This is a genomic window from Pelagibacterium lacus (assembly GCF_003345525.1).
GTDB lineage: Bacteria > Pseudomonadota > Alphaproteobacteria > Rhizobiales > Devosiaceae > Pelagibacterium > Pelagibacterium lacus.
Genome location: NZ_QQNH01000018.1, coordinates 1 through 56895 on the forward strand (window position 1 = coordinate 1; position 56895 = coordinate 56895).

Genomic DNA, 56895 nt, shown 5'->3' on the forward strand with positions numbered 1-56895 from the left:
CCGGCGCTCGATACCCCCAACATCAAGTGGCCTGGTTTTGCGCCGCCCAATGGCCGACTTTTACCCCGCCGTTGACACCATGATCACGTCACCGGCCGCAAGGGCCAGTTGCACCAATGTGTCGAGCTCGGGCCTCATCGCTTCGCGCTCCGCTTGTCGCCTGCCCCGTCTCTAGCCGAGCCGCGAAGCGGGCACAACCGCCAGGTTGACAATGTCGCCCTCTCCTATTTAGTCGCAGATCGCGCCGCCCTCGAGCGCCTGCCCAGCCCTTCGTATGGCCGATGCCACTGGAGAACCCCCATGAGCGCGATGCCCCGGCTCCTTGCCGACATGTCCCCGGCCCGGCTCGGCGTTCTGGTCATGCTGCTGGGCATGTTCCTGTTCTCGCTCAACGATGCCATGGGCAAATGGCTGGTCTCCACCTATACGGTCGGCCAGGTGCTGCTGCTGCGCTCCGCCGTCGCGCTGGTCATCCTGCTGCCCTTCCTGCTGCGCGGCGGCCCCAGGCCCATTTTCTCGGTGGAACGGCCCCGCCTGCAGGCAGCCCGCGTGGTGTTTTCCACCGTCGAGGTCTTCTGCTTTTACTGGGCCGTCTATTTCCTGCCGCTGGCCGACGTGATGACCTATTGGCTGGCCGCCCCCATCTATGTCGCCGCGCTCTCGCCCTTCCTCCTGCGGGAAAAGGTCGGCCCCATTCGCTGGGCCGCCATCGGGCTGGGCTTTGTCGGCGTCCTCGTCGCCCTCGCCCCTTCGGGGGAGATCAACGGGCTGGCCATCCTCGTCTCGCTCATCGGCACCCTGGCTTTCGCGCTGATGGTCATCACCGGCCGCACCCTGCGCGGCACCCCCGATACGGTCCTGGTCTTCTTCCAGATCGCCGGCGCGCTGGTTGCCGGGATCGTGCTCATCCCCTTCGGGTGGGTGACCCCGACCATGCCCGACCTCTTCCTGCTCGGCATGCTGGGCGTGGTCGCCATGCTGGCCCATATCTGCGTCAACCGCGCCGTCAAGCTGGCCGATGCCGCCGCCGTCGCCCCGCTGCAATACACCCTACTGCCCTGGGCCATCATCCTGGGCTACATCTTCTTTGACGACCTTCCCCGTCCCATGACCCTTCTGGGCGCCGCGATCATCATCGCCTCGAGCTTCATCATCTATCTTCGCGAACAACGAACCCGGCGCGCCGCCCGGGCGGCGACCAGCACCAGCGGAACCGGGGAGACCCTGTGAGCAAAGCCGGTCGGGCTACGGCCTGATCGCGATGGCGCACCAATGGCGATAGGGCCTTTGCGGCGTGGCGACGCAATCGGGGAAATGGGGGTGGTTGATGGCGTCGGGGAAATTCTGGTCTTCGAGGCAGACCCCCGCGAACCGGCCATAGGCCTCGCCATTGAGCCCCATGGCGCCGGGTTCGATCTTCCAGCCATTATAGATCTGCAGGCCCGGCTGGTCGGTGAAGATCTCGAGGGTGAGCGAACTATCCGGTGCGACGAGCCGGCCAACCGGGTCCTCGCGGCGGCGCCGCGTCGGCAGGACGAAATTGTTGTCGATCTCGATCTCCGCGCCATCGGAATCGCGCATGGTGCGCCCGGCGCGGAAATCGAGCCGCGTGCCGGCAATGGGGTCGATGGCGCCGGTTGGAATCTGGCCATCCCCCAGCGTGGTCACCGCCGTGCCCGCCACCGCGAGGCGGTGATCGAGCACGTCCCCATGCCCCATGAGGTTGAAATAATTGTGCTGGATGATGTTGACCGGGGTGGGCTGGTCGGTCCGCGCTTCCCATTCCAGCTCCAGTGTGTAGCCGCTGAGGCGATAGGTCAGCACAAGATCGAGCGCCCCCGGATAGCCCATGTCCCCGTCCGGGCTGTGCAGCGTCAGCGTGACGCTGTCCTCGGCGAGTGTCCGGATGGTCCACAGCCGCTTCGCAGACCCTTTGGGCCCGCCATGCAGATGGTTGCGGCCTTCATTGGCATCGAGCCGGTGGGTCACCCCGTCAAGGGTGAACCGCGCCCCGCCGATGCGATTGCCCACCCGGCCGCAAATGGCGCCGAAATAGGCGCTGTCGGCGAGATAGGGCGGGAACTCCTCAAAACCCAGCACCACCGGCCGCCTTGTCCCGTCCACCGGCACCCGCCAGTCCCGCACCAGCGCGCCATAATTGAGGATGGCCACCGTGACGCCTTCGGCCGATGTGAGGACGACTTCCTCGACCGGATGGCCCTCGAACTCTCCGAACACGGTGCGGCGCGGCATGGCTCTTCTTTCCCCCGGCAGGAGTCGCGACAAGTTCCAAAAGGATGACAGTGCCATCGGCGCCCGCTCCTCTCAATGGAAATCGCGCGATTTCGGCACCACGCGCCGGTTGCGCGGATGGCCGTTGAGCCGGGGAAGCGGGGCATATCCCTGCCCAAGGCCAGCCGGATCGGGCCGCTCCCGGTGGGAATGGCCCAGCCGGTCGACAAGGTCGGAACGGTCATGCACAGCGCTGGCGATCACATGGATGACCCCTTCCTTCGATTTCTGTATCTCGCCCTCGATCAGCGCCAGGCGCGCCGACATCACCGCGCGGCGGTTTTGCTCGAAGCGGGAGGACCAGAGCAGGCAATTGGCGATGCCGGTCTCATCCTCCAGCGTCATGAAGATCGCATTGCCTTTGCCCGGACGCTGGCGCACCAGGACGATCCCCCCCACACAGATCCGCGCCCCATCCGGCTGGCGGGCCAGCCCCGCGCAGCTTATCACCCCCATCCGGTCCAGCCCGGTGCGCAGGAAGGTGACCGGATGCGCCTTTAACGACAAGCGCACGGTCTGATAATCGGCGATCACCTCCTCTGACGGGGCCATGCGGGGCAGGTCCATGTCGGGGTCCTCCCCCATCTCGCTGGTGCGGGAAAAGGCGAAAAGCGGCAGGGGATCGTCCTTGGGCAGCCGCCGCACCTCCCAGGCCGCCTTGCGCCGATCGAGCCCCAGGGAGCCCATGGCGTCGGCATCAGCCAGAAGGGTGAGGGCCCGGTGCGACAGGCCCGAACGCTGCCAGAAATCGTCGATCCCCTGATAGCCCTGCTCCCTTCTCCCGACGATGGCCTCTCCCCAATCGCGCGCAAACCCGTCGACCTGCCGGAAGCCGATGCGAAGCGCCATGCGGCTCCCGGAGGCTTTCTCCAGCGTGTTGTCGTGATGGCTCGCATTGATATCGACGGGCTGCACCGTGACCCCATGCTCGGCGGCGTCGCGGACGATCTGGGCCGGCGCGTAAAACCCCATGGGCTGGGAATTGAGCAGCGCGCAAGCGAACACATCGGGATAGTAATGCTTGATCCAGGCCGAGACATAGACCAGCTTGGCAAAGCTCGCCGCATGGCTTTCGGGAAAGCCATATTCGCCGAACCCCTTGATCTGGTTGAAGCACCTCTCGGCGAATTGACGTTCATAGCCGCGCCGGACCATACCCTCGACCATCATCACCTCGAACTGGCCGATGGTGCCGGCATTGCGGAAGGTCGCCATGGCCTTGCGCAGCCCATTGGCCTGTTCGTCGGTGAATTCCGCCGCCACCATGGCGATTTTCATCGCCTGTTCCTGGAACAGCGGCACGCCCAGGGTGCGTTTGAGCACATGTTTCAGTTCATCGGGGTCGTATGGGGGAGCGGGGGAGGGATAATCGGGTTTTTCCTCGTCATTGCGCCGCCGCAAATAGGGATGGACCATATCGCCCTGGATCGGACCGGGGCGGACAATGGCCACCTGAATCACCAGGTCGTAGAACTTTCTCGGCCTGAGGCGGGGCAGCATGTTGATCTGCGCCCGGCTTTCCACCTGGAACACGCCGATCGAATCCCCCTCGCACAGCATATCGAAGACCGGACGGCGGTCCTCCGCCGTTTCGTCGGCCTTGATGTCCGCCAGCGTCAGCCTGCGACCGTAATGGGTTTCGATCAACTGGAAGGCCTTGCGGATGCAGGTGAGCATGCCCAGCGCCAGCACGTCCACCTTGAGCATGCGCACCCGGTCGATATCGTCCTTGTCCCATTCGATGAAGGTGCGCTTGTCCATGGCCGCATTGGCGATGGGCACATAGGTATCGAGCCGGTTCTGGGTGAGGACGAACCCGCCCACATGCTGGGACAGATGGCGGGGGAAACCGAGCAGGCGCTTGGCGAAGGTAACCGCGCGCCCGATATCGGGATTGGCCGGATCGAGCCCCGCCCCGGCGATATGCTTGTCAGGAAGGCCCTCCCCGCTCCAGCTTCCCCAGACGGTCGAGGCGATGCGGCTGGTCGTATCCTCGGTCAGCCCCAGCACCTTGCCCACCTCGCGGATCGCCGAGCGCGGCCGGTAGCAGATCACCGTCGCCGCGATTCCCGCTCGCTTCCGGCCATAAGTCTCATAGATATGCTGGATGATCTCCTCGCGCCGCTCATGCTCGAAATCGACGTCGATATCGGGCGGCTCGCGGCGTTCGGCGGACAGAAAGCGCGCGAACAGCAATTGATGCTCGGCCGGGTCGACCGCCGTAATGCCCAGGGCATAGCACACCGCTGAATTGGCCGCCGAGCCGCGCCCCTGGCACAGGATTCCCTTGTCCTCGGCCACCCGTACGATGTCGTAGATGGTGAGGAAATATTGCGCATATTCCATCCGCTTGATGAGCGCGAGTTCGTCGCGGATCTGGCGCTCCACCGCCTGGGGGATACCTTGCGGATATTTCAACCCCGCCCGCCGCCAGGTCAGTTCCTCCAGCCAGCCTTGCGGCGTCCACCCCGTGGGAACGGGCTCCTCGGGATATTCATAGCGCAGCTGGTCGAGGGTAAAATCGATGGTCTGGAGAAAGGGCTCGATCTCGGCGATCGCCTCGGGAGCGGCAAGAAACAACCGCTCCATCTCCGCCGCGGTCTTGAGATGGCGCTCGGCATTGGCCTCGAGCAGCCGGCCCGCCCGGGTGATCTCCACCCCCTCGCGGATACAGGTGAGGATATCCTGCAGGTCGCGCTGTTCGGCGGCATGATAGAGCACGTCATTGCTGGCGATCAGCGGCACGCCATGGGTCCGCGCCCTGACCCGCAAATGATGGAGGCGCCGCAGATCGTTGCCGCGATGGCCCATGGACGCCCCGAGCCACACCGTTCCGCAAGCCCGGGTCAGTTCGGGCAGCACCTTGTCGAGAACACTAAGATCGTTCCCCGGCATGACCATGAGGCTCAGCCCGGAACAGGCGAAGACGAGATCGGGGAGCGTGAGGATGCAATCGCCCTTTTCGGCCAGCAGATTGCCGCGGGTCAGCAGCCGGCAGAGCTGCGCCCAGCCCTCCTTGTCGTGCGGATAGGCGACGATGTCGGGGGTATCGTCGGTAAAGACCAGCCGCGCCCCAACCACGAGCTTGAACGCCCTGGCCTTTTCCTGCATCTCCTCGCGGGTGAACGGGATGTCGAGATCGTTGTAGCGCTCGATGAGGCGATATTCTCCCGGCCCCGAGCCCTCGCGCAGCTTTTCCACCGGCAAGTGTCCGTCGCGCAGGTCCTCGAGCGTGGCAAAGGCCCGCACGACGCCCGCCACCGAATTGCGGTCGGCAATCCCGATGCCCCGATGCCCCAGAAGCAGGGCGGCGAGCACCATATCCTGGGGATGGGAGGCCCCGCGCAGGAAGGAGAAATTGGTAGAAGCCGCCAGTTCGGCATAAAAGCTCATGGGAAGATGCCTTGCAGGAACCAGCGGACCGGCTCGACCTCCCGCCCGTAAAACCCGTAGCGGAATAGCCAGAACCGCTGGCCTTCGCTGTCTTCGATGCGGAAGTAATCGCGCGTGCGCGTATCGGTCGTCCGGCGCCACCATTCCGGGGCGATGCGCTCGGGACCTTCTGCCCGGGCCACGTCATGGGACACCCCCCGCCAGCGAAAACGGCGCGGCGGACCATCGGGGACTTCGGCCACCACATCCACCTGCGGCGCGGGATAAAAGAGAAACAGGGGCCGCCTCGGGACCTCTCCCGTCCCGAGCCATTCCGCACTGTCCCTGGCATCGGAAAGCGAAGGCACGGGAAGGCTGGCCCGCTCGGGCAGATGGGTGTCGCGGGCAATGAGCCGCTGCACCGCGCCGGCGCCGAAGCGGGCACTGAGCCGGTCCACCAGGGCGCTGACCTCCCGGCTGGCCTCGACCTTGCCGTCGAGCCCGCTCTGGACCGGGCCGAGCGGATCGCCGGCGAGCACGGCAAGCCGCATCATGTCGAACCCGAAGCCCGGATCGAGCGGATCGGCCAGGGCATCGAGCCGCATTTCGAAGAGGCGCCTGAGGGTGCCGGGATCGGCCAGCGGCTGGCCGGACAACAGGCCGATGCGTTCGATCTTCCCATCGGCGCGATAAAAGCCGAGCTCGAAACTGCGCCCGCCCTGACCCTGGCGATGCAGCTGGCCGCAGAGGTCGGCGGCAAGGCTGTCGAGGGCGATATCCTCCATGAGCCCGATGGGATCGGCGAAGCGCTGCTCGGCCAGGAATTCGGGCACCGGCCGCCTTGGGGTCAAGGACCGATCGGTTTCCTCGAGAATCTGAGCCAGCCGGTCGGTCAACTCCGGCCCGAACCGGGCCGCGAGGGGCTCGCGCGGACGGGAGAGGAAATCCTCCAGATAGAGAAACCCGGCCCGCCGCAGGGCGATAAGGATATCGAGCCCGCATTCGAGCGCCTCGACCGGCAGGCCGGCCACCCTTTCGGACACCGCGTCGGGCAGGACGACCCCGCCCCGGCCGAACCGGCAATGCGCCCGGGCCGCACGGGCGGTGCCCGCGATGGCGGTGCGCACGGCAAAACCCTGGCGGGCGAGACGCGCCTCGATATCGGCCACAAGCTCCGCCTCGCCGCCGAAGATATGAGTGACCCCGGTAATGTCGAAGAGGATCATGTCGGGCGGTTCGATGGCGATGATCGGGCTATAGCGATCGCCCCAGTCGGCGATCCTTTCGAGGAGGGCCAGATCGGCCGCCGCGTCGTGTTCGACCACCTCAATATGGGCGACCCGCAGCTTGGCATCGGTGAAGGCCAGTCCGGGGTGGAGGCCGAGCCTTTGCGCCGCCGCGTCGGCCGCAGCGATGCGCAGGGCGTTGGAGCGCTTGGCGACGGTCACCAAAGGATGCGTCGGCCGCGCCCTATCCGGTGCGGGCCCAGCCCGCGCGGCGCTGCGCGCGATTCTGTCGGTCGACAACAGGGGCAACCACAGCGCCAGATAGCGCCGGGAACCCGAAAGCCTGCGTTGCATGGTTCCACTCCAGATGCCAATGGCCCAACGCGCCCGCTCCACGCTGGCGCAACAGCCGGGCCGAAAGGGTCGGCCGGCCCGGCAGGCCGTAAGGGTCCGAGGACGGCGCAGGGGCGACGGCCCAGCGGGTGACGGCCGCGCTGGGAGCGGGCTCCCCCGCCACCCGCAACACCAGCCCCATGGCCGCGCCGTTCTCCACCGCCAGCGCCAGCCGCCGGCTGGCGGTGAGGTCGAGATGGCGCGAATGCCCCCAGAATTCGAGCACCACCGCCCCCAGCCCGGCGCAGCGCAGGGCCTCCACCCCGACCCGCAGGCCCTCGACCACATCCTCGACCACGACGAGGATCATGTCCCTGGCCGCGATCCCCATTTCCGCCAGCCCATGGCCGTACAGGAACCCCGCTTCCTCCTGCGCCTTGCGCGACCGAACCCACAGGAGGGGGCGATCTTTTTCCATGCGCGCCGCCACGCCCCCGGCAAAACAGGACGCCGCGGCCAAATCGGCCGGCCGTTCCGCAAAGATTTCATGCACCGCGCCTCGGGCCAGCCCGCCTCCCAGGACAGTATCGACGGGCCCGGCGCCCAGCGAAATGAGGCCGTTCTGCCCGGTCCTGACCACGGGATCGAGACTGGCGAGAGCCTGGCGCAGCGCTCCGACACGACGCGCTTTGTCCATGGCTTGTGTTCCTATTTTGTTCTATTAAGACTCCGTTTCCGGCAAGAGTCAATCGGGTCTCCGGGAGTCTCGGGATCACCCTATCCGGTGGTGACGCAGGACTGGATGTAGCGCTCCGATTTTTCCCGATAACCTCGGGCACTGTCGAGCAGCCTTGCCCTTGCATCGGCATCCAATACGCGCGCCACCCTGCCCGGGACACCAAGGACCAGGGACCCGTCGGGCACCTCCATGCCCTCGGACACCAGCGCCTTGGCGCCGATAAGGCACCCCTTGCCGATGCGGGCGCCATTGAGCACGGTCGCGCCCATGCCGATCAGCGATCCGTCCCCGATGGTGCAGCCATGCAGGCAGGCCAGATGCCCGATGGTGCAGTTCTCCCCCACGGTGAGCGGATAGCCCATATCGGTGTGGAACACGCAATTGTCCTGGACGTTCGAGCCCGGGCCTATGGCGATCCACTCATTGTCGCCCCGCAGCACGGCGCCGAACCAGACGCTGGCCCCGCTCTCGATCCGCACCCGGCCGATCAGTTCGGCCGAGGCCGCCACATAGCCGCAATCGCGGGCGAGTTCGGGGGCCTGTCCTTCAAAACTCATTATTGTCATTGGCACGCTCCTCTCCCGATCTGCGGGGCACATTAGAAGCTGAACCGAAAGCGGTCGACCCACGTTTAAGCCATGCCGGCCTCCGATCACGCTTCTCGGACCCCCATGACCCGAAATGACAGCAAAAACGCCCTTCGCATCGCCATCCTCGGCGGAGGACCGCGCGGTCTGGCCGCCGCCGAAGCGCTGGCGGCGCAGGCCGCGCGCCAGAACCAGCCCATCGCCCTCACCATGATCGATGCCCAGGGCCTGTTCGGGTCCGGGCCCAATTACGACCCCGGCCAGACCGAGATGAACCTGCTCAACATCCCCCTGCGGCTGATCGACATCCCCTGCCCCACCCATCCACACCCCAGCCCCCTGGCATTTTCCGCCTGGCTCCGCGACCGGCACGGCATCGACGATCCCGAGCATTATCCGGCCCGGAGCCATCTGGGCGGCTATTTCGCCCGGCGGTGGCGCAGCCTCGTCGACACTGCTCCGCCCCAATTGTCGATCGAGACGGCGACCGCGACCGTCACAGACCTCACCCAAACCGCAACGGGCTGGATGGTCCATGCAGGCCACGCGCAATTGGGCCCGTTCGACCGTGTGCTTCTCGCCCTGGGCCATCAGCACGCTGCCGATGGCCAGATCGAAAAATGGCAGGCCCATGCGCGCCGGACCCAGGCCGATTTCCTCCCCGCCTATCCCAGCGCACCGCTCTTGCAGGCGGCGCATCGATGGAGCGGCAGGACCATCGCCATCCGCGGGCTGGGGCTCTCGACCATCGACGTTCTCCGGCTGCTGACCCTGGGGCTCGGCGGCCGGTTCGACGCGGAGAGGACCGGGCTGGTCTATCGCCCTTCGGGCCAGGAGCCGCGCGCCATCCTGCCCTTTTCCCGCGACGGCATCCCGCCCGCCCCAAAACCCGCCAGCGCCGAAATCGATGCCCTCTACGAGATCGGACCCGAGGCGGAGGCCCGGTTTGCCAGCGGCCTGGGCACCATCCTTTCCCGAGACATAGACGATCCCCTGAAGCCTCTCTCCGCGCTTCTCGCCGATATCGCCACGCCGATCGCCGGGCACCTGGGCATGGCGCGGGACGTGCTTTCGCACTGGCTGGCCATCGAAATCGATCCCGAGGCCCATCATCCGATCGAGAACCGACCGGCCGCGGAGATCATGGCGACCTATCTTGCCATGGCCGAAAACCGCACGCCCCCTTCGCCCGGCTATCTCATCGGCCAGGTCTGGCGCAAGCTGCAGACGCCGCTGCGCAAGGCGTTCAATCCCATATCGATCTCGGCCAGGACCGCCGAAAGCCTGGTGCGGTTCGATGAAGACCTCAAGCGCTTTTCCTATGGCCCGCCGCCCCAGGCGAACCGCCGGATGCTGGCGCTGATCGCGGCCGGACTGCTCGATCTGCGCGCCGTCGAAGATCCCGACATCGTCCTTGTCGCCGACGGATGGCGCCTGAGCGGGGAGGAAACCGATCTGGCGGCCAGCGTCATGATCGACGCCGTGCTGCCGCCGGGCGACCTCGCGGCGGTCGATATGCCCCTCATCGCGGCGCTGCGCGAACGCGGCCTCCTCGCCGCAGCCGGGGAAAGGCTTGGCATCGCTACCCGCCCCGATGGTACGGTGCTCGACAGGGACGGAAACGAGGTCGAGGGCTTGGCCGTGCTGGGACGGATGGCGACCGGAAGCGTGATCGCGACCGATTCGGTGCATGACTGCTTCGGCGCCGCAGTGACGCGCTGGGCCGCCATGGCCGCACAGAACCCGGACGTTCGATAGCCATGGCACAGATGCTCGACCGCAATCTCCATATCCGCAGCATCGACGCCTATATCGACCCGCTGCTGCCGCGCGAGCGCGCCATCATCACCCATGGCCATGCCGATCACGCCCGGCCGGGCCACAGCAAGGTGCTCGCCACCCCCGATACCATCGCCATCATGCAGACCCGCTACGGCCCCGATTGCGCGGGCTCCTTCCAGCCGGTCGGCTTTGGCGAACCGGTGCGGATCGACGAGACGACCATCACGCTCTATCCGGCCGGCCATATCCTCGGCTCGGCCCAGGTGCTCATCGAGCAGGGGGGCCTGCGCGTGGTGGTCACCGGCGACTACAAGCGCCTCCCCGACCGCACCGCCCAGCCGTTCGAACTGGTCGAATGCGACCTGCTGGTCACCGAAGCGACGTTTGGCCTGCCGGTGTTCCAGCACCCCGATCCGGCCGACGAGATCGGCCGGCTGCTCAAATCGCTGGCCGACCACCCGGCCCGCGCGCATGTGATCGGCGCCTATGCCCTGGGCAAGGCGCAAAGGGTGATCGCCCTGCTGCGGGAGGCGGGCTATGACCGGCCGATCTATCTGCATGGCGCCATGATCCGGCTCTGCGCCCTTTACGAGGAACGCGGCATCCCCCTGGGCCCGCTGCGGTACGCGACCGAGGCGGACAAGGCGGAATTGGCCGGCGCCGTGGTCATCGCCCCGCCCTCGGCCCTCAAGGACCGCTGGAGCCGCCGGCTGCCCGATCCCGTCCTCGCCATGGCCTCGGGCTGGATGAGCGTCAAGCAGCGCGCCCGCCAGCGCGGGGTGGAACTGCCCCTGGTCATCTCCGACCATGTGGACTGGCCCGAACTGACCCAGACCATCGCCGATTGCCGGGCCGAAACCGTCTGGGTCACCCATGGGCGCGAGGATGCCCTGGTCTATTACTGCCGCCAGATGGGGCTGGCGGCCGAGCCGCTCAATATCCAGGGCTATGAAGACGAGGGCGAGGAGGAATGAAACGCTTCGCCCAATTGCTCGAAACCCTGGCCCTCACCCCCTCGCGCAACCGCAAGATCGAGGCCCTGGCCGAGTATTTTGCAACCACCCCGGACCCCGATCGCGGCTATGCGCTGGCGGTGCTGACCGGAGCCCTGAGCTTTGCCCATATCAAGCCGGCCCGGCTCAAGGAGGTGGTGCTGGCCGAGGTCGATCCGCACCTTTTCGCCCTGAGCTATGACTATGTGGGCGATCTGGGGGAGACCATCGCGCTGATCTGGCCGCATACGGGCGGCACGCGCGCATTGCCGGCGCTGTCGGACCTCATCGAACTGCTCAACACCACCGCCAAGTCGGACGTCGCCGCGCTGATCACCGAGCTCCTGACCAGCGCCGCCATCAACGAGCGCTGGGCGCTGGTCAAGCTCGCGACCGGCGGCCTGCGGATCGGGATTTCCGAACGCCTCGCCAAGACGGCGCTCGCCGAGATGAGCGGCATCGACCTCAAGGAGATCGAGGAGATCTGGCACGGCATCAAGATGCCCTATGGCGCGCTGTTTTCCTGGCTTGAGGGGAAAAGCCCCAAGCCCGACATCCACCATACGGCCCGCTTCCACCCTCTGATGCTCTCCAACCCGATCGACGAAGAACGCGATTTCGACCTGCTCGACCCCGCAGATTTTGCCGCCGAGTGGAAATGGGACGGCATCCGCGTGCAACTGATCCTCGGCGCGGGCGAAGTATCGCTGTTTTCGCGCACCGGGGAGGATATCGGCGCCGCCTTTCCCGATGTGACCGGAAGCGTCTTCGGGCGCGGGGTATTGGATGGGGAATTGCTGGTCGGCCACGCTCTCGTGCCCGCTCCGTTCAATGCCCTGCAGCAGCGCCTCAACCGCAAGACCGCCACCGAGCGGCTGATGGCCGAGCATCCCGGTTTCATCCGGGTCTATGACATGCTGTTCGATGGCGACGCCGATATCCGCGCGCTGCCCTGGTCCGAACGCCGCCAGCGGCTGGAGCACTTCTTTGCCTCTGGGGCGCAGACGCGGCTCGACCTCTCCGAGACGATCCCCTTTGCCGACTGGGCCCAACTGGGCGCCATCCGGCGGCGCGGGGCCGACGAGAACGGGCATGAGGGGGTGATGATCAAGCTCAGATCGGCCCCCTATGTCCCCGGCCGCCCCAAGGGCAATTGGTACAAATGGAAGCGCGACCCCAATCTGGTCGATGCCGTCCTGATGTATGCCCAGCGCGGGCACGGCAAGCGCTCGTCCTATTATTCCGATTTTACCTTCGGTGCGTGGCGCGGCACTGAACTGGTGCCGATCGGCAAGGCCTATTTCGGCTTTACCGATGCCGAACTCAGGCAGCTCGACAAATGGGTGCGCACCCACACCATCCAGTCCTTCGGACCGGTGCGGGAAGTGGAGAAATCCCTGGTCTTCGAAGTGGCCTTCGACAGCGCCCAGCTCTCGACGCGCCACAAATCCGGCGTCGCCCTGCGCTTTCCCCGCATCAACCGCATCCGCTGGGACAAGCCGGCCGGCGAAGCGGCGCAACTGGCCGAGGTCGAGGCGCTGATCCCCGCCACCTGACGCACCACCTATTGGTCGTCGAAGGTCGAGAACACAAGCGCGACACCGGGATCGCGGGCGATGCTGATCGGGGTGATGATCTCCTGACGCTGCACCAGCGCCCAGCATCCCTCCCGGTCGAGCCCCTCGGCCAGGCAATCGGGATGATCCTGCCAGCGCGAGAGGAAGATCTCGCGCCCCTCCGGCGTGTCGATGTCGAGATCGCCAAGACGCTCGACGTCGCCCAGATCGGTCCCAACCACCCCAAAGGCATAATAGGGCAGTTCGCTGCAATAGATCGCGTCCGCATCGAGACGGAAGAAATGGTCATAGGGCAGGCCGAGATAGGTCCGCGCCGCTTCCAGCGCCTTTGCCGCGTCCTTTTCGGCCAGATCAGCTATGCGATAGACCGCGTAATCACCCCCCACGCCCCTGGCGATGAAATCGGCAAGCGGCGTTTCGGTGACCACAGCACCGGCTTCCAGGACGGAGAATCCTTCCCCATCACTGTCGACGATTCCCATATGCGTGTAGCGGCTGCCCGTGGCAACGCGGATGGCGTGAGCCTGCGGTGTCCGCGATTCGAAAAACACCAGATCGCCGGCCCGCCAGTCGGAAAAATCCTCAACGGCCGCGGTGGCGCCGGCAAGCCCCACAAGAATCACGCACAGGCCGATGAGGCGCAAGATCGAACCCATTCCCTCTCCCGTCCCTAGCAAGCGGTCGAAGGGGATGACGTAGCGGCTGTTTTTGTCTGTTTGTTGGCATGCCGCGGCGCCGGATGAGCCGGGGCCGCGGGAATTCTTGGATCAGGCCATGCCCAGGGCGGCGGCCACGCCGGCGCCATAGGCAGGATCGGCCTTGGTGCAGTTGTCGATATGCCGCTGCTTGATATGGGGCGCCGCATCGCCCATGGCCCGGGCGGTGTTGGCAAACAGCAATTGCTGCTGGACCGGCGTCATCAGCCGGAAGAGATTGCCGGGCTGCTCGTAGTGATCGTCATCGGCATAGTGATCGAAACGATCGGCCGGCCCCTCGATTGCCAGGGCGGGCTCGGCATATTCCGGCTGGTTGTCCCAGATCCCCTGACTGTTCGGCTGGTAGGTCGTGGTGGCGCCCAGATTGCCGTCCGTGCGCATGGCCCCGTCGCGGTGGAAGCTGCGATAGGGGCAGCGCGGGGCGTTGACCGGGATATGATTGAAGTTAACCCCCAGCCGGTAGCGCTGCGCGTCGCCATAGGAGAACAGCCGGCCCTGCAGCATCCGGTCGGGCGAAAAGCCGATCCCGGGCACAATATTGGCCGGCGAGAACGCCGCCTGCTCGACCTCGGCGAAATAATTGTCCGGATAGCGGTTGAGCTCCATGACGCCGACCTCGATCAGCGGATAGTCGCCCTTGGGCCAGACCTTGGTGAGGTCGAACGGGTTGTGCTTGTGGGTGCGGGCCTGCTCCTCGGTCATCACCTGGATGAACAGCGTCCAGCGCGGATAGTCGCCCCGATCGATGGCCTCGAGCAGGTCGCGGCCGCTGCTTTCGCGGTCATTGGCGACCACGGCGGCGGCTTCCTCGTCGGTGAAGTTCACGATGCCCTGCTGGGTGCGGAAATGGAACTTGACCCATACCCGTTCATTGGCCGCGTTGATCATCGCGAAGGTATGGCTACCGAAGCCGTGCATATGGCGGAAATTGCTGGGGATGCCCCGATCCGACATGACGATGGTCACCTGGTGCAGGGCCTCGGGCAGCAGCGACCAGAAATCCCAGTTGTTGTCGGCCGAGCGCAAGCCGGTGCGCGGATCGCGCTTGACCGCATGGTTGAGGTCGGGGAACCGCATCGGGTCGCGGAAGAAGAACACCGGGGTATTGTTGCCCACGATGTCCCAATTGCCTTCTTCGGTATAGAACTTGACCGCAAAGCCCCGGATGTCGCGCTCGGCATCGGCCGCTCCGCGCTCGCCGGCCACGGTCGAGAAGCGCATGAACAGGTCGGTCTTCTTGCCGATTTCCGAAAAGATATTGGCCTTGGTGTAGCGCGTGATGTCGTGGGTCACGGTGAAGGAGCCATAGGCACCCCAACCCTTGGCATGCATGCGCCGCTCCGGAATGACCTCCCGGTCGAAATGCGCAAGCTTCTCGATCAGCCAGATGTCCTGCAGCAGGGCGGGCCCACGCGGACCCGCCGTCATCGTGTTGGTGTTGTCGGCCACGGGCGCGCCCGTGGCGTTGGTGAATTTGGGGTCGGTCATGACCTGTCTGTGCTCCTACCTGTGAGGTTGCCGGATAAGGGCTCGGCTGGCGGCGAGATCGGCGCCCCCGCGCATGTCCGCCGGAAAGGTCTGCCCGGCGGAACGCTTTTTGTCCATAGGCCTCGGAGCACGGCCGGCGCGAACCGCCGCTTATTCCATGGTCGGCATCGAGAACTGGGCGCCTTCCTTGATGCCCGACGGCCAGCGGGCGGTCACGGTCTTGGTCCGCGTCCAGAACTTGATCGAATCCGTGCCGTGCTGGTTGAGATCGCCGAAGGCCGACGCCTTCCAGCCGCCGAAGGAATGATAGGCCAGCGGGGTCGGAATGGGCACGTTGATGCCGACCATGCCGATATTGATGCGCGCCGCGAAATCGCGCGCCGTATCGCCATCGCGGGTGAAGATCGCGACGCCATTGCCATAGGCGTGCTTGAGCGGCAGGGCGATGGCCTCCTCGTAGGAAGCGGTGCGCACCACCGAGAGCACCGGCCCGAAGATTTCCTCCCTGTAGATTTCCATGTCCGGCGTCACCCGGTCGAACAGCGTCCCACCGACGAAATAGCCGTTTTCATAGCCCTGGAGGGAGAAGCCGCGGCCGTCGACCACCACTTCGGCCCCTGCCGCGACGCCGCGCTCGACCAGCGTGTTGATGCGCTGCTTGGCGGCAAGGGTGATGACCGGGCCCATATCGGTGGCCGCATCGGTATAGGGGCCGACCTTGAGGCGCTCGACCTTGGGGGCGAGGGCCGCGACCAGGCGGTCGGCGGTCTCCTCGCCGACCGGAACGGCGACCGAGATGGCCATGCAGCGCTCGCCCGCCGAGCCATAGCCGGAGCCGATCAGCGCATCGGCGGCCTTTTCGATATCGGCGTCGGGCATGACGATCATATGGTTCTTGGCGCCGCCAAACGCCTGCACCCGCTTGCCATGGGCGGCAGCGGTCGCATAGACGTGCCGCGCGATCGGGGTCGAGCCGACAAAGCTCACCCCGCCGATCTCCTCATGGGCGAGGATGGCGTCGACCACCGCCTTGTCGCCATTGACCAGGTTGAGAATGCCGGCCGGCAGCCCGGCCTCCAGCATCAGTTCGGCCAGGCGCATGGGCACCGAGGGATCGCGCTCGGAGGGCTTGAGGATGAAGGCATTTCCCGCCGCGATGGCCGGGGCGAACATCCACAAGGGGATCATCGCCGGAAAATTGAACGGGGTGATGCCGGCGCCGATCCCCAGGGGCTGGCGCATGGAATACATGTCGATCCCCGGCCCGGCCCCTTCGGTGAATTCCCCCTTCTGCAGATGCGGGATGCCGCAGACGAATTCGGCGACCTCCAGGCCGCGGATGATGTCGCCCCTGGAATCCTCGACGGTCTTGCCGTGCTCGGACGAGAGCAGTTCGGCCAGTTCGTCCATATGCTGGTTGATGAGCGCCACGAAGCGGAAGAACACCCGAGCCCGGCGCTGGGGATTGGTCGCCGCCCAGCCCGGCTGCGCGGCAGCGGCTGCGGCGATGGCCGCGTCGAGATCGGCCGGGCCGGCCAGCGCCACATGCGCGCTCACCTCGCCGGTGGCGGGATTGAACACCTCCCCCGTGCGGCCCGACTGGCCCGGAACATGGGTTCCATTTATGAAATGTCCGATGGTTTTCATGCTGTGCTCCAATCCTGTCGGGGTCAGGATGAGCTTTCATTTCAGCACAAACAATGTCATAATATTCGCATCTATTGTGCGTAGATTATAGTTCAACCATGAATTGGGACGATATCCGCATATTCCTCGCCGTTGCCCGGACCGGACAGATGCTGGGCGCGGCGCGGCAATTGCGCCTCAATCACGCCACCGTGGCGCGGCGGGTCAGCGCGCTGGAAGCGGCGCTGGGGGCAACCCTGTTCACCCGCCGCACCAATGGCTGCGACCTCACCAGCGAAGGCGAAGCGCTGCTGACCCGGGCCGAACTGATGGAAACCGCGGCCCTGGGCGCCCGCGCCGATGTGGGCGAGAGCGACGCCGCGCTGTCGGGAACCGTCCGGATCGGCGCCCCCGACGGGTTCGGCGTCGCCTTCCTCGCCCCCAGGCTGGGAAAGCTGCGGCGGCTCTATCCCCAGCTCCGCATCCAGCTTGTGCCGGTGCCGCGCAGCTTTTCGCTCTCCAAGCGCGAGGCCGATATCGCCATCACCACCGCCCGCCCGACCGAGGGGCGACTGGTGGCGCGCAAGCTCGTCGACTACCGCCTCGGGCTCTATGCATCGACCCTCTATGTCAAACAACGCGGCCTTCCGCAAAGCGTGGCCGATCTCAGGCATCATAGCCTGGTAGGCTATGTCGAGGATTTGATCTTCACCCCTTCGCTCGATTTCGCGCGCGAAATCTGGAAGGACTGGCAGGCCGATGTGGAAGTCTCGAGCGCCATCGGCCAGAGCGCGGCCGTGAGGGGCGGGGCCGGCATCGGCATCCTGCACGATTTCCTGGCCCGCGACGTGCCCGAACTGGTGGCCGTCCTGCCCGACCTTTCCATCGCGCGCAGCTATTGGACCGTGGTGCACGAGGACATGCGCGCCATACGGCGCGTCGGCGCCGTCGCCGACTTCATCGCCCAGGAGGTCTCGGCAGCCCGACAGGCCTTCACCCCGCTCAGAGCGTGACCCAGCGCCCTTCGCGATGGCTGCGCGCCATGGCATGGACGGCGCGCTCGATGGCAAAGCCCTGCTCGAAATCGATCACATGCGCCGCTTGCCCGGCAATGGCGGCGATCAGCTCGCGCGCCTCGATCACCTTGAGATCGTTGAACCCCAGCCCATGCCCCGGCGCCGCGACGAAGCGGTCATAGGGCGGATGGGCCGGCGCGGCCAGGATGGTCCGGAACCCCTCCTCGCCCGGCCGCCCCTCGCGGGTGAACAGTGCGAGTTCGTTCATGCGCTCCTGATCGTAGACCAGCGAACCTCGCGATCCGAACACCTGCACCGCGATGCGGCCCTTGCGGCCCCAGGCGGACCGCGACAGCAGGATGGTGCCGCTGACGCCCTCCGGCAGGCGCAACAGGATATTGGCGATGTCCCAGGTTTCGACCTCGCGACGCCCGCCATCGGCGGTTTGGCGCGTGGCGAAGGGCTTGGCCAGATCGGCCATCACCGCCTCGGGCAGGCCGAACAGCATGGCAAGGAGGGAGAGCGGATGCACCCCGAAATCATCGAGGGCGCCGAACCCCGAGCCGGCCTCGCTCTTCCACGAGAACGGGGCCTCGGGATCGGCCATGAAATCCTCGTCCATCTCGATGCGCACCGAATGCACGGTGCCCAATACACCCTCGGCGAGCAGCTTGCCCATATGGCGGATCAGGGGATTTTGGATGTAATTATAACCCAGCACCGCGACCCGGCCCGAGGCGCGCGCCGCCGCCAGCATGCGCTCGGCATCGGCAAGGCTCGGGGCCATGGGCTTTTCGCACCACAGATGCTTGCCCGCCTCGAGAACCGCTATGGCCATGTCCGGGTGGAAACTGTTGGGCGTGGTGACCGAAACCACATCGACCTCCGGATCGGCGACCAGCGCGCGCCAATCCCCGGTGGCACGCGCGAAGCCCAGCGCGGCGGCCCGCTGCGCGGCCAGACCCGCATCGGCCTCCGCCAGATGGACCAGGCGCGGGCGGGCTACGTCACCGAACACCGAGGCCACCGCGTTCCAGGCCAGCGCGTGGCACTTGCCCATATACCCCGTTCCGATGAGTCCGACGCCAAGCGACGACATGGGTATGATCCTCTGTGCTCTGGGTTTCAAACGCTCAACAAGAGAGACGGCGCAGCAGCGTGCGCCGTCTCGGGGTCAAGCCTTGGAGGAGAAGGCTTACTGGTAGTCGGCCGCGTTGGACGCGTCGACGAGGACGGTGCCGGTATCGACCCAGTCCTCGAGGGTTTCGCCATTGCTGAGCGCGATCAGCGATTCGATGCCGAACCGGCCCATATTGTCCGGGGCCTGGGCGATCGACGCGGTCATCTCGCCGGCGAGGATCGAATTGGCCGCGTCGGGATTGGCGTCGAAGCCCACCACCATCACCTGATCGAGCAGGGCGGCCTGCTTGAGGGCCTCGACGGCGCCGAGCGCCATGTTGTCGTTGGAGGCGAAGATGCCGGCGATGCCGGGATTGCCGGCCAGGATGGTCTCGGCGACCGACAGGCCCATGGCCCGATCCCAGTTGGCCGGCTGCTCGGCCACGATGTTGAGGCCGCATTCGCTGAGCCCGTCATGGGCGCCCTGCGCGCGCTGCTGCCCGGTCGACTGGCTGATCAGGCCCTGGAGAATGGCCACATTGGCCCCCTCGGGCAGGTTCTCGCACATATATTCGGCCGCCAGCGCGGCGCCGACCTGGTTATTGGTGCCGATGAAGGAGACGCCCTCATTGGTGCCGCGCGTATCCACAAAGACCACCGGAATGCCCTGGGCGATGGCCGAATCCACCACCGGCGCCAGCGCATTGGGATCGGTGGGGGCGAGCGCGATGCCGTCGACGCCCTGCGCGATCAGGTCCTCGATCTGGTTGATCTGGGCCTGAACGTCCGATTCCTGGGGCGGGGCGACGACGATCACCTCGACGCCATGCTCCTCCCCGGCCGCGACGGCCCCTGCCTCCACGGCGGCCCAGAAGGGATTGCCGGCCCCCGGCCCCTTCATGCCCAGAACGAAGGTCTGGGCGCTGGCGCCGACCGTCATTGCCCCCAAGGCGATACCAGCCAATAGCAGTGTTCTCATTTCATGGTCCTCCCTTTTCGACCAGTCTCCACTTGCGTGCGGCCGTCCCGGCTGGAGATCACCGGGACGGCCGTAAACCGCTATGTGCGAACCGCCGCCCGGCGCCGGATCACGTCGATCCACACCGCAAAGATGATCACGACGCCGATCAGCACCATCTGCCAGAACGAGCTCACATTGTTGATGTTGAGCCCGTTCCGCAGCAGCCCCATGATGAGCACCCCGGCCAGCACGCCGACCACCGTGCCCCGTCCGCCGAAGAAGGACGCGCCGCCGATGATCACCGCCGCGATGGCGTCGAGCTCCAGCATCAGCCCGGCATTGGGAAAGCCCGAATCGGTGCGGCCGGCCAGCAGCAGCCCGCCCAGCCCGGCCATGAAGCCGGAAATGACATAGACGAGGATCAGCACCCCGTTGACGTTGACGCCCGACACCCGCGCCGCCTGCGGATTGCCGCCAATGGCGTAGATATGGCGCCCGGTGCTGGTCTTTTCGAGGAAGAACCACAGCCCGATGGCGCAGACCGCGACCACGATCAGGCTGGCCGGAATGCCGGCCGGCGGGGCGAATATCCCCAGATCGTAATAGGCCTGCCCCAGATAGCGCACCTCGGGCTGCAGCCCGGAGATCGGGGCGCCCTCGGTGACCAGATAGGCGATGCCGCGCACCGCGTTGAGCGTGCCGAGCGTCATGATGAAGGGGTGGGGCAGTTTCAGCCAGGTGAGCCCGATGCCGTTGACCAGCCCCACGGCGATGCCCACCAGCGGCCCGATCAGCAGCACCACCGGCCAGGGCAGGCCCATGCGGCTGGCCAGCGCCAGCGTCACCATGGACAGCGCCAGCGTCGAGCCCACCGACAGATCGATGCCGGCGGTGACGATCACCACGAACATGCCCAGCGCCACCAGCGCCAGGGTGGCGTTCTGCTTCAAAATATTGGTGAGGTTCTGCGGCGTGAGGAACACGTCCGGCCGCGACAGGGCGATCACCACCATCATCACGATGACGACGAGGACGATGCCGTAGGATTCGAGGAATTTGGACAGTTTGGGATTATACAGCATGCGGCCAGCGCCCCCTCGTCATTGCAGCCGGTCATGGGCCAGGGATTCGGTGTGCCCCTTGGTGCCCATGATCCAGCCGATCACCTCGTTGCGGCTGGTCGCAGCCAGCGGGCTCTCGGCGAAATTGGTGCCCTGATAGAGGGCGATCACCCGGTCGCAGCAGTAGAAGATGTCGTCCATGCGGTGCGAGATGATGATCACCGCCACCCCATGATCCTTGAGCCGCCGGATGAGGTCGAGCACCTTGCCGACCTCCTTGATGGCCAGCGCCGCGGTGGGCTCGTCCATGATGACGAGCTGGGCGTGGAACGCCGTGGCGCGGGCGATGGCCACCGCCTGACGCTGCCCGCCCGACAGATCCTCGGTGTTCTGGTCGACCGACTTGACGTTGATGTGCAGGTTGTCGAGATGGCTGCGGGCCATCTCCCGGGCCTTCTTGTGGTCGATGATGGTCAGCGGCCCCAGCTTTATGCCGGGCTCGCGGCCCATATAGATGTTCTCGTAGATGGGCATGTTCCCGGCCAGGGCGAAGTCCTGATAGACCATCTCGATGCCGGCCCGCCGCGCCTCTTTCGGGCTGGCGAAGCGCACCGGGCGCCCGTCGAGCACCAGCTCGCCCTCGGAGGGCTGGTAGAGGCCGGACAGGATCTTCATCAGGGTGGACTTGCCGGCGCCATTGTCGCCCACCACCCCCAGAACCTCGCCGCGGCCCACGTGGAAATTGACGTCGTGCAGGGCGGTGATCGCCCCGAAATACTTGGCGATTCCCCGCGCTTCCAGCAGCGGCGGTGCCGTCCCGTTCATGCCGATCCTCCCCGTCCAGTCGCTCAATATGGAATGAATTGTGCGTGATCGGATTTTTATGGAATAAATATTCCACTTATGCAACCATGCGTCAAGCTGAAAACGCGCCCGTGATCGGGGAGGCGGGGCGGAGGGGGGAAATCGCCCCCGATTATGGGGAAAGTCGGCCCGAGCATAGGACAGACGGGCGGCGGGGGGATAAACGGGATGCACCACAATTGCCACGCGGGAAAGCGATGACCAAGGACGATCGAGAGCTGGCGCCGCCGCGCGACTATGCCGCCCTGCGCGAGATGGTGATCGCCCGCTGGGAGGACCTGCCGCGCCGGCTGACCCAGGTGGCCGAATACGCGCTGGGCAATCCCGACGACATCGCTTTCGGCACCGCCGCCTCCATCGCCGCCAAGGCGCAGGTGCAGCCCTCGACCCTGGTGCGCTTCTCCCAGGCGCTGGGCTATCAGGGCTTTTCCGACCTCCAGGACGTGTTCCGCTCCCGCCTGCGCGACCAGGTGCTGGGCTATGACGAGCGCATGGCCAAACTCGGCGCCCATGGCCAGGCGGTTTCGCGCGCCTCGATGATCCTCGCCGGCTTCGCCGACGCCTCGATGCGCTCGCTCTCCGCCCTGCGCAACCGCCCTGACGAGGATGCCATGGACCGGGCCCTCGACCTGCTCGAGGGGGCCGAGACCATCTATCTCATCGGCCTGCGGCGCTCGTTTCCCGTCACGTCCTACATGGCCTATGCGCTCGCCAAGCTGGGGATCAGGACGCTGCTCATCGACGCGGTGGCCGGGCTCGCCTCCGAGCAGGCGGGCTTCGTCACCGCCAGGGACGCGGCCATCACCATCTCGTTCACCCCCTATGCCAGCGAAACCGTCGCCCTCACGCAGCAGGTACGCGACAAGGGGGCGAAAGTGGTGGCCATCACCGATTCGGTGTTCTCGCCGCTGGCCGGGCTGTCGGATAGCTGGTTCGAGGTGGCCGAAGCCGATTTCGAGGGTTTCCGCACCCTCAACGCCACCATGACCCTCGCCATGGCGCTGACCGTGGCTCTGGCCGACCGGCGCAAGGCGGGGTAAGGGGCGAGGCCTCCCCATACTTTCCCAAGAGCTCGCTAGCGCTCGCACCCCCACCCCTAACCCCTCCCCGCAAGGGGGAGGGTGACAGGCTGGTGGATGGAGCGAGGGTGGGGTGGGGTGGGGCCAGGGGAAAGGAGCCCTGCTGGTCGCCCCCTAAATCCGTACGGCCTCGCCGGTGGTGAGGCTGGTGCTGGCGGCTTCGGCGAGTTTCTGGGCCATGAGGCCGTCATGGCCGGAGGCGCGGGGGGCCTCGCCCTTCTCGAGGAAATCGAGGAATTTGTGGATCTCGGCGGTATAGGCCGCCTGATAGCGCTCGACAAAGGAGAAGGGGATCATGTCCCCCGTCCAGCCCCGCTCATTGGCCAGTTCGACCGTGGTGTTGTGGATATTGGCGGCGCGCAGCAGGCCGCGCGATCCGTGCACCTCGATGCGCTGGTCGTGGCCATAGGTGGCGCGGCGCGAATTGGTGATCACCACGATCTTGCCCGAGGCGGTCTGCATGTGCACCGCGGCGGTGTCGATATCGCCGGCCCGGCCGATCTCGGGATCGGTCATCACCCCGCCAAGCGCGTGGACAACGGCGATCTCCTCGCCGCCGAGCAGGAAGCGCGCCATGTCGAAATCATGGATCATCATGTCGCGGTAGAGCCCGCCCGAGCGCGCGATATAGGAAACCGGCGGCGCCGAGGGGTCGCGGCAAGTGATGGTGATGATCTCCGGATCGCCGATCTCGCCGGCCCGCAGGCGGCTTTCCAGCGCCGCGAAATGGGGATCGTAGCGCCGGTGAAAGCCGATCATCAGCGGAACGCCAGATTTTTCAACCACATCGAGACAGGCCTCGATGCGCGGCACCGAGAGCGAAACCGGCTTTTCGCACAGGATGGCCTTGCCGGCCCGCGCCGCCTCCTCGATGAGATCGGCATGGGTGTCGGTGGGGGTGGCGATGAGGATGGCATCGACATCGGAGGCGGCGATCACATCGGCCACCGACGCGGTCCGCGCGCCCACCACGCCGGCCAGGCTGGCGGCGGCCTCGGGCACGGCATCGGCGATATAGCCGACGCTGGCCCGCCCCGAGGCGGCGATGGCCCGGGCGTGGACATTGCCGATCCGCCCGGCCCCCAAAATTCCGAAACGCAGCATGAAATGCTCCCTAAACCCTCGTTATGCGCGGCAATATGGCATGTAATTAGCAATTGTACGCGCGCTGGTTGAGGATATGTGCGCGAGCGGCAAAATGCAACAGAATGGAACATACATTCTGAATTGACACAATTTCGGAATTGTTGTTTCACTGACATGTCGGATGCGGCCCCTGCGCGGGGCCGGATGGAGGAGGTGAGCCGAACCATGAGCGAGAGCGGGAACCAGCTCGACGTGATCACGATCGGGCGCGCGTCTGTCGACCTTTACGGGCAGCAGATCGGCAGCCGGCTCGAGGACGTGGCGAGCTTTGCCAAATCGGTGGGCGGGTGCCCGGCCAATATCGCCATCGGCACGGCGCGGCTGGGGCTGCGATCGGCCTGGCTGGGCCGGGTGGGCGCCGAGCAGTTCGGGCGCTTCATCATCGAGCAGATGACCCGCGAGGGCGCCTCGACCGAAGGGATCGTCACCGACCCCGAGCGCCTGACGGCGCTGGCCATCCTCGCGGTGGAGGACGACAGGAAGTTCCCGCTGATCTTCTATCGCGAGAACTGCGCCGACATGGCGCTCGAGGAAGCCGATGTCGACGAAGCGCTGATCGCACGCAGCCGCTCGGTGCTGGTCACCGGCACGCATTTTTCCCGCCCCAACACCGCCGCCGCCCAGCGCAAGGCCATGCGCATCGCCCGCGACAAGGGGCTCAAGGTGATCTTCGACATCGATTACCGCCCCAATCTGTGGGGGCTGGCCGGCCATGCGGCGGGCGAGGAGCGCTATATCGCCTCCGATGCGGTGTCCGAAACGCTGAAAGCGGTCCTCCCCCATTGCGACCTGATCGTGGGCACCGAGGAGGAGGTGCTGATCGGCGCGGGCGAGAGCGAGTTGCACGCCGCGCTCCGGGCCATCCGCGCGCAATCCTCCGCCGTGATCGTCCTCAAGCGCGGGCCCATGGGCTGCATCGTCTATGACGGGCCGATCCCCGACGACCTCGAGGACGGCATTGTCGGTGAGGGCTTTCCCATCGAGGTCTACAACACGCTGGGGGCCGGGGACGCCTTCATGAGCGGGTTTCTGCGCGGCTGGCTGCGCGGCGAGCCGATCACGACCTGCGCCACCTGGGCCAATGCCTGCGGCGCCTTCGCGGTGTCGCGGCTGCTGTGCTCGCCGGAAATCCCCAGCTTTGCCGAATTGCAGGCCTTCCTTAAAACCGGCAGCCCGCACAAGGCGCTGCGCAAGGACGCGGCGCTCAACCATATCCACTGGGCGACCACCGGGCGGCGGCGCGACTATCCCGCGCTCAAGGCGCTGGCCATCGACCACCGCTCGCAGCTCGAGGAGGTGGCCGACCGGCTGGGGGTGCCACATGAACGCATCGGCGCCTTCAAGTGCCTCGCCGTCGAGGCGGCGGCGCGGGTGGCCGGGGACCGCGACGGCTTCGGCATGCTGATCGACGACAAGCACGGGCGCGCGGCACTGTTCGCCGCCGCGAAACACGACCGGTTCTGGATCGGCAAGCCGGTGGAGCGGCCGGGCTCGCGCCCGCTGCGCTTCGAATTCTCCCAGGATATCGGCTCGCAACTGGTCGACTGGCCGGTGGACCACTGCATCAAATGCCTGGCCTTCTACCACCCCGACGACCCCGAAGCCCTGCGCGCCGAGCAGACCGAAACCCTCCGCGCCCTCTATGATGCGGCGCGCAAGGTGGGACGGGAAGTGCTGGTCGAGATCATCGCCGGCAAGAACGGACCGATGGACGACGAGACGATTCCCCGCGCCCTTGCGGAACTGTATGCGGCGGGGATCAAGCCCGATTGGTGGAAGCTCGAACCGCAGGCGACGCCGAGCGCCTGGGCGCGGATCGACGCCACCATCGCCGCCCACGACCCCTATTGCCGCGGCGTGGTGCTGCTGGGGCTGGAGGCGCCGCGCGAGGAGCTGGAAGCCGCCTTCGCCGCGACGGCGGGGTCGGTTATGGTCAAGGGTTTTGCCGTGGGCCGCACCATCTTTGCCAGCGCCGCCGAAAAGTGGTTGGGTGGCACGATGGGCGACGAGGAGGCCATCGCCGACATGGCCGCGCGTTTTGGCGCGCTGGTTGGGGCATGGGAGGCGCGGGGGGATGGGTAGGCTGAGCGATCAAGCTGGCTCAGCAGCCCCCTCATCCGTCTCGGACCGCGAGGTCCGAGACGGATGAGGGGGCTGCTGAGGTGGCGGGACACCCATGAGCGGAGATGAGCGATGACCGAGACGATCCGACTGACCATGGCGCAGGCGGTGGCGCGGTTCCTGGCGGCGCAGAGGACCGAGATCGACGGCGAGACCGTGCCGCTGTTCGCCGGCGTATGGGCGATTTTCGGGCATGGCAATGTGGCGGGCATGGGCGAGGCGCTCCATGGGGTGCGCGACCGCCTGCCCACCTATCGCGCCCATAACGAGCAGGGCATGGCCCATGCGGCCATCGCCTTTGCCAAGGCCAGCTTCCGCCGCCGCATGATGGCCTGCACCACATCGATCGGGCCGGGGGCGACCAATATGGTCACCGCCGCCGCGCTGGCCCATGTCAACCGCCTGCCCGTGCTGCTGCTGCCCGGCGACGTATTCGCCAATCGCCGCCCCGATCCGGTGTTGCAGCAGGTCGAGGATTTTTCCGACGGCACGGTGTCGGCCAATGACGTCTTCCGCCCCGTGTCGCGCTATTTCGACCGCATCACCCGGCCCGAGCAGATCATCGCTGCCCTGCGCCGCGCCATGCAGGTGCTGACCGACCCGGCCGAATGCGGGCCGGTGACCCTCGCTTTGTGCCAGGACACCCAGGCCGAGGCCTATGACTATCCGGCCGCGTTCTTCGCCGAAACCGTGTGGACGCAGCGGCGCATCCGCCCCGACGAGGCCGAGCTGGCCCGCGCCGCCGCGGCGCTGCGCGGCGCGAAAAAGCCGGTGCTGATCGCCGGCGGCGGCGTGCTCTATTCCAGGGCCAGCGCGGCGCTCGCCCGCTTTGCCCAAGACCATGGCGTGCCGGTGCTGGAAACCCAGGCCGGAAAGTCCGCCCTGCCCCACGCCCATCCCCTCAATATGGGCGCGGTGGGGGTGACCGGCACCAGCGCCTCCAATCGCCTCGCCGAGGAGGCCGATCTGGTGCTGGCGGTGGGGACGCGGCTGCAGGATTTCACCACCGGCTCGTGGGCCTTGTTCAAGAACCCGAAGACCCGGTTCGTGGCGCTCAACGTCGCCGCCGCCGACGCCGCCAAGCACAGGGCCATGCCGCTGCTGGCCGATGCGCGGGTGGGGCTCGACGCGCTGGGCGCGGCGCTCAAGGGCTGGAGCGCCCCCGAGGAATGGCAGGGCAAGGCGCATGAGGGCAAGGCCCTCTGGCGCGCGGATGCGGACACGGCCATGGCGGCGACCAATGTCGAACGCCCCTCGGACGCCCAGGTGATCGGGGCGGTGCAGCGCCGTCTCGAGGACGCCGTCGTCGTCTGCGCGGCGGGGGGCCTGCCCGGGGAATTGCACAAGCTGTGGCGCGCCGAACGGGCTGGCGACTACCACCTCGAATACGGCTTTTCCTGCATGGGCTACGAGATCGCCGGCGGGCTGGGGGTCAAGCTGGCCCGGCCCGATGACGAGGTGGTGGTGATGGTCGGGGACGGCAGCTATATGATGCTCAATTCCGAGCTCTCCACCGCCGTGATGATGGGGCAAAAGCTCACCCTGGTCGTCCTCGACAACCGGGGGTTCGGCTGCATAAACCGCTTGCAGATGGGCACCGGGGGGGCCAATTTCAACAATCTCCTCGCCGACTCCCACCACGAGGTGATGCCCGAGATCGACTTCGTGCTGCATGCCCGTTCCATGGGCGCGCACGCGGAAAAAGTGGCGGGGATCGCCGAGCTGGAAACCGCGCTGGCCGGCGCACGCGAGCGCAAGGCGACCAGCGTCATCGTCATCGACACCGACGCGCTGGCGACCACCGAGGCGGGCGGGCACTGGTGGGACGTGGCGGTGCCCGAGGTCTCGGACCGCGCCGAGGTGCGGGCCAAACGGGCCGAATATGAAACCATGATCAAGCAACAGCGGATCGTCTGATCCGCGCAGCCAGGAACGAAGGCAATAATGATCCGGATCGGAGCGAACCCCATCGGGTGGTCCAATGACGACATGATCGAGATCGGCGGGGAGACGCCGCTCGAAGTGTGCCTCGCCGAGGCAAGGGAGGCCGGCTTCACCGGCATGGAACTCGGCAACAAGTTTCCGCGCCGGGCCGAGACGCTGCGGCCCATATTGGAGGCGCATGGCCACAGCCTCGTCTCGGGCTGGTATTCCACCGAACTGCTGCTGCGCGACGAAAACGCCGAGTTCGAGGCCGTCGCCGCGCATGCGGAACTGCTGGCTGCCATGGGCTGCGGGGTGCTGATCGCCTGCGAGACCTCCAACGCCATCCACGGGCAGATGGAGACCCCGCTCTCGGCCCGGCCCGTGCTGCCCCATGACGTCTGGGGCCGCTTCGGCATGCGGCTCACCGCCTTCGCCCAGAAGCTCAAGCAGCATTACGGGCTGACGCTGGTCTATCACCACCATATGGGCACTATCGTGCAGACCGAGGCCGAGATCGACCGGCTGATGGCCACCACCGGCGATGCGGTGCATCTGCTGCTCGATACCGGCCACGTCACCTGGGGCGGCGGCGATCCGGCCCGCGTGGCCCGCAACCACAAGGCCCGCATCGCCCATGTGCACGCCAAGGACGTGCGGGCCGCTATGATGCTCAAATCCAATGCCGAGGACTGGAGCTTCCTCCGCTCGGTGCTGGCCGGCGTCTATACCGTGCCCGGCGACGGGCTGGTGGATTTCCCCGCCGTGTTCGCCGAACTGGGCGGCTATGCGGGCTGGGTGGTGGTCGAGGCGGAACAGGACCCGGAAAAGGCCCATCCGCTCACCTATGCCAAAATGGGCTATGACTATCTGCGCCAGGCGCTCGGCGGCGCCGGGTTCACCATCGCCGATTAGGAGGAGAAGCATGCCGCAACTGCTCGTCAAACCATCCGCAAGCAGCGGCAAGGTGCTCGACGTGACGCCGCACAGCGCCGGCTGGACCTATGTGGGCTTCGCGCTCCACAGGCTGAAGGCCGGCGAAAGCGTCGGTGCGGCGACGGGGGAGCGCGAGGTGTGCCTGGTGCTGGTCTCGGGAACCGCCGAGATCACCGCCGGGGCTAAGGATTTCGGCGCGGTGGGCGAACGCAAGAGCCCCTTCGCGGGCAAGCCGGCGGCGGTCTATGTGCCGGGACAGGCGGAGTGGGAAGCCAGAGCGGTCACCGATGTGGAACTAGCCGTCTGCTCGGCCCCGGCCCTGACGCAGAAGGCGGCGCGGCTGATCGCCCCCGATACGATGAGCCAGGAGACGCGGGGGCAAGGCACCAATACCCGCCACGTCACCAATATCCTCCCCGAGACCGACCCGACCGCCGACAGCCTCCTGGTGGTCGAGGTGATCACCCCGGGCGGACACACCTCGTCCTATCCGCCGCACAAGCACGACCGGGACGACCTGCCGCGCGAATCCTATCTCGAGGAAACCTATTACCACCGCCTCGACCCGCCCCAGGGTTTTGGCTTCCAGCGGGTCTATACCGACGACCGCGCGCTCGACGAAACCATGCTGATCGAGGACGGGGTGGTGACGCTGGTCCCCAAAGGCTACCACCCCTGCGCGGCCATCCATGGCTATGACCTCTATTATCTCAACGTCATGGCCGGGCCGAAGCGGACGTGGAAATTCCACAACCAGAAAGAGCATGAATGGCTGTTAGGCCGCTAGGGACGTACCGCCCGGCGACGCGGCGGCCATGTGGCAGTCCAGCGCCGCGCGCGCCGCGTCCATGAGGGCGGCGCGCTCGCTGCCGACGAGGGCGGCGATGCTCATGGCATCGAGGATCGCAAGGATGTGCGCGGCGCGCGGCCCGGCCCGGTCCAGCCGCGCGCAGGCGGCGGCGATCGCCTCGGCAAGGGCGGCGCGATAGCGGTGCCAGCAGCGCGCCGGCCCGTCCAATCGCTGCGCGCCGGAGAGGACGAACAGGCAGCCCGGGGCCATGCCGGGGCGGCAGAGATCGTCGGCGGTGGCTTCGAGCAGCCGGTCGAGGGCCCGCTGCGCATCGGGATGGGCGAGCGCGGCCTGGGCCACCGCCAGCCGGGTCCGGGCGTGGCGGGCGAGGACCTGCTCATAGAGGGCCGTCTTGGAGTCGAAGGCGGCGTAAAAGCTGCCGGCGCCGATGCCCATGGCCGCCATCAGGTCGCTGATGCCGGCCGCGGCGAAGCCCCGGGCGCGAAACACCGCCTCGGCGCGGTCGAGGGCGGTCTCGAGATCGAAGCGGCGCGCCCGGCCCCGGCTCATTCCGCCGCCTCCCGATCCTGGCGCGCATCGTCGAGATAGCGCGCCATCATGGCGAGGAAGCGCTGCACCCGCGCTTGCAGGCATAAGGGGTCGGGCCAGGAGCGGCCGGCATAGGCGGCGATCAGCCGCTGGTAGAGCGCCATGCGGGAGGCGGGCACGAAACGGGTCACCAGCACGCTCGCCTTGCGCGCCGCATACCAGTCGGTGACCAGATCGACGCCGCTGGGACCCTCCCCCTCCCCGGCCGGGGCATAGGCGGCCGGCGCGATGGGATCGGGGCGCTCGGCGAGGGCGAGGAGATCGGCCACCGAGAGCCGTTGCAGCGCCGCCGCGAAATCCTGCGGCCATTCGCGCTTCAGGTAGCGATGCACCACCAGTTCGCGCACATGGCCGTAAAGGAATTCCCCATAGGAGCGGGCACCCGTCCAGGCGTCATCGCCATAGAGGGGGAAGAAGGCATCGAAATCGGGGAAATCGAGCAGGATATGGTCGACCTCCATCTCCCGGCCATTGGCCGCGACCACGGCGAAGGCGGGCGGGAAGGCCACCGGCGAGGGAATGGCGATATTGGTGAGCGCCGCCCCGCCATCCGCGACGCTGTTGCTGTCGCTGATATGAAGATGGCCGGAAAAATGCGTGCCGATGCCGGTGCGCGCCACGGCGCGCGCGGTCTCCGGGCTCGGGGTGCGGCGCACCGCCTGGGTGGCGCCGAACAGCGCCGTCTCGTCGGCGGCGGTGTCGTCATAGGGATCGAGCACCGGATAATGCGAGAAGCACACCAGCGTCTTGTCCAGTGCCCGGGCGCGCTTTGAGACATCGGCCAGCCAGTCGAGGATGAAGGGTTTTAGGCGCACCAGGGCGTTCCAGCCCGCATCGGTGCTGTCGTCAAAGGCGTCCGGGCGCCTGTTGTCGGGGCGGCCATTGCGCGGCGCGAACACATTGGCGTCGACCGAAACGACCCAGAGGCCGGGCTCGGGCTCGACGAGATAGCTCAGGTCGAGCTGGCGATGGGTGACCGAACCGTCCGGCGAAGCCATCTCGAACATGCGGGCCGAAAACGCGTCCTCGGTGCCGAACGGGCATTCCCAGTAAAAATCCTCGGGGCGACGCTGGATGCCATAGGGCGCCCAGAGCGGGGCCAGCGCGTCATAGGAGCGGCAGAACATGGCCGGATCGACCACGCTGCGGCCGGGGCCGGGCACGGCATCGGGGTCGCTGGTGACCCAGGTGGCGCCGCCCGCGGCGTCATAAAAGGCCTTGGCGTGGTCCCGCCCGCTCATGCCGTAGACGTCGTGATTGCCCGGGGTGAGGAAAAAGCGCAAGCCGTGCTCGGCCTCGTAACGGGCCAGCAGGGCCAGCGCCGGACCCATCGAGGCGATCTGGCCGTCATCGGTCAGGTCCCCGGCGATGAGGACGGTGCGGACGCCCTCGGCGACGCAGGCCTCGAGCGCGGCCCGGAAGGCCAGCCAGCTTTCGTTGAAGATGCGGGTCGAGGCGGCGCTGTCGTCGCGGGTGCGGATGGCGGCGCCCTGCCGCCCCCGGAAGGGCACGCCCTCGAAGCGGTAGCCGGGGAAGATCTCGTGGTAATGCGGGTCGGCGATGACGGCGAATCTGTGCATGGGATCAGGTCTTGGAGGACGGGCGCAGGCGCGTGTCGCGCAGGGCGCCCATATCGTCGAGGATGGGATAGGCCACCGAAATCAGATGCGCGTTGACCCGCTTGAGGTCGCGCAGGATGTCCAGATGCAGGCCCGAGGTCTCCAGCGTTTCGGTGCGCCGGGCCCGCAGGCGCTCGAGATGGCGCTCGGCGGATTCGGTCTCCAGCCGGCGCACCTCGGACTTGCAGGCGGCGAGCTGGCGCGCCAGGTCGGCATCGCGCGAGAGGAACACCGACTGGGCGATGTCGAGGATTTCCAGCGTACGGTCGTAAAAGCGCACGATCTCGGCCAGGCCCTCGGCCGAAAAGGCCAGCCGGCGCTTGGCCTTCTTGGCGGCGAGCTCGGAGAGGCCACTGTCGATGATGTCGCCGATATGCTCGAGATTGACCGCATAGGACATGATCTCGGTGGCGCGGCGCGAATCCTCCTCGTCGAGCTCCTCGCGGGCGAGGCGGGAGAGATAGATCTTGATCTCCCCATGCACCCTGTCGATGTCGTTCTCGATCTCGGCCAATTGCTCCCTCACCGCCGGATCGGAGGATTTGAGCGCGATCATGCTCGCTTCGAGCATTTCGCGCACCATGTCGCCCAGCCGCAGGGTTTCGCGGGCCGCCGCCGACAGCGCCAGGGCCGGGGTGGCCAGCGCGCTCTCGTCGAGATAGCGCGGCGCGGCCTTGCCCTCGGGCGCGTCGGGAATAAGCTTTTCGGCCAGCCGGGCCAGGGGACCGAGCACGGGCAGGAACACGACCAGCAGCACGGTGGAAAAGCCGATATGGGCGGAGAGGGCCAGAACCCCCGTATCGGGCCATATGCGATGCAGCACGGGGCCCAGCACCCCGGCCAGTCCGGTAAGGGCAAAAGCGCCGAAGGCGCGAATGGCCAGATTGGTGGCGGCGAGCCGGCGCGCCTCCACCCCTTCCCCATAGACGGCGAGATAGGGCGGCACGGCGCCGCCCAGATTGGCCCCGGCCACCAGCACCAGCGCCAGTTCGGGCGAGACGATGCCGGCCTGGCCCAGCAGCACGACGAACAGCACCACCGCAAGGCTGGAGGAGGCGAGGAAGGCGAGCCCGGCGGCGAACAGCAGGGCAAAGACCGGCGCGCCGCCCAGATGGGCGAGGATGTAGATGACGATGTCGGAGGTGCGGACCGGCTCGGTCGCCTGCCCCATCAGCGCCAGGGCGAGCAGCATCAGCCCCAGCCCCAGAATGGCCCGCCCCACCCCCTTGCCGGCCGCGTAGCGGCTGCGGTTGAAGGTGACGACGCCAACAAGGATCAGCACCGGCGACAGCCAGTGCAGGTCGAGCGAGAGGATGACCGCGGCGAGGCTGGTGCCGATATTGGCCCCCAGCATGATGGCCTGGGCCATGAGGCCCGAGACCAGATCGCGCGCGGCGAACGAGGCGGTGATCACCGCTGTGGCGGTGGAGGATTGCACGGCCAGGGTGGCGAGGATGCCCACCACCACCGCCGAGACCCGGTTTCTGGTGCTTTTCCCGATCCAGTAGCGCAGCGAGGTGCCGAAGGCGCGCAGCATGCCCGTCTTGATGAGGCGCAGCCCCCAGAGCAGCAGCGCACCGGCGCCGAGCAGATCGATGAGAACCAGGGTCGAGCTAATTTCCACCCCCCTCCAGAAGATCGATGGCCTCGGAGGCCTTTTTGGCCGCCGCGACCAGCATGGGCTTGGGCGTTTCGAACCATTCGTCGCGGCGCAATTCCCGCCGCTCGCGCACATGGGCGAGGGCATCCTCGAAGGTGGGGAACAGATGGGGCTGGTTACGGGCCAGATAGAGCGACACCAGCGCCACCGAGCGGCTGCGGCCGCCACGGCAATGCACCAGCACATTGCCGCGCTCGCGCAGCGGATAGCTGGGGCGCTCGGGAAGCTGCTGCTTGAGGGCGCCGTCGAGGATGTAATAGCCGGCCAGGATCATGCGCGAGGGATTGCCGTCGCCGTCGATCAGCCCGATCTTGTAGGTGCGGACGGCCCCGTGCCCGGCCGCGACCTTGCCCGGCCCGGCCGGATGGTCGGGATCGAGCACATAGTTGAAATCGAGATTGACCGCACAGTTGATCACCGTCGAGATGCCGTTCTCGCGCAGGAGGTCGAGATCGCGCGCACCCTCGGTCCCCCCGATGAACAGCGACACCTTGTCGGCGCCCACATCGGTGGCGACAAGGCTGATATTGGGGCGATCGTAACGGGGGGCAATCTGTGCCATCAGGGAGTGTCCTTGCTGCCGGGGAAAGGGAAGATGCGGGGGTGCCGCGACGGCGCGGCCGCGCGCGCCGGTGCGTCCTCCACAGCACCGGACGCCAATTTTGCACACCTGTGCAATTCCGTCAACCGAGCCGCCCTTTCGCCGGCCTCGGACGCGATTGCCCTGCAACCGGGCTCCCCTTATAAGGGGAACGGCACGGAACATCCGGCGTTGCAGTCTTCGCACAGCTGTGCAATTGCGCTGCGAGAGCATCGCCATCCCATGGGGCCCGCATGAAACAAGCCAGACCGGACCGGACGCAAGGGAAGTCCTTTGTGAGCGCGCAGCAGGTGGCCGACCGGGCGGGCGTCTCCCGCTCGGCGGTGTCGCGCACTTTCACCGACGGCGCCAGCGTCTCGCCCACCACGCGCAAAAGGGTGCTCGAAGCCGCCGAGGAACTGGGCTATCACGTCAACCACCTGGCGCGCGGCCTGATCCGCGACCGCTCCAACATCGTCTCGCTGGTGGTGACCGACATCAACACCCCCTATCAGGCGGCGATGATCGAGGCGCTGACCCGCCGCCTGCAAGCGGCCGACAAGGTGGCCATGGTGATCAACTCCTCGGGCCAGAACGCCTCGGTGGAATCGGCGCTGCGCCAGACGCTGCACTACCGCGCCGACGCGACCATCGTCTTGTCCGGCCAGCCCGCCGCCTCGCTCATCGAGACCTGCCTCAACAATGGCCAGCACGTCATCCTCGTCAACCGCGACGATCCGGTGCCGGGTCCCGAAACCATCATGGTGACCAACCGCACGGCGGCGCGGCAGGCCTTCGACATGCTCGACCGGGCCGGCTGCAAGCGGCTGGCGGTGATCGCCTCGGCGGTGGGCTCGGCCTCGCTGTCGGCGCGCAAGAAGGCCTTCGTCGCGGCGGCGGAGGCGGCGGGGGTCCCGGTGAGCGTCACCGAACTGGGCCCGACCGCCTATCAATCGGGGGTCGAGGCGGCGCGGCTGGTGCTGAGCCGGGCCGACCGGCCCGACGGGGTGTTCTGCGTCACCGATCTCCTCGCCTGCGGCTTTCTCGACGCGGCGCGCAACGAATTCGGGCTCACCGTGCCCGACGAATTGTGCGTGGTGGGGTTCGACGATATCGAGCAGGCCGGCTGGTCGTCCTATGAGCTGACCACCTTCCGCCAGCCCATCGACCAGATCGCCGACCACGTGGTCAACCTCATCGACCACCACACCCAGATCCGCCAGGTGCAGGAGCCGATGCGCTTCCAGACCCAGACCGTATGGCGCAAATCGGTGCGGCCGCGCTAGAGATTTAACGCAATTCCCGTGGCCTCGGCCATCAGCCCGGCAACGCCCGGCGCCGCGGCCAGCACCCCGCCCCCCGAGCGCAGCCCGTCCGCGGCGAGGAAATCGCATACCAATCCTCCCGCCTCGCGCACCAGCAGCAGCCCGGCCAGGCAATCCCAGGGATGCATGTGCAGTTCCGCATAGGCGTCCGAACGCCCATCGGCCACATAGGCGAGGCCGAGCGCGCCGGTGGCGGCGCGGCGGATATTGGTGCCCGCATCGAGCATCTTGCCCAGCACGTCGAGATAGGTGGCGTTGGGGACGCGCACCGACCAGCCCAGCTCGACGCAGGCCGATTGCGGATCGGTGACCCCCGACACGGCGATCGGCGCCCCGTTGCGGGTCGCGCCACGCCCCTTGCGGGCGAAATAAAGCTCGTCATGCACCGGATCGTAGATCGCCCCGAGCAGGATTTCCTGCGGCGCGGCGAGGGCGATGGAGATGCAGTAATGGGGAATGCGGCGGGCGAAATTGGCCGTGCCGTCGATGGGATCGACCACCCAGACGATGGCGCCGGGGGCCGAGCCCGATTCCTCGCCCACGAACCCGTCCTCGGGAAACAGCTGGTCGAGGCGTTCGCGCACCAGCTTTTCCACCGCCGCATCGGTGACGGTGAGGAAATCCTGCGGCCCCTTCATCTCGAACCCTCCGGCATCGGCGGCGAACGCCGCCTGGGCCAGGGCCCCGGCCTCGCGGATGAGGCGCAACAGCGCCGCTTCGCGCCGGTCGAGGCCCTCCGGGCTGGTGGCCGGAATGGGGTGTGCGTGCTGGGAGACTGCTGACATGGTCGACTACTCTGAATTCAATGGGAGGGTGAGGGGACGAGGGTTTCCCGGTGCGCCGAGATGGCCGCGGCGATGGCGTCCGGCGTCGGATAGTCGCCGCCCTCCCCGACGGCCACATAACCCGGGCACAGGAAGTCCGCCGCGCCGGGCGGCACCTTGCCGAGCCGGTAGGGCGTATAGCGGCCGCCGGCCCGGCGCAGGATGAGGATGGAAGCGGTGACGTCCCAGGCATTGACCCCGAACCCCATGGCCGCATCGGCCCAGCCCGCCGCCACATGGCACAGGCTGAGGGCGGCGCTGCCGGGGCGCCGGACGGCGGAGAAGCGCTCGGCGAGGGTGGCGAAGCGATCGAGGGCCACGGCGCGCCCGTCGAGGCGGAAATCGCGGGCCACCGGATAGCCGGTGATCAGCACCGCCTCGTCCTCGCTGGGCCGAGCCCGCGAGACCAGCGCCCTGTCATTGAGCCACGCCCCGCCGCCATCGGCGCTGAACATGTTGCCGCTGACCGGATCGAACACCACCCCGGCCACGATCTCGCCCTCGACAACCGCCCCGATCGAGACGCACCAGAAGGCGAGGCCGGAGACGAAATTGGCGGTGCCGTCGATGGGATCGATATACCAGGCGATGCGCCCTTCCCCCTCGGTGCCGCCCTCCTCGCCGACAAAGCGCGAATCGGGCACCGCGCGGGCGATGAAGCGCTTCAGCCGCGCCTCGGTCTCTTTGTCGTGGATGGTGACGATATCGTGGAAATCGACCTTGGTCTCCGCCGCCATGGGGCTGCGGAAGGCGGCCAGCAGATCGTCGCGCACCGAGAGGGCGGCGCTGACGGCGACCGCGCGCAGATGGGCGGCAAGGGCGGGATCGAAGGAGGAGCGGGAGGCGGGAGCTGAAACGGACACGGCGATATTCCTCATAAATTGGGGCGGCGAAGGGAGCCGCCGCCCCGCTGGATGGTTGGGGGGCTAACGCTTGAGGTGGACCATCCAGAGATCCTGCCAGTCCTGACGGGCGTCCCAGTCCTCGAGCGCGGTGGCCGAATCATAGCCGAACACCAGGTCGTGGACGGCCATGAGGCCGGAGGGTTCGTCGTCGGGCATGGCGATGTCGGTATTGGTGGGGATCTTGCCATCCACCATCTGGGGCATGATGCCGTCCTCGGTGAGCACGTAATGGATGAACAGCCGCGCCGCATTGGGGCTGTCGGTGCCCGAGGCGATCAGCCCCAGCTTGGTATAGCTCCACCCCACCCAGGGGCGCAGATCGGTGCACAGCCCCAGCACATAGCCCGAATCGGCATTGTCGCGGAACTTGGCGGAGCTGAGCAGGCCCACAAAGGGATCGGCCTGGCCGGGCACGCCCACTGCCTCGGCGATGGCATCGTCGCCATCGGTGACCAGCGGGCCGCTTTCGGCCAGTGCCACCACCCACGCGGCGGTGGCACTGGGCTGGTCGGTGACCAGGGGCGTGCCGTAATAATCCTCATAGGCCTGGGCCACCTGATCGTCGGCATAGGTCTGCATCTGGTTGAACCAGTCCGGATAGGTGCCCTTGGTGAGCGGATCGACCATGGCGAAGCGCCCCTCCCATTCGGGATCGGTCAATTGCCACATATTGGTCACCTGGCAACTCTCATGCACTTCGGTGTTATAGGCGAAGACGTTGGCATTGGTGGTGATGGCCAGCGGGCTTTGGAACTGAGCGGGAATCGTGTCCGCCATGTCCGGCGGCAGCCAGCTCTCCACATAGCCCTGCGGGAGCAGTTGGGCCACGGCGGCCGGGGTGTCGGTGATCAGCGCCACGTCGCCCTGCACATTGCCGGCCTGCGCCTCGCGGGTCACCTGCTCGAACTGGGCGGTGGCCGAGACCTTCACCCCGGTCGCCTGCACCCCATAGGTGCTGGAAAAGGCTTCCGCCATGTCGACGATCTTGCCGGTGCTGTCATAGATGGTGATGGGGGGTTCGGCGCGCGCCGCCGCGATCAGCGCGTCGAGGTCGAATTCCTCCTGGGCCACGGCCAGCGGGGATGTCCCGGCCAGCATCAGGGCCGCGATGGCGGCGGCGAAGCACCGCCCGGTGCGGTTCGGTTTCATGTCTCGTTTCTCCTCCAAAAAAGGCAGCGATGCTGCCGGCTGACTTCCCTCTGGCCCGTTGTCCGGGCTCGTCCGATCTTGTCGTCTCGTCTTATGCCTTGGCTACCGGCGGCGGACCGCCGGCGGCCGGAGCGGGCGGCGTTACCGCGAATAGTGCAGCCGCCAGAAATCCTGCCAGTCCTGCCGTGCGTCGAAATCGGCCTCGGCGGTCGCCATCGAGAAGGTCATCAGCGCGTCGAGGTGGTCGGAGATCCCCGAGGGCTCGTCATCGGGCAGGCCGATATCGGTATTGGTCGAGATCTTGCCGTCCACCGCCTGCGGCGCGATGCCCTCGGCGGTGAGCAGGTAATGGATGAACAGCCGCGCCGCATTGGGGCTGTCGGTGCCCGAGGCGATCACCCCCGGCCCCGGATACAGCCAGCCGATGAAGGGTTCCATGCCGGCGCACAGCCCGAGCTTGAAATCGCTCGACAGGTTGTCGCGATATTTGGCCACCGAGCTGAGGCCGAAAAAGGGATCGTCCTGGCCCGGCGCGCCGATCGCCTCGGCGACCGAGGAGGAATCCCCCAAAAGCGGCTGGTTTTCGGCATAGGCCTTGACCCAGGCGGCGGTGGCGCTCGCCTCGTCGGTTTCGAGCGGGGTGCCGAAATGGCTCTCATAGGCCGCGGCCATCGCGTCGTCGTAATGCATTTCCATCTGGTTGAACCAATCAGCGTAATTGGGTTTGACCAGCGGATCGAGCATGGCGACCTTGCGGGCATATTCGGGCTCGGTGAGCTGCCAGATATTGCTCACCGGGCAGGTGTCGTAGACCTCGGTATTGTAGGTGAAGACGTGCGGATCGTTGACCAGCACCAGCGGATCGCTCCATTGCGGCGCGATATTTTGGGCGATATCGCCGGGCACCCAGCTCTCGACGATGTCGAAGGGCACGAGCTGCGCGGCGATGGCGGCCACGTCGGCGGCCACCGAGACGTCGCCGACGATATTGCCGGCCTGGCTCTCGCGGATCAGCAATTCGACCTGGTCGGCCTCGTTGACCTTGCGGCCTTCGGCCTCGACGCCATAGGCGGCGGTGAAGGCCTCGGCCGTCTCGACGATCTTACCGGTCACCGCATAGACGGTGATGGGCGGTTCGGCCCGCGCCGCTTCGATCAAGGCATCGAGATCGAAGTCCTCCTGCGCCATGGCCGGCGCGGCGGTGAGCATCAGGCCCGCTGCGAAGGCGGCGAAAAGGCGGGTCCGGGGAAGTTTTGACATAGAATCTCCTTGCCGCGCGCGACATCCCATCGCGCCGGTCTTGTTGTCAGGGCACCGAAAGGGACGGCCGGCCCGGATCGGGGCCGGCCGCCGCAGGGGTCAGCGGGTGTAATTCATGCGCCAGAAATCCTGCCAGTCCTGACGGGTGTCGAAATCGTCCATGGCGGTGGCCGTGGAATATGGCATCATCTCGTCGAGATAGTCGGCCACCCCGGACAGGTCCTCGGGATGGGCCGGGACCTCGGTGTTGGACGACAGCTTGCCATCGGCGCTTTGCGGGGCGATGCCCTCCTCGGTCAGCAGGTAGCGGATGAACAGCCGCGCCGCATTGGGGCTGTCGGTCTGGGTCGAGATCATGCCGATCCCGGGATACATCCAGCCCGAAAAGGGATCGAGCCCGGTGCACAGGCCCAGCGCCAGCCCGTCCGGGGCGTTGTCGCGGAACTTGGCGGTGGCCATCAGCCCCATGAAGGGCTCGGCCTGCCCGCGCGCCCCCACCGAATCCCCGGCCGCCGAATCGGAATCGGTCAGCAGCGGCGAATTGGCGGCCAGCGCCTTGACCCAGGCCTTGGTGGCGCTCTCCTCATCGGTGTCGAGCGGGGCGCCGTAATGGGCCTCATAGGCCGAAGCGACGGCTTCGTCGAAATGCATCTCCATCTGGTTGAACCAGTCGGTATAGGTCGGCTTGCCCAGGGGGTCCTGCATGGCGAGCTTGCGGTTCCATTCCGGCTCGGTCAGCTCCCAGATATTGCTCACCGGACAGCTTTCGTAGACCTCGGTATTGTAGGTCCACACATTGGGGCTGGAGACGATGATCACCGGATCGCGCATCCCCTCGGGGATGACATCGACCAGATCGGGCGGCGTCCAGCTTTCCAAAAGCCCCATGGGCACCAATTGCGCCATGGCCGGCGGCACGTCCTGGACCACGACGACGTCGCCCACCACATTGCCGGCCTGCCCCTCGCGCATCACCTGATCGATCTGCGCCCCGGTCGAGACCTTGACCCCGGTCGCCTCGACCCCATAGGTCGCGGCGAAGGCCTCGGCGATCTCGACGATCTTGCCGGTGCTGTCATAGACGGTGATGCCGGGCTCGGCCTGCGCCGCCGCGACGAGGGCGTCGAGATCGAACCCCTCGGCGTCCCAGGCATTCTGCGCCCAGGCCGGCCCGGCGGCCAGCGCCATGGCCAGAACCCCGGCCCCCATGCCCAGCCGCCGCAATCGCAAAGTCGTGTTCACTGTGGTCGTCCTCCTCTTGTGAGCCGCCTCCTCAGGCCGGCACTTTCCGGGTGGCCCTGCGGGCCGTCGAACCAACTTCGCCCCGAAGCTGGGTATCGGCCGCCGCGTGGCGCACGCCTTCGGCGTCGAAGACGTGCAGCGTTTCGGGGCGGATATGGAACCAGCCCGCATCGCCATCGGAGATGGCCGGCGGCTGGTGCGTGGTCAGGAACAGTTTGGCCCCCTGGGCGGCGAGCTCGATGATCCACGAGCCGCCGGTGGGCAGCACCCCCGAGACCACCGCCTTTTCGGAAAAGGCGCCGTCGGGAATGGCCTTCTCGTCCAGCGCGAAGGCCACGGATTCCGGGCGCATGCCGATCGAGCCGATATCGGCGAGGCGCGGATGGTGGCGGGCGAAATAGGCCCGCGCCGACACGGCCAGCGGATTGGTGCTGCCTTCGCCCATCTCGACGATATTGATCGGCGGGCTGCCGACGAATTCGGCGACGAACCGGTTGGCGGGGCGCTCATAGATGTCGTTGGGCGTGCCGACCTGCTGCAGCGCGCCCTCGCTCATCACCGCGATCGAGGTGGCCAGCGTCATGGCCTCCCACTGGTCATGGGTGACGAAGACGATGGTGGTCTTGAATTCCTCGTGCAGGCGCTTCAATTCGGCCCGCATCTCGAGGCGCAGGCGCGCGTCGAGATTGGACAGCGGCTCGTCGAGCAGCAGCACGTCGGGGTTGACGGCCAGCATGCGGGCCAGCGCCACGCGCTGCTGCTGCCCGCCCGAGAGCTGGGAGGGATAGCGGTCGCGGTACTTCTCGATGCCGAGGGTCTTCATGACCTTCTCGACCCGCTCCTGGCGCTCGGCCCGAGGGACCTTGCGCAGGCGCAGGCCGAAATCGGTATTGCGCTCGATGGTCATGTGCGGCCACAGCGCATAGCTCTGGAACACCAGCCCCATGCCGCGCTTTTCCGGGGAGACGAAGGTGCCCGAAGTGACGCAATCGACGACGCGCTCGCCCACGGCGATGCGCCCGCCGGAGAGATGCTCGAGCCCGGCCACCATGCGCAGCGTGGTGGTCTTGCCGCAGCCCGAGGGGCCGAGCAGGCACATGAACTCGCCATCGTCGATGACCAGGTCGAGGTCGGACACCGCGTCGGGCGCGCTGCCGCCGTAATTCTTCCGGGCGCCGTAGAGGGTGATTGCGGGCATGGCTTAGCTCCCTAATCCGTCGGCTAGGTTGGTCTTGGTGAGTTTCTGGGCCAGAAGGGTCCCGAAATAGGCGATGGCGGCGATGATCAGCACCACCGCATTGGCGGCCTGGGTGTAGTTGTAATCGACCAGGCGCAGCGAATAGGTGGTGAGCACGTCGGTGGCCGGCACGGCGAGGATGACGAAGAGGCTCAGCCCCTTGATGCCGGAAATGAACGGCAGGAGGATACCGGTGACCAGCGCCCCCTTCTGGATGGGGACGACGATGGAGACCATGCGGCGGAACCAGCCGGCCCCCGAGACCTGCGCCGCTTCCTCGGGGTCCTTGCCCAATTGCATCATGGCCGAGATGCCGGCCCGCGAGGCATAGGGCATCTGGTCGGCGACCAGCGCCAGCATGAGGATGGCCGCCGTGCCGTAAAGCGCCGGGATCGGGCCGCGCTGCACGGCGAACAGCGACAGATAGGCCGCCGCGAACGCGATGCCGGGGACGAGATAGGGCAGGAACGTGACCTGGCGCAGGAACACCGCCAGCGGCCGCAGCGGGGTGCGCACCACCACATAGCCGACCAGGAGGCCGAGCAGGCCCGAACAGATCGAGGCGGTGCCCACGATGGTCAGCGTGTTGAAGGCGGCGCTCCACAGGGCCGGCGACAAGAGGATGCCGGTGCGCAGGGCGACGGTTTCGAGATTGGTGCCGATCCAGTAGTCGAGGGTGAAGTTCGACAGCGCGAAATTGGCCGGCACCCGCATGACGGTGGAGAGCGTCAGGGTGAGCAGCGGCAGGCCGACCGAAATAAGAAAGATCAGCGCCGCGAAGGCGGTGGCCGGGATGCGCAGCGGGCCCAGCGCGCTCTGCCGCGCCATGGCGCCCTTATTGCCCACGGTGACGAATTTGCGCGCCTCGCGCACCAGCCGCGCATCGATGAGCAGCGAGACGATGCCGATCAGCATGATGGCGGCGGCAAGCACCGCGGCCACCCCGGTCTGGCGCGAGGAGATGGAACGATAGAGCCCGGTGGCCAGAAGGTCGTAATTGACCGGCAGGCCGAGCACATAGGGGACGCCGAACTCGCCGATGCATTTGGCGAAGGCGAGGATGATGGCGCTCATCAGGGCCGGCAGCATCATGGGGCCGATGATTTTCAGCGCCACGGTGGAGGATCTGGCGCCCAGCATGCGGGCCGAATCCTCGAGCTGGCTGTCGAAGCGGCGCAGGGCGTTGCCGAACAGGAGGATGAAGAAGGGGATGTAGTTGAGCGCCAGGATGATGGTGATCGGCACCTGCCCATAGGCCAGCCAATCGGGCGGGGTGAGCCCCAGCGCCTCGAACCAGCCCAATTGCCCGCCCACCGAGCGGTTCTTGAACAGGGTGGTCCAGGCCAGCGCGAAGGTCCAGGCCGGCAGCATGAACGGGACGATCAGCGCCGTGGCGAACCAGCGCCGGGCGAACATGTCGGTGCGGCTCACCAGCCAGGCCAGCGGCCCGCCAATGGCCAATGAAATGCCGATGGCCCCGAAGGCGACCGAGAGCGTGTTGACCAGCGGCGCCCAGAAGAGATTGCCCGCCACCGGCGAGAACAGCGCCCGGCTGATATAATAGAAGGTCCAGGCCCCCGGCTCGGTGCCGATGCGCCGCTCGTCGCCGAACTGCACCCGCCCGGCATCGACCAGCAGCGACAGGATGGGCACGATGATGAGATAGGCGAACAGCAGCGCCGCCAGGATGCCGATCAGCGTGGTCGGTTCGCGCAGGGCGATGCGGACCCGGTAGCGCAGCCGCTGCCACAGGCCCGGCCGGGCGGAGGGAACGCCGCGATCCGCCGCCGCGCTCATGACCGCGCCCCTTGGGCATGGATGTGGAAACGGGACGCCGCGGGCGGCGCTGAAGGCTTGGTCATTCTTCCTCCCGGATGCCTTGTTCCGCCAGGGCGGAAACGGCATCTCTGCTCCGGACCGGACGGGCCGATCCTCTCCATGCCTTCGAGACTAAATCGCTCGCCGGGCAAGTCAAGGATTTTTTGCACACCTGTGCAAGCGCGAATAATTCGACGCGAAGCCATTGTTTTAACTGGAAAACCGGCATGCGCATGCCGTTAGCGCATACGGTTGGCCGGCGCGCCGGCACGCGCTTGGTGATTTTTTGCACGCCTGTGCACGAGGGTTGTGGCGCGTGGTGAGAAGCAGGCTATTGCACACCAGTGCATTAGCTGTTTAGCTGGCATCAGTGCCGGACGGGAGGGTCCGGCGATAAACGGCCATGCAAAGGCCATATAAGGGAGAGAGATCATGATTCGTGCGATCGCCATGTCCGGCCTCGCCGCGGCCGCGCTGCTCGGCACCAGCGGCGCAGTCAACGCCCAGTCGGGCGAACTGGTGCTCTATTGCGCCGCCGACGAGGGCATCTGCCGGCTGCTGTCGGAAACCTTCCAGCGCGAAACCGGCATCAACGTCCTGATGACCCGCAAATCCTCCGGCGAGACCTATGCCCAGCTCAAGGCCGAGGAAGGCCAGCCGCGCGGCGACGTGTGGTGGGGCGGCACCGGCGATCCGCATCTGCAGGCCGCTCAGGAGGGCCTGACCTCGGTCTATGAATCGCCCATGCTCGACCAGCTCCAGGATTGGGCGGTGCGCCAGGCCGAGACCGCCGATTACCGCACCGTGGGCGTCTATGCCGGCGCGCTGGGCTTCGGCTACAACACCGACCTGATCGACCCGGCCAGCGAAAACGCTCCCAAATGCTGGGCGGACCTGCTCGACGAGGCCTATCGCGACGAGATCCAGGTCGCCAATCCCAATTCCTCGGGCACCTCCTACACCATGCTGGCCACCCTGGTGCAGCTCATGGGCGAGGACGAGGCCTTCGCATATCTCGCCGCGCTGGACGACAATATCGCCCAATATACCAGCTCGGGCTCGGCCCCCATCCGCGCCGCCGGCACCGGAGAAACCACCATCGGCATCGTCTTCATGCACGATGCGGTGACCCAAGCGGTCTCCGGTTCGCCGATCCAGGTGGTCGCCCCCTGCGAGGGCACCGGCTATGAGGTGGGCTCGATGAGTCTCATCGAAGGCGGCCCCAACCCCGAAAACGCCCGCCTGTTCTATGATTGGGTGCTGACTCCGGAAGCCCAGGAGCTGGGCGCCCAGGCCAATTCCTTCCAGGTGCCGTCCAACATGAACGCGGCGACGCCGGAGGAATCCCCCAATCTCGAGGACATCCTCCTGATCGACTATGATTTCGCCCTCTATGGCTCGTCCGACGAACGCAGCCGGCTGCTGTCGCGCTGGGATCAGGAGATCGGCTCGCGGTGAGGCAGGCCCTCACCCTCGTCAACCGGCTCGGCGGCCTGTGGCTCCTTGTGGGGCTGGCCGCCGTGCTGGTCCTGCCCTGGTACAAGCTCCCGCCGCCCGATACCGGCGGCGGAGCCTCCCTGCTCGGTTCGGCCCTGACCGAAGCCCTTGCCGGGCGCTGGTGGCTGCTGCCGCCGGTGCTGGCGATGCTCGCCTTCGCCGGCTTGCGGCTGGGCCGGGGCGAGCGCTGGCCGGCCCATGCCGCCGTGCCCTGGCTGGCCGGGGCGGCCGCCATCCTCTATCTCGGTCAGGCCTTCGGCATCGGCCTGCGCGGCCCGGCGATCGATGGCATTGCCCAAGCCATGCCCGCCGCGGCTCTCGGGCAGCCCGGGCTTGGCGTGGGCGGCTTTGCCTTGGGCATCGCGCTCACCGGCATCATCGCCGACAGCCTCGCCATGCGCGGCTTCTGCCGCGGCGAGCGCTTCGCGGCCAATGCGGTGATCTTCGTCATCACCCTTTTGACGCTGTTCGTCTTCTTCCCCATCCTGCGGCTGGGATCGGCGGCGCTGTTCACCCCGGACGGGGTATTCCAGCCCGGCCTGTTCGTCACCCGCTTCACCGCGCCCGACCTCTGGGGCCTCGACTGCCTGGTCGGCGACCGCAAATGCGGCGTGGTGATCAACACGCTGATCCTGGGCATCCTGTCGGGCCTTTGCTCCACCGCGCTGGGACTGGCCCTGGCGCTGATCGTGGCGCGCACGGGGTTCCGCTTCAAGGGCGCCCTGCGAGCCATTTCCATCCTGCCCATCATCACGCCGCCCTTCGTGGTCGGCGTCGCCATCATCGTCCTGTTCGGCCGCACCGGGGTGGTGACCGGCTGGCTCGACCTGTTGTTCGATATCCCCCGCACCCGCTGGGTCTATGGCCTGCCGGGCATTCTCCTCGCCCAGGTGCTGGCCTTCGCCCCCATCACCTTCCTCGTGCTGCTGGGCACGGTAGAGGCCATCAACCCGACGCTGGAGGAAGCCTCCAAGACGCTGGGCGCAAAGCCCTTCGCGACCTTCCGCACCGTGACCTGGCCGCTGCTGCGTCCCGGCCTCGCCGCCGCCTTCCTTCTCGCCTTCATCGAGAGCCTGGCCGATTTCGGCAATCCGATCGTTCTGGGCGGCGGCTATGACGTATTGTCGATCCGCATCTTCTTTGCCGTGGTCGGGGCGCGCTACGACCTGGGCAATGCGGCGGTGCTGGCCATCATCCTCCTGACCCTGACGCTGAGCGCCTTCTGGCTACAGACCCGCTGGCTGGGCAAGAAATCCTATGTGACGGTGACCGGGAAATCCGATGCCGGGCTCTCGGCCCCCCTGCCCGACCCGCTCAAGGCGGCGGTCTATCTGGCGGTGATCCCGTGGATCCTCTTCACCCTCGGGGTCTATGCCATCGTGGTGATCGGGGGGTTCGTCACCGACGTGGCGCGGTTCGACCTCGCCCCGACGCTGAGGCACCTCTCCACCGCCTTCGCCTTCGAATTCGGCCAGTTCGGCCTGCAGCTCTACGGCTCGGCCTGGGATTCGCTGCAGACCACCGTGCTGGTCTCGGCCATCGCCGCCCCGCTGACCACGGCGATCGGCATCCTCACCGCCTATCTCATCGCGCGGCAGAATTTTGCCGGCAAGGGCGCCTTCGAGTTCGGCACCATGCTCAGCTTCGCCATTCCGGGCACGGTGGTCGGCGTCTCCTATGTCGCCGCCTTCAACGTGCCCCCGGTCGACATCACCGGCACCATGGCCATCCTCGTCATCTGCTTCATGTTCCGCAACATGCCGGTGGGCATGCGGGCAGGCATCGCCGCGCTGTCGCAGATCGACCGCTCCATGGAGGAAGCCAGCCAGACCATGGGGGCCAACGGCTTCGCCACCCTGCGCACCGTGGTGCTGCCGCTGATCCGCCCGGCCATCTTCACCTCGATGGTCTATGCCTTCGTCACGGCGATGACGGCGGTCTCGGCTGTGATCTTCCTCGTCAGCGCCCGCCACAACATGGCCACCGCCTATATCATGGGCCGGGTCGAGAACGGGGAATACCCGCTGGCCATCGCCTATTCGGCGGTGCTGATGATCATCATGATCGTGTGCATCGCCATCATCCAGCTGCTGGTCGGCCGGCGCCAGCTCGGCCGCCGCAGCGAGATGCATAAGCCACCGGCCGCCCTGCCCGCAGAATAGGACCCGAGAACCCATGACGGAAACCGCCATCGAATTTGTCGACGTGGTCAAGCGCTATGGCAGCGTGACGGCGGTCGACCGGATCAGCTTCTCGATCCGGCGCGGCGAACTGGTGACCTTTCTCGGGCCTTCGGGATGCGGCAAGACCACCTCGCTGCGCCTCATCGCCGGGCTGGAACTGCCCAGCGAGGGCACGGTGCGCATCGCCGGCCAGGACGTTTCCACCCGCGCCGCCGCCGAGCGCAATGTGGGCATGGTGTTCCAGTCCTACGCGCTGTTTCCCCATATGACCGTCATCGACAACGTCGCCTATGGTCCCACCATAAGGGGCGGCGACAAGAAGGCGGCGGCCGAGCGGGGCATGGAAATCCTCGCCATGCTGGGGCTCGAGGGGCTGGGCAAGCGCCTGCCCTCGGAACTCTCGGGCGGCCAGCAGCAGCGCGTCGCCGTGGCCCGCGCCATCGTGCAGCAGCCCGACGTGCTGCTGTTCGACGAACCGCTCTCCAATGTGGACGCCAAGCTGCGCCGCCGGGTGCGCGAGGAAATCCGCGACCTGCAACGCCGCTTCAACCTCACGGCGGTCTATGTCACCCACGACCAGGAGGAGGCGCTGGCGGTGTCCGACCGCATCGTGGTGATGAACCAGGGCCGCATCGCCCAGATCGGCACCCCGCGCGAGCTCTACAACAGCCCCAGCTCGCGCTTCGTGGCCGACTTCATCGGCGATGCCAATCTGATCGAGGGGCAGTTCGAGGGCACGTCCTTCGTGGCCGGCGACCTCGCCCTGACGCTGCCCGGCGGCCCCGGCAACGGCCCCGCCACCATCTCGGTGCGCCCCGAGCAGATCGCGCTTGCCGCCGCGCCCCAGGGGAGCGCCACGGTGACCAATGCCATCTATCTGGGGTCGCGCTACGAATATCTGGTCGAGACCGCCTATGGTCCGCTGCTGGTCTCGGCCCCCATCACCTCCGCCCCGCTGGCCAGCGGCGACCGGGTGGATGTCGAGATCCGCCCCGACGGCTTCACGCTTTTGGAAAGTTGACATGGTTCCCAATTCCGAACACGCTGCCCGCCACGACGCGGTGCGGGACATCGCGCGCGAGGCCGGAGCCCTGGCGCTGCGCTATTTCGAGGCCCGGGCAGACCTCGCCATCGAGGCCAAGGCCAGCCCGCAGGACGTGGTGTCGATCGCCGACCGCGAGGTCGAGACCCTGATCGCCACGCGCATCGCGGCGCTGTTTCCCGAGGACGGGCTGCTGGGCGAGGAGCACGCCCCCGTGCCGACCAAAAGCGGCTATACCTGGATCATCGATCCCATCGACGGCACCAGCCCCTTCGTCATGGGCATGCCGGACTGGTGCGTGTCGATCGCCGTCCATGACGGCACCCGCCCGGTGGCCAGCGCCATCTGCGCGCCACGGGTCGACGATCTCTATCACGGGGTCCGGGGCGGCGGAGCGTGGCTGAACGGCCAGCCCCTCGCCGTCGACCGCGAGCGGACCATCCAGTCGGGCCTCTTGGGCATGGGAGCCAATTACCGCATTCCGCGCACCTATATCACCACCTTCGCCGACCGCCTGCTCGAAGCCGGCGGCATGTTCTACCGCAACGGATCGGGCGCCCTGATGATCGCCTATGTGGCGGCGGGCCGGCTGGTGGGCTATTTCGAGCCCCATATCAACGCCTGGGACTGCATGGCGGCCATCCTCCTGGTCGAGGAGGCCGGGGGCTGGGTGGCGCCCTTCTGCGCCGATGGCGACCTGGCGCGGGGCGACGCCATCATCGCCGCCGCGCCCGGCGCCCGCGACGCCCTGCTGCGATTGAGCGACGGACTGATCTACCGGCCCTGACGCGCGCGGCATTTTGATAGAGATTATCTATCGTGCAACGGCATTGCTTTATTGATTTTGCCGGTTTCTTGCCGCTTTAATAGCCTTTCCGCATAAGAACAGGAGGATTCTGCATGGCGCTGCAGGATCCCGGGCCGGACGCCGCGGCGCAGACCCGGAACATCATCGCGGACATGACGCATCTGGAGGGACCGCTGCTGCCCATGCTGCACGCGGTGCAGGCAGCGTTCGGCCATGTGCCGCAGGAGGCTTTGCCGGTCATTGCCGATACGCTCAACATCTCCAATGCCGAAATCCATGGCGTGGTGAGCTTCTACCACGATTTCCGCCGCGCGCCGGCCGGGCGGCACGTCTTGAAACTCTGCCGCGCCGAAGCCTGCCAGTCCATGGGCTCGGAGGCCGTGGCCGCAAAGCTCACCGCCCTGCTCGGGGTCCGCTCGGGGGAAACCAGCCCCGATCAGGCGGTCACCATCGAACCGGTCTATTGCCTCGGACTGTGCTCCTGCGCCCCCGCCGCCCTGCTGGACGGGGAACCGATCGGGCGGCTCGACGACGAGCGCATTGTCGCGATCGTCGAAAGGGTGCGTCCATGAGCATCACCATTTTCATTCCCCGCGACGCGGCGGCGCTGGCGCTGGGTGCCGATGGCGTGGCCGCCGCCATGGCAAAGGAAATCGCGGCGCGCGGCATCCCGGCCCGCATCGTGCGCAACGGCTCGCGCGGCATGCACTGGCTCGAACCGCTGGTCGAGGTGGACTCGGGCGGCGCGCGCCGGGCCTTCGGGCCGGTGGCGCCCGGGGACGTGGCGTCCCTGTTCGCGGCCGGCTTCCTCGATGGCGACGCCCATCCCCTCGCTCTGGGGCCGACCGACGCCATTCCCTTCCTCGCCCGGCAGACCCGGCTCACCTTCGCACGCTGCGGCGTCACGGACCCGCTGTCGCTCGACGATTATCGCCGCCATGACGGGCTCAGGGGGCTGGAAAAGGCCGTCGCCATGGCCCCCGAGGACATCGTCCGCGAAGTGACCGATTCCGGGCTGCGTGGACGCGGCGGGGCCGGCTTTCCCACCGGCATCAAATGGAACACGGTGCGCGGCGCCGTGGCCGAGCAGAAGTATATCGTCTGCAATGCCGATGAGGGGGATTCGGGGACCTTCGCCGACCGCATGATCATGGAAGGCGACCCGTTCGTCCTCATCGAGGGCATGGCCATTGCCGGGCTGGCGGTGGGGGCGACCAAAGGCTTCATCTATATCCGCTCCGAATATCCCCATGCGGTGGCCGCCATGCGCGCCGCCATCCTAATCGCCCGCGCCGAGGGGATTCTCGGGCCAGCGGTGCTGGGCTCGGGGCGCGGCTTCGACATGGAAGTGCGGGTGGGCGCGGGCGCCTATGTCTGCGGCGAGGAAACCTCGCTGCTCAACAGCCTCGAGGGCAAGCGCGGCGTGGTGCGCGCCAAGCCGCCGCTGCCGGCGCTCCAGGGCCTGTTCGGCAAGCCCACCGTCGTCAACAACGTCATCTCGCTGGCCTCGGTGCCGGTGATCCTCGACAAGGGCGCCGCATATTACAAGGATTTCGGCATGGGCCGCTCGCGCGGCACCATCCCCATCCAGATCGCCGGCAACGTGAAGCATGCCGGCCTATTCGAAACCGGCTTCGGGCTGACGCTGGGCGAGATCATCGAAACCATAGGCGGCGGCACGGCCTCGGGCCGGCCGGTCAAGGCCGTGCAGGTGGGCGGGCCGCTGGGCGCCTATTTCCCGCCTGCCCTGTTCGACACCCCGTTCGACTATGAGGCCTTCGCCGCCAAGGACGGGCTGATCGGCCATGCGGGGATCACCGTTTTCGACGACAGCGCCGACATGCTGAAAATGGCCCGCTTCGCCATGGAATTCTGCGCCGTGGAGAACTGCGGCAAATGCACCCCGTGCCGCATCGGCTCGACGCGCGGGGTGGAGACGCTGGACAAGCTGGCGCTGGGCATCGAGCCCGACGCCTCGCTGGCTCTCGTCACCGACCTCTGCAACACCATGAAGTTCGGCTCGCTCTGCGCGCTGGGCGGCTTCACCCCCTATCCGGTGATGAGCGCCCTCACCCATTTCCCACAGGATTTCGTCCCCCGCCCGGCGGCGGTCGCGGCCGAATAGGAGGAGGCTTTCCCATGAGTCTGATCCAGGAAACCGATTACGGCACCCCCGCCTCCCGGGCCGAAAAGACCGTGACCCTCACCATAGACGGCTTCGCCGTCACCGTGCCCGAGGGCACCTCGGTGATGCGCGCCGCCATGGAAGCGGGCATGAAGGTGCCAAAACTGTGCGCCACCGACATGGTGGACGCCTTCGGCTCGTGCCGGCTGTGCCTCGTCGAGATCGAGGGCCGCAACGGCACCCCGGCCTCCTGCACCACCCCGGTGGCCGAGGGCATGGCGGTGCGGACCCAGACGCAACAGCTCAAGACCCTGCGCAAGGGGGTGATGGAGCTCTATATCTCCGACCATCCGCTCGATTGCCTCACCTGCGCCGCCAATGGCGATTGCGAATTGCAGGACATGGCCGGCGCGGTGGGCCTGCGCGACGTGCGCTATGGCCAGGAGGGGGAGAACCATTTCACCGCCACCCGGGGCGGCGAAGCCAATTTCCACTATATGCCCCAGGACGATTCCAACCCCTATTTCACCTACGACCCCTCCAAATGCATCGTTTGCTCGCGCTGCGTGCGGGCCTGCGAGGAGGTGCAGGGCACCTTCGCCCTCACCATCGAGGGGCGCGGCTTCGACAGCCGGGTGGCGGCCGGCATGCACCAGTCCTTCCTCGACAGCGACTGCGTCTCCTGCGGGGCCTGCGTCCAGGCCTGCCCCACCGCGACGCTCACCGAGAAATCGGTGATCGAAATCGGCCAGCCCGAGCATTCGGTGGTCACCACCTGCGCCTATTGCGGCGTGGGGTGCTCGTTCAAGGCCGAGATGCGCGGCGACGAACTGGTGCGCATGGTGCCCTGGAAGGATGGCAAGGCCAATCGCGGCCATTCCTGCGTCAAGGGCCGCTTCGCCTGGGGTTATGCCACCCACAAGGAACGCATCCTCAACCCCATGATCCGCGAAAAGGTCACCGATCCGTGGCGCGAGGTGAGCTGGGACGAGGCGCTGGGCCATGTGGCGCGCGAATTCACCCGCATCCAGGCCGAGCACGGCCGCGGCGCCATTGGCGGGCTCACCTCCTCACGCTGCACCAATGAGGAGACCTATCTGGTCCAGAAGCTGATCCGCCAGGGGTTCGGCAACAACAATGTCGATACCTGCGCCCGGGTCTGCCATTCGCCCACCGGCTACGGGCTGGGCCAGGCCTTCGGCACCTCGGCCGGCACCCAGGATTTCGATTCGGTCGAGGAGACCGACGTGGTGCTGGTCATCGGCGCCAATCCCGCCGCCGCCCATCCGGTGTTCGCCTCCCGGCTCAAGAAGCGCCTGCGGGCCGGCGCGAAACTCATCGTCATCGACCCGCGCCGCACCGAGACCGTGCGCAGCCCGCATGTGGAGGCCGCCTTCCACCTGCCGGTGCAGCCGGGCACCAATGTCGCCATGATCACGGCATTGGCCCATGTGATCGTCACCGAGGGCCTCTTTGACGAGGCCTTCATCCGCGAGCGCTGCGACTGGTCCGAATTCGAGGACTATGCCGAATTCGTCGCCGATCCGCGCCACAGCCCGGAGGAGACCGAACGGTTCACCGGCGTCCCCGCCGCCGATGTGCGCGGCGCGGCGCGGCTGTTCGCCCAAGGCGGTAATGGCTCGATCTATTACGGGCTCGGGGTCACCGAGCACAGCCAGGGCTCGACCACGGTGATGGCCATCGCCAACCTCGCCATGCTGACCGGCAATATCGGCCGCCCCGGCGTCGGCGTGAACCCTTTGCGCGGGCAGAACAACGTGCAGGGCTCGTGCGACATGGGCTCCTTCCCGCACGAGCTGCCCGGCTATCGCCACATCTCCACCGACGCGGCGCGGGAAACCTTCGAGATGCTGTGGGGCGTGACGCTGGACAAGGAACCCGGCCTGCGCATCACCAACATGCTCGACGCCGCCGTCGAGGGCAGCTTCAAGGGGCTGTACGTGCAGGGCGAGGATATCCTGCAATCGGACCCCGACACCCGCCACGTCGCGGCCGGGCTCGCGGCCATGGACTGCGTGGTGGTGCACGATCTCTTCCTCAACGAGACCGCCAATTACGCCCATGTGTTCCTGCCCGGCTCGACCTTCCTCGAAAAGGACGGCACCTTCACCAATGCCGAGCGGCGCATCAACCGGGTGCGCAAGGTCATGGCCCCGCGCAACGGCTTCGCCGACTGGGAGGTGACCCAGATGCTGGCCCAGGCCATGGGGCTGGACTGGGCCTATACCCATCCCGCCCAGATCATGGACGAGATCGCCATGACCACCCCGTCCTTCGCCGGGGTCAGCTATGAGCGCCTCGACGCCCTGGGCTCGGTGCAATGGCCCTGCAACGAAGCGGCCCCCGAAGGCACCCCGATCATGCATGTGGACGGTTTCGTGCGCGGGCGCGGCAAATTCATCCGCACCGAATATATCCCCACCGACGAGCGCACCGGGCCGCGCTTTCCCCTGCTGCTCACCACCGGGCGCATCCTGTCGCAATACAATGTCGGCGCCCAGACCCGCCGCACCGCCAACACCGTCTGGCACGACGAGGACCTGCTCGAAATCCACCCCCATGACGCCGAGCAGCGCGGCATCCGCGACGGCGACTGGGTGCGGCTGGCCAGCCGGGCCGGCGAGACGACGCTCAGGGCAGAAATCACCGACCGCGTGGCACCGGGGGTGGTCTACACCACCTTCCACCACCCCCTGACCCAAGCCAATGTCATCACCACCGACTTTTCCGACTGGGCGACCAATTGCCCGGAATACAAGGTGACGGCGGTGCAGGTCGCCCCCTCCAACGGGCCCTCGGACTGGCAGCGCGACTATGCCGAGCACGCGCGGCAGGCGCGCCGCATCGCCACCCCGACCGAGGCGGCGGAATGAGCCTGTCCCCGCGGCCGCCGGTCACCGGGTTCTCGCGCCTGGCCCACCGTTCGGCCGGCACCAGCCGCGCGGTGCGCCCGGTGCCCGAGGAGGTGCCGGTGGCCTTCACCTTTGCCGGCACCACCCATGCGGTGATGATGGCCAGCCCGGCCGATCTCGAGGATTTCGCTTTGGGCTTCGCGCTCACCGAGGGGATCATCGCCTCGCCCCATGAGATCGAGCGCATGGCCATCGAGGATCTGGGGGCGGGGATCGACATCCAGACCTGGCTGCACGACACCGCCAACCGGCGCTTCGAGGCGCGCCGCCGGCGCCTCGCCGGACCGGTGGGCTGTGGGCTGTGCGGCATCGAATCCATCGAGGAGGCCATGCGCGCCGTGCCCCGGGTCGCGAACAGCGCCCTGCGGCTCACCCCGGCCGACATCGCCGAGGCCCTGCGCCAGCTTTCGGGCCTTCAGCCCTTCCACAGGGAGACCGGCGCGGTGCACGCCGCCGGCTTTTTCGTGCCCGGAGAGGGCATGGTGCTGGCGCGCGAGGATGTGGGCCGGCACAATGCGCTCGACAAGCTGGCCGGCGCGCTCTCCAGGGCCGGCATTGACGGGCGCAGCGGCGTTGTCGCCGTCACCTCGCGGGTCTCGGTGGAGATGATCCAGAAATCCGCCGCCATCGGCGCCCCGGCCATCCTCGCGGTCTCGGCCCCCACGGCGCTGGCCGTGCGCACCGCCGAGGCGGCCGGCATGATGCTGGTGGCCCTGGTGCGGGGGGCCGAATTCGACGTCTTCACCCATCCCGAGCGGCTGGCCGGCGCGGAGACCAAGCATGTCGCATGATAAGGGCACGCAAAAGCTCGTGCGCATGGCCAACCAGATCGCCGCCTTCTTCGCCACCCAGGGCGGGGCGGACGGCGCGGCGGCGGTGGCCGAGCACATCAACAGGTTCTGGGAGCCGCGCATGCGGCGGCAATTGCTCGCCCTCGTCGCGGCGGGCGGCACGGGTCTCAGCCCGCTGGCCCTCGCGGCGGCGCCGGCCATCCGGCTGCCCGACCCCGAGGATCATCGCGCCTGACCATGCTGATCGAACGCCTCGAACTGTTCATCGCCCTGGCCCGCGAGCGTCATTTCGGGCGGGCGGCGGAAGCCTGCGGCATCACCCAGCCCACGCTGTCCTCGGCCATCAAGCAGCTCGAGGCCTCGCTGGGGGTGATGCTGGTCAAGCGCGGCTCGCGCTTTGGCGGGCTGACCCCGGAAGGCGAGCTGGTGCTGGGCTGGGCGCAAAGGCTGGTCGGGGATTCCCACGCCATGCGCGAGGAGGTCAAGGCCTCGCGGCACGGGCTGTCGGGCCGGCTGCGCATCGCGGCCATCCCGGCGGCGCTGGCCATGGTGGCCGAGTTCACCACCCCGTTCCGCGAAGCCCATCCGGGGGTGACCTTCTCGATCCTGTCGCGCACCTCGGTGGACATCCTGTCGCTGATCGGCAATTTCGACGCCGATATCGGCATCACCTATCTCGACAACGAGCCGCTGGGGCGGATGATCTCGGTGCCGCTCTATCGCGAGCGCTACCATCTGGTCACCGCGGCCGACGGCCCCTTCGCCGATGTCGAGGCGGTGAGCTGGGCCGATCTGGCCAGCCTGCCGCTCTGCCTCCTGACCCCCGACATGCAGAACCGACGCATCATCGACCAGCACCTGGCCGAGGCCGGCGCCCTGGTGCGCCCGACGCTCGAATCCAATTCGATGATCGTCCTGTTTTCCCATATCCGGACCGGCAAATGGTCCTCGATCATGCCCGGCAACCTGATCCGCACCCTGGGGCTGTCCGAGGCGGTGCGCACCATCCCCATCATGGCGCCGGTGGCCAGTCATCTCGTTGGCCTCGTCGCCGCCCATCGCGATCCCCACACCCCGCTGGTCACCACCTTCCTCAACGCGGCGCGCAAGCTCAGCCATACCCTGGTCGACGGGGTGGCGAAATAACGCCTACGCCAGGCTTTCGATCCATTTTCTGATGTCTTGTTGTGTTGTGACGTCGCCATATTTCTGGTTGATGTCGTAGAGGGCGGCGTCGTGGGGGGGCTGGGCGCGGTCGGCGCAGCATTGGGCGGGGACGAGGACATTGAAGCCCGCCTGCACGGCATCGACGGCGGTGGCGCGGACGCAGCCCGAGGTGGTGGCGCCGGTGATAACCAGCGTGTCGACCCCGTGCGCGGCGAGGAGGCCGGCCAGATTGGTGCCGAAGAAGGCCGAGGCGCCCTTCTTGACGATGACCGGATCACCGGGCTGGATCCCGGTCGCCGCGTCGATCTCGACGAGGCGCGAGCCTTCGACCAGCGCCGCCAGCCCTTTGGACTTGCGCAGCCAGGCGAGGGTTTC

General features: G+C 67.1%; 46 protein-coding genes. 21 read left to right on the plus strand and 25 right to left on the minus strand.

Annotated elements, in window-relative coordinates; all coding sequences use genetic code 11:
• Window positions 1–309 precede the first annotated feature (309 nt).
• Window positions 310–1230 (plus strand): DMT family transporter, encoded by a 921-nt coding sequence (locus DVH29_RS11945; RefSeq protein ID WP_114646453.1) that lies wholly within the window; start codon window positions 310–312, stop codon window positions 1228–1230.
• Between the two features lie 15 nt (window positions 1231–1245).
• Here the strand turns inward: DVH29_RS11945 and DVH29_RS11950 are convergent, their stop codons facing one another.
• The 5 genes from DVH29_RS11950 to DVH29_RS11970 form a co-directional block, all read right to left on the minus strand.
• A complete protein-coding gene (locus tag DVH29_RS11950) occupies window positions 1246–2253 on the minus strand; it encodes an aldose epimerase family protein (RefSeq protein WP_114646412.1) in 1008 nt (335 codons plus the stop codon).
• A 72-nt stretch (window positions 2254–2325) separates the two neighbouring features.
• Window positions 2326–5685, minus strand: coding sequence for an error-prone DNA polymerase (locus DVH29_RS11955; RefSeq protein ID WP_114646413.1), 3360 nt, complete (start codon window positions 5683–5685; stop codon window positions 2326–2328).
• A complete protein-coding gene (locus tag DVH29_RS11960; protein WP_114646454.1) occupies window positions 5682–7112 on the minus strand; it encodes a Y-family DNA polymerase in 1431 nt (476 codons plus the stop codon). Before DVH29_RS11960 ends, DVH29_RS11955 begins: the two co-directional genes overlap by 4 nt.
• A gap of 22 nt (window positions 7113–7134) precedes the next feature.
• Window positions 7135–7920: an ImuA family protein gene (locus DVH29_RS11965; protein ID WP_114646414.1), complete on the minus strand. Its 786-nt coding sequence runs from the start codon at window positions 7918–7920 to the stop codon at window positions 7135–7137.
• Between the two features lie 80 nt (window positions 7921–8000).
• Window positions 8001–8528 carry a gamma carbonic anhydrase family protein gene (locus DVH29_RS11970; RefSeq protein WP_114646415.1) on the minus strand — a complete coding sequence of 176 codons (528 nt, stop codon included), beginning with the start codon at window positions 8526–8528 and terminating at the stop codon, window positions 8001–8003.
• Between the two features lie 105 nt (window positions 8529–8633).
• On the opposite strand from DVH29_RS11970, the gene DVH29_RS11975 reads away from it, so the two are divergent.
• Genes DVH29_RS11975 through DVH29_RS11985 form a run of 3 tightly spaced genes read left to right on the plus strand, consistent with a single transcriptional unit; the run spans window position 8634 to window position 12879 of the window.
• Window positions 8634–10307 (plus strand): FAD/NAD(P)-binding protein, encoded by a 1674-nt coding sequence (locus DVH29_RS11975; protein ID WP_158541658.1) that lies wholly within the window; start codon window positions 8634–8636, stop codon window positions 10305–10307.
• A gap of 2 nt (window positions 10308–10309) precedes the next feature.
• Window positions 10310–11305, plus strand: a complete 996-nt coding sequence (locus DVH29_RS11980; protein ID WP_114646417.1) for a ligase-associated DNA damage response exonuclease — start codon at window positions 10310–10312, stop codon at window positions 11303–11305.
• Window positions 11302–12879 (plus strand): cisplatin damage response ATP-dependent DNA ligase, encoded by a 1578-nt coding sequence (locus DVH29_RS11985; RefSeq protein WP_114646418.1) that lies wholly within the window; start codon window positions 11302–11304, stop codon window positions 12877–12879. The genes DVH29_RS11980 and DVH29_RS11985 overlap by 4 nt, the downstream gene beginning before the upstream one ends.
• An 8-nt stretch (window positions 12880–12887) precedes the next feature.
• On the opposite strand, the gene DVH29_RS11990 is transcribed toward DVH29_RS11985, so the two are convergent.
• The 3 genes from DVH29_RS11990 to DVH29_RS12000 all read right to left on the minus strand — a co-directional run bounded on the left by DVH29_RS11990 (window position 12888) and on the right by DVH29_RS12000 (window position 16751).
• Entirely contained in the window at window positions 12888–13556 is a 669-nt protein-coding gene (locus DVH29_RS11990; protein ID WP_114646419.1) for a YiiX/YebB-like N1pC/P60 family cysteine hydrolase, read from the minus strand.
• Between the two features lie 111 nt (window positions 13557–13667).
• Window positions 13668–15104, minus strand: coding sequence for a catalase (locus DVH29_RS11995; protein WP_114646420.1), 1437 nt, complete (start codon window positions 15102–15104; stop codon window positions 13668–13670).
• Between the two features lie 150 nt (window positions 15105–15254).
• On the minus strand, window positions 15255–16751 hold the full coding sequence (locus DVH29_RS12000) for a CoA-acylating methylmalonate-semialdehyde dehydrogenase (RefSeq protein WP_114646421.1): 1497 nt from the start codon (window positions 16749–16751) through the stop codon (window positions 15255–15257).
• Window positions 16752–16849: 98 nt separating this feature from the next.
• Here DVH29_RS12000 and DVH29_RS12005 point away from each other — a divergent pair, with 98 nt between their 5' ends.
• Window positions 16850–17743, plus strand: coding sequence for a LysR family transcriptional regulator (locus tag DVH29_RS12005; protein WP_114646422.1), 894 nt, complete (start codon window positions 16850–16852; stop codon window positions 17741–17743).
• Here the strand turns inward: DVH29_RS12005 and DVH29_RS12010 are convergent.
• From DVH29_RS12010 to DVH29_RS12025, 4 genes are all read right to left on the minus strand, one after another.
• The gene (locus tag DVH29_RS12010; RefSeq protein WP_114646423.1) at window positions 17733–18845 is read right to left on the minus strand and encodes a Gfo/Idh/MocA family protein; all 1113 of its coding nucleotides are present in this window, start codon (window positions 18843–18845) and stop codon (window positions 17733–17735) included. The two genes, DVH29_RS12005 and DVH29_RS12010, sit on opposite strands and share 11 nt — an antisense overlap.
• A 96-nt stretch (window positions 18846–18941) precedes the next feature.
• A complete protein-coding gene (locus DVH29_RS12015; protein WP_114646424.1) occupies window positions 18942–19844 on the minus strand; it encodes a sugar ABC transporter substrate-binding protein in 903 nt (300 codons plus the stop codon).
• A gap of 80 nt (window positions 19845–19924) precedes the next feature.
• Complete coding sequence (locus DVH29_RS12020) at window positions 19925–20908, minus strand: ABC transporter permease (protein ID WP_114646425.1); 984 nt, start codon at window positions 20906–20908, stop codon at window positions 19925–19927.
• 18 nt (window positions 20909–20926) lie between these two features.
• A complete protein-coding gene (locus tag DVH29_RS12025; protein WP_114646426.1) occupies window positions 20927–21712 on the minus strand; it encodes an ATP-binding cassette domain-containing protein in 786 nt (261 codons plus the stop codon).
• Window positions 21713–21948: 236 nt separating this feature from the next.
• Between DVH29_RS12025 and DVH29_RS12030 the strand changes: the two genes are divergently transcribed.
• On the plus strand, window positions 21949–22791 hold the full coding sequence (locus DVH29_RS12030; protein ID WP_114646427.1) for a MurR/RpiR family transcriptional regulator: 843 nt from the start codon (window positions 21949–21951) through the stop codon (window positions 22789–22791).
• A 153-nt stretch (window positions 22792–22944) separates the two neighbouring features.
• Here DVH29_RS12030 and iolG read toward each other — a convergent pair whose 3' ends face one another.
• The gene (gene iolG / locus DVH29_RS12035; protein ID WP_114646428.1) at window positions 22945–23934 is read right to left on the minus strand and encodes an inositol 2-dehydrogenase; all 990 of its coding nucleotides are present in this window, start codon (window positions 23932–23934) and stop codon (window positions 22945–22947) included.
• A gap of 207 nt (window positions 23935–24141) precedes the next feature.
• Between iolG and DVH29_RS12040 the strand changes: the two genes are divergently transcribed.
• From DVH29_RS12040 to iolB, 4 genes are all read left to right on the plus strand, one after another.
• Window positions 24142–26058, plus strand: a complete 1917-nt coding sequence (locus DVH29_RS12040) for a bifunctional 5-dehydro-2-deoxygluconokinase/5-dehydro-2-deoxyphosphogluconate aldolase (RefSeq protein WP_114646455.1) — start codon at window positions 24142–24144, stop codon at window positions 26056–26058.
• Between the two features lie 111 nt (window positions 26059–26169).
• On the plus strand, window positions 26170–28014 hold the full coding sequence (gene iolD / locus DVH29_RS12045) for a 3D-(3,5/4)-trihydroxycyclohexane-1,2-dione acylhydrolase (decyclizing) (protein ID WP_114646429.1): 1845 nt from the start codon (window positions 26170–26172) through the stop codon (window positions 28012–28014).
• A gap of 27 nt (window positions 28015–28041) precedes the next feature.
• The gene (gene iolE / locus DVH29_RS12050) at window positions 28042–28935 is read left to right on the plus strand and encodes a myo-inosose-2 dehydratase (RefSeq protein WP_199562582.1); all 894 of its coding nucleotides are present in this window, start codon (window positions 28042–28044) and stop codon (window positions 28933–28935) included.
• Window positions 28936–28945: 10 nt separating this feature from the next.
• On the plus strand, window positions 28946–29743 hold the full coding sequence (gene iolB, locus DVH29_RS12055; protein ID WP_114646431.1) for a 5-deoxy-glucuronate isomerase: 798 nt from the start codon (window positions 28946–28948) through the stop codon (window positions 29741–29743).
• Here iolB and DVH29_RS16430 read toward each other — a convergent pair.
• Genes DVH29_RS16430 through DVH29_RS12075 form a run of 4 tightly spaced genes read right to left on the minus strand, consistent with a single transcriptional unit; the run spans window position 29732 to window position 34196 of the window.
• Complete coding sequence (locus DVH29_RS16430) at window positions 29732–30316, minus strand: TetR/AcrR family transcriptional regulator (RefSeq protein ID WP_158541659.1); 585 nt, start codon at window positions 30314–30316, stop codon at window positions 29732–29734. The two genes, iolB and DVH29_RS16430, sit on opposite strands and share 12 nt — an antisense overlap.
• The gene (locus DVH29_RS12065) at window positions 30313–31935 is read right to left on the minus strand and encodes a metallophosphoesterase (protein ID WP_114646433.1); all 1623 of its coding nucleotides are present in this window, start codon (window positions 31933–31935) and stop codon (window positions 30313–30315) included. Before DVH29_RS12065 ends, DVH29_RS16430 begins: the two co-directional genes overlap by 4 nt.
• 4 nt (window positions 31936–31939) lie before the next feature.
• The gene (locus tag DVH29_RS12070; protein ID WP_245944967.1) at window positions 31940–33598 is read right to left on the minus strand and encodes a Na/Pi cotransporter family protein; all 1659 of its coding nucleotides are present in this window, start codon (window positions 33596–33598) and stop codon (window positions 31940–31942) included.
• Complete coding sequence (locus DVH29_RS12075; RefSeq protein WP_114646434.1) at window positions 33588–34196, minus strand: dual specificity protein phosphatase family protein; 609 nt, start codon at window positions 34194–34196, stop codon at window positions 33588–33590. The genes DVH29_RS12070 and DVH29_RS12075 overlap by 11 nt, the downstream gene beginning before the upstream one ends.
• A 272-nt stretch (window positions 34197–34468) precedes the next feature.
• On the opposite strand from DVH29_RS12075, the gene DVH29_RS12080 reads away from it, so the two are divergent.
• A complete protein-coding gene (locus DVH29_RS12080) occupies window positions 34469–35500 on the plus strand; it encodes a LacI family DNA-binding transcriptional regulator (RefSeq protein ID WP_114646435.1) in 1032 nt (343 codons plus the stop codon).
• Here DVH29_RS12080 and DVH29_RS12085 read toward each other — a convergent pair.
• From DVH29_RS12085 to DVH29_RS12115, 7 genes are all read right to left on the minus strand, one after another.
• Complete coding sequence (locus DVH29_RS12085) at window positions 35497–36324, minus strand: inositol monophosphatase family protein (protein WP_114646436.1); 828 nt, start codon at window positions 36322–36324, stop codon at window positions 35497–35499. The genes DVH29_RS12080 and DVH29_RS12085 overlap by 4 nt on opposite strands.
• A gap of 17 nt (window positions 36325–36341) precedes the next feature.
• Complete coding sequence (locus tag DVH29_RS12090) at window positions 36342–37226, minus strand: inositol monophosphatase family protein (RefSeq protein ID WP_245944968.1); 885 nt, start codon at window positions 37224–37226, stop codon at window positions 36342–36344.
• Window positions 37227–37289: 63 nt separating this feature from the next.
• Window positions 37290–38417, minus strand: coding sequence for an ABC transporter substrate-binding protein (locus DVH29_RS12095; RefSeq protein WP_114646438.1), 1128 nt, complete (start codon window positions 38415–38417; stop codon window positions 37290–37292).
• A 141-nt stretch (window positions 38418–38558) separates the two neighbouring features.
• On the minus strand, window positions 38559–39677 hold the full coding sequence (locus DVH29_RS12100; protein ID WP_114646439.1) for an ABC transporter substrate-binding protein: 1119 nt from the start codon (window positions 39675–39677) through the stop codon (window positions 38559–38561).
• A 99-nt stretch (window positions 39678–39776) separates the two neighbouring features.
• A complete protein-coding gene (locus tag DVH29_RS12105) occupies window positions 39777–40886 on the minus strand; it encodes an ABC transporter substrate-binding protein (protein WP_114646440.1) in 1110 nt (369 codons plus the stop codon).
• A gap of 64 nt (window positions 40887–40950) precedes the next feature.
• Window positions 40951–42117 carry an ABC transporter ATP-binding protein gene (locus DVH29_RS12110; RefSeq protein ID WP_114646441.1) on the minus strand — a complete coding sequence of 389 codons (1167 nt, stop codon included), beginning with the start codon at window positions 42115–42117 and terminating at the stop codon, window positions 40951–40953.
• A 3-nt stretch (window positions 42118–42120) separates the two neighbouring features.
• Window positions 42121–43953: an ABC transporter permease gene (locus DVH29_RS12115; protein ID WP_114646442.1), complete on the minus strand. Its 1833-nt coding sequence runs from the start codon at window positions 43951–43953 to the stop codon at window positions 42121–42123.
• Between the two features lie 453 nt (window positions 43954–44406).
• On the opposite strand from DVH29_RS12115, the gene DVH29_RS12120 reads away from it, so the two are divergent.
• The 10 genes from DVH29_RS12120 (at window position 44407) to DVH29_RS12165 (ending at window position 56499) form a co-directional block, all read left to right on the plus strand.
• The gene (locus DVH29_RS12120) at window positions 44407–45432 is read left to right on the plus strand and encodes an ABC transporter substrate-binding protein (protein WP_199562583.1); all 1026 of its coding nucleotides are present in this window, start codon (window positions 44407–44409) and stop codon (window positions 45430–45432) included.
• Window positions 45429–47633, plus strand: a complete 2205-nt coding sequence (locus DVH29_RS12125) for an ABC transporter permease (protein WP_114646444.1) — start codon at window positions 45429–45431, stop codon at window positions 47631–47633. Before DVH29_RS12120 ends, DVH29_RS12125 begins: the two co-directional genes overlap by 4 nt.
• Window positions 47634–47646: 13 nt before the next feature.
• Window positions 47647–48675, plus strand: coding sequence for an ABC transporter ATP-binding protein (locus tag DVH29_RS12130; RefSeq protein WP_114646445.1), 1029 nt, complete (start codon window positions 47647–47649; stop codon window positions 48673–48675).
• Window position 48676: 1 nt separating this feature from the next.
• Window positions 48677–49483: an inositol monophosphatase family protein gene (locus DVH29_RS12135; protein ID WP_114646446.1), complete on the plus strand. Its 807-nt coding sequence runs from the start codon at window positions 48677–48679 to the stop codon at window positions 49481–49483.
• 113 nt (window positions 49484–49596) lie between these two features.
• Window positions 49597–50076: a formate dehydrogenase subunit gamma gene (locus DVH29_RS12140; RefSeq protein ID WP_114646447.1), complete on the plus strand. Its 480-nt coding sequence runs from the start codon at window positions 49597–49599 to the stop codon at window positions 50074–50076.
• Window positions 50073–51629 carry a formate dehydrogenase beta subunit gene (locus tag DVH29_RS12145; RefSeq protein WP_114646448.1) on the plus strand — a complete coding sequence of 519 codons (1557 nt, stop codon included), beginning with the start codon at window positions 50073–50075 and terminating at the stop codon, window positions 51627–51629. The genes DVH29_RS12140 and DVH29_RS12145 overlap by 4 nt, the downstream gene beginning before the upstream one ends.
• 14 nt (window positions 51630–51643) lie before the next feature.
• A complete protein-coding gene (gene fdhF, locus DVH29_RS12150) occupies window positions 51644–54523 on the plus strand; it encodes a formate dehydrogenase subunit alpha (RefSeq protein ID WP_114646449.1) in 2880 nt (959 codons plus the stop codon).
• Window positions 54520–55353: a formate dehydrogenase accessory sulfurtransferase FdhD gene (fdhD, locus tag DVH29_RS12155; RefSeq protein ID WP_114646450.1), complete on the plus strand. Its 834-nt coding sequence runs from the start codon at window positions 54520–54522 to the stop codon at window positions 55351–55353. The genes fdhF and fdhD overlap by 4 nt, the downstream gene beginning before the upstream one ends.
• The gene (locus DVH29_RS12160) at window positions 55343–55588 is read left to right on the plus strand and encodes a formate dehydrogenase subunit delta (protein WP_114646451.1); all 246 of its coding nucleotides are present in this window, start codon (window positions 55343–55345) and stop codon (window positions 55586–55588) included. The genes fdhD and DVH29_RS12160 overlap by 11 nt, the downstream gene beginning before the upstream one ends.
• A 5-nt stretch (window positions 55589–55593) precedes the next feature.
• Window positions 55594–56499 (plus strand): LysR family transcriptional regulator, encoded by a 906-nt coding sequence (locus DVH29_RS12165; RefSeq protein ID WP_114646457.1) that lies wholly within the window; start codon window positions 55594–55596, stop codon window positions 56497–56499.
• A 3-nt stretch (window positions 56500–56502) separates the two neighbouring features.
• Here the strand turns inward: DVH29_RS12165 and DVH29_RS12170 are convergent.
• Window positions 56503–56895: isochorismatase family protein (locus DVH29_RS12170; protein WP_114646452.1), on the minus strand; the 393-nt coding region annotated here is incomplete at its 5' end.

What these genes read in the sequence shown, in the direction of transcription:
- DVH29_RS11945 (WP_114646453.1), top strand. Translation starts at nt 310, where the DNA reads ATGCCCCGGCTCCTTGCCGACATGTCCCCGGCCCGGCTCGGCGTTCTG.
- DVH29_RS11950 (WP_114646412.1), bottom strand. Translation starts at nt 2,253, where the DNA reads ATGCCGCGCCGCACCGTGTTCGGAGAGTTCGAGGGCCATCCGGTCGAG.
- DVH29_RS11955 (WP_114646413.1), bottom strand. Translation starts at nt 5,685, where the DNA reads ATGAGCTTTTATGCCGAACTGGCGGCTTCTACCAATTTCTCCTTCCTG.
- DVH29_RS11965 (WP_114646414.1), bottom strand. Translation starts at nt 7,920, where the DNA reads ATGGACAAAGCGCGTCGTGTCGGAGCGCTGCGCCAGGCTCTCGCCAGT.
- DVH29_RS11970 (WP_114646415.1), bottom strand. Translation starts at nt 8,528, where the DNA reads ATGACAATAATGAGTTTTGAAGGACAGGCCCCCGAACTCGCCCGCGAT.
- DVH29_RS11975 (WP_158541658.1), top strand. Translation starts at nt 8,634, where the DNA reads ATGACCCGAAATGACAGCAAAAACGCCCTTCGCATCGCCATCCTCGGC.
- DVH29_RS11980 (WP_114646417.1), top strand. Translation starts at nt 10,310, where the DNA reads ATGGCACAGATGCTCGACCGCAATCTCCATATCCGCAGCATCGACGCC.
- DVH29_RS11985 (WP_114646418.1), top strand. Translation starts at nt 11,302, where the DNA reads ATGAAACGCTTCGCCCAATTGCTCGAAACCCTGGCCCTCACCCCCTCG.
- DVH29_RS11990 (WP_114646419.1), bottom strand. Translation starts at nt 13,556, where the DNA reads ATGGGTTCGATCTTGCGCCTCATCGGCCTGTGCGTGATTCTTGTGGGG.
- DVH29_RS11995 (WP_114646420.1), bottom strand. Translation starts at nt 15,104, where the DNA reads ATGACCGACCCCAAATTCACCAACGCCACGGGCGCGCCCGTGGCCGAC.
- DVH29_RS12000 (WP_114646421.1), bottom strand. Translation starts at nt 16,751, where the DNA reads ATGAAAACCATCGGACATTTCATAAATGGAACCCATGTTCCGGGCCAG.
- DVH29_RS12005 (WP_114646422.1), top strand. Translation starts at nt 16,850, where the DNA reads ATGAATTGGGACGATATCCGCATATTCCTCGCCGTTGCCCGGACCGGA.
- DVH29_RS12010 (WP_114646423.1), bottom strand. Translation starts at nt 18,845, where the DNA reads ATGTCGTCGCTTGGCGTCGGACTCATCGGAACGGGGTATATGGGCAAG.
- DVH29_RS12015 (WP_114646424.1), bottom strand. Translation starts at nt 19,844, where the DNA reads ATGAGAACACTGCTATTGGCTGGTATCGCCTTGGGGGCAATGACGGTC.
- DVH29_RS12020 (WP_114646425.1), bottom strand. Translation starts at nt 20,908, where the DNA reads ATGCTGTATAATCCCAAACTGTCCAAATTCCTCGAATCCTACGGCATC.
- DVH29_RS12025 (WP_114646426.1), bottom strand. Translation starts at nt 21,712, where the DNA reads ATGAACGGGACGGCACCGCCGCTGCTGGAAGCGCGGGGAATCGCCAAG.
- DVH29_RS12030 (WP_114646427.1), top strand. Translation starts at nt 21,949, where the DNA reads ATGACCAAGGACGATCGAGAGCTGGCGCCGCCGCGCGACTATGCCGCC.
- iolG (WP_114646428.1), bottom strand. Translation starts at nt 23,934, where the DNA reads ATGCTGCGTTTCGGAATTTTGGGGGCCGGGCGGATCGGCAATGTCCAC.
- DVH29_RS12040 (WP_114646455.1), top strand. Translation starts at nt 24,142, where the DNA reads ATGAGCGAGAGCGGGAACCAGCTCGACGTGATCACGATCGGGCGCGCG.
- iolD (WP_114646429.1), top strand. Translation starts at nt 26,170, where the DNA reads ATGACCGAGACGATCCGACTGACCATGGCGCAGGCGGTGGCGCGGTTC.
- iolE (WP_199562582.1), top strand. Translation starts at nt 28,042, where the DNA reads ATGATCCGGATCGGAGCGAACCCCATCGGGTGGTCCAATGACGACATG.
- iolB (WP_114646431.1), top strand. Translation starts at nt 28,946, where the DNA reads ATGCCGCAACTGCTCGTCAAACCATCCGCAAGCAGCGGCAAGGTGCTC.
- DVH29_RS16430 (WP_158541659.1), bottom strand. Translation starts at nt 30,316, where the DNA reads ATGAGCCGGGGCCGGGCGCGCCGCTTCGATCTCGAGACCGCCCTCGAC.
- DVH29_RS12065 (WP_114646433.1), bottom strand. Translation starts at nt 31,935, where the DNA reads ATGCACAGATTCGCCGTCATCGCCGACCCGCATTACCACGAGATCTTC.
- DVH29_RS12075 (WP_114646434.1), bottom strand. Translation starts at nt 34,196, where the DNA reads ATGGCACAGATTGCCCCCCGTTACGATCGCCCCAATATCAGCCTTGTC.
- DVH29_RS12080 (WP_114646435.1), top strand. Translation starts at nt 34,469, where the DNA reads ATGAAACAAGCCAGACCGGACCGGACGCAAGGGAAGTCCTTTGTGAGC.
- DVH29_RS12085 (WP_114646436.1), bottom strand. Translation starts at nt 36,324, where the DNA reads ATGTCAGCAGTCTCCCAGCACGCACACCCCATTCCGGCCACCAGCCCG.
- DVH29_RS12095 (WP_114646438.1), bottom strand. Translation starts at nt 38,417, where the DNA reads ATGAAACCGAACCGCACCGGGCGGTGCTTCGCCGCCGCCATCGCGGCC.
- DVH29_RS12100 (WP_114646439.1), bottom strand. Translation starts at nt 39,677, where the DNA reads ATGTCAAAACTTCCCCGGACCCGCCTTTTCGCCGCCTTCGCAGCGGGC.
- DVH29_RS12105 (WP_114646440.1), bottom strand. Translation starts at nt 40,886, where the DNA reads ATGGGGGCCGGGGTTCTGGCCATGGCGCTGGCCGCCGGGCCGGCCTGG.
- DVH29_RS12110 (WP_114646441.1), bottom strand. Translation starts at nt 42,117, where the DNA reads ATGCCCGCAATCACCCTCTACGGCGCCCGGAAGAATTACGGCGGCAGC.
- DVH29_RS12115 (WP_114646442.1), bottom strand. Translation starts at nt 43,953, where the DNA reads ATGAGCGCGGCGGCGGATCGCGGCGTTCCCTCCGCCCGGCCGGGCCTG.
- DVH29_RS12120 (WP_199562583.1), top strand. Translation starts at nt 44,407, where the DNA reads ATGATTCGTGCGATCGCCATGTCCGGCCTCGCCGCGGCCGCGCTGCTC.
- DVH29_RS12130 (WP_114646445.1), top strand. Translation starts at nt 47,647, where the DNA reads ATGACGGAAACCGCCATCGAATTTGTCGACGTGGTCAAGCGCTATGGC.
- DVH29_RS12135 (WP_114646446.1), top strand. Translation starts at nt 48,677, where the DNA reads ATGGTTCCCAATTCCGAACACGCTGCCCGCCACGACGCGGTGCGGGAC.
- DVH29_RS12140 (WP_114646447.1), top strand. Translation starts at nt 49,597, where the DNA reads ATGGCGCTGCAGGATCCCGGGCCGGACGCCGCGGCGCAGACCCGGAAC.
- DVH29_RS12145 (WP_114646448.1), top strand. Translation starts at nt 50,073, where the DNA reads ATGAGCATCACCATTTTCATTCCCCGCGACGCGGCGGCGCTGGCGCTG.
- fdhF (WP_114646449.1), top strand. Translation starts at nt 51,644, where the DNA reads ATGAGTCTGATCCAGGAAACCGATTACGGCACCCCCGCCTCCCGGGCC.
- fdhD (WP_114646450.1), top strand. Translation starts at nt 54,520, where the DNA reads ATGAGCCTGTCCCCGCGGCCGCCGGTCACCGGGTTCTCGCGCCTGGCC.
- DVH29_RS12160 (WP_114646451.1), top strand. Translation starts at nt 55,343, where the DNA reads ATGTCGCATGATAAGGGCACGCAAAAGCTCGTGCGCATGGCCAACCAG.